The sequence below is a fragment of the Roseovarius sp. THAF9 genome (assembly GCF_009363715.1).
Classification (GTDB): Bacteria; Pseudomonadota; Alphaproteobacteria; order Rhodobacterales; family Rhodobacteraceae; genus Roseovarius.
In genome coordinates, this window is sequence record NZ_CP045404.1 from 340001 (window position 1) to 396276 (window position 56276).

The 56276-nt window shown below is 63.8% G+C and carries 50 protein-coding genes, 1 tRNA gene, 2 rRNA genes and 1 pseudogene (2 of these 54 running past the window's edge); 32 read left to right on the plus strand and 22 right to left on the minus strand.

Going from position 1 to position 56276, the window contains the following annotated elements:
* The 6 genes from FIU86_RS01705 to FIU86_RS01730 form a co-directional block, all read left to right on the plus strand.
* Positions 1 to 2401, plus strand: a 23S ribosomal RNA gene (locus FIU86_RS01705) (it extends 1085 nt beyond the left edge of the window).
* 89 nt (positions 2402 to 2490) lie between these two features.
* Positions 2491 to 2605 (plus strand): 5S ribosomal RNA (rrf, locus tag FIU86_RS01710).
* A gap of 104 nt (positions 2606 to 2709) precedes the next feature.
* On the plus strand, positions 2710 to 3267 hold the full coding sequence (locus FIU86_RS01715; protein WP_152473495.1) for a dTDP-4-dehydrorhamnose 3,5-epimerase family protein: 558 nt from the start codon (positions 2710 to 2712) through the stop codon (positions 3265 to 3267).
* A gap of 18 nt (positions 3268 to 3285) precedes the next feature.
* On the plus strand, positions 3286 to 4551 hold the full coding sequence (locus FIU86_RS01720) for a glycosyltransferase family A protein (protein ID WP_152473496.1): 1266 nt from the start codon (positions 3286 to 3288) through the stop codon (positions 4549 to 4551).
* Positions 4552 to 4619: 68 nt separating this feature from the next.
* The gene (locus tag FIU86_RS01725; protein WP_152473497.1) at positions 4620 to 6047 is read left to right on the plus strand and encodes a DUF2252 domain-containing protein; all 1428 of its coding nucleotides are present in this window, start codon (positions 4620 to 4622) and stop codon (positions 6045 to 6047) included.
* 91 nt (positions 6048 to 6138) lie between these two features.
* Positions 6139 to 6215: transfer RNA gene (locus tag FIU86_RS01730), tRNA-Met, on the plus strand.
* Between the two features lie 212 nt (positions 6216 to 6427).
* Here the strand turns inward: FIU86_RS01730 and FIU86_RS01735 are convergent.
* From FIU86_RS01735 to FIU86_RS01745, 3 genes are all read right to left on the minus strand, one after another.
* Positions 6428 to 7564 (minus strand): ABC transporter substrate-binding protein, encoded by a 1137-nt coding sequence (locus tag FIU86_RS01735; protein ID WP_152473498.1) that lies wholly within the window; start codon positions 7562 to 7564, stop codon positions 6428 to 6430.
* A gap of 22 nt (positions 7565 to 7586) precedes the next feature.
* Entirely contained in the window at positions 7587 to 7823 is a 237-nt protein-coding gene (locus FIU86_RS01740; RefSeq protein ID WP_103763804.1) for an Lrp/AsnC ligand binding domain-containing protein, read from the minus strand.
* An 85-nt stretch (positions 7824 to 7908) separates the two neighbouring features.
* Positions 7909 to 8334 (minus strand): tellurite resistance TerB family protein, encoded by a 426-nt coding sequence (locus FIU86_RS01745; RefSeq protein WP_103763803.1) that lies wholly within the window; start codon positions 8332 to 8334, stop codon positions 7909 to 7911.
* A 114-nt stretch (positions 8335 to 8448) separates the two neighbouring features.
* On the opposite strand from FIU86_RS01745, the gene FIU86_RS01750 reads away from it, so the two are divergent.
* Entirely contained in the window at positions 8449 to 10023 is a 1575-nt protein-coding gene (locus FIU86_RS01750; protein ID WP_152473499.1) for a lysine--tRNA ligase, read from the plus strand.
* A 61-nt stretch (positions 10024 to 10084) separates the two neighbouring features.
* Entirely contained in the window at positions 10085 to 10483 is a 399-nt protein-coding gene (locus FIU86_RS01755) for a cytochrome c (protein WP_152473500.1), read from the plus strand.
* On the opposite strand, the gene FIU86_RS01760 is transcribed toward FIU86_RS01755, so the two are convergent.
* From FIU86_RS01760 to FIU86_RS01780, 5 genes are all read right to left on the minus strand, one after another.
* A complete protein-coding gene (locus tag FIU86_RS01760; protein ID WP_152473501.1) occupies positions 10480 to 11163 on the minus strand; it encodes a hypothetical protein in 684 nt (227 codons plus the stop codon). The two genes, FIU86_RS01755 and FIU86_RS01760, sit on opposite strands and share 4 nt — an antisense overlap.
* A 549-nt stretch (positions 11164 to 11712) precedes the next feature.
* Positions 11713 to 12414, minus strand: a complete 702-nt coding sequence (locus tag FIU86_RS01765) for a hypothetical protein (RefSeq protein ID WP_152473502.1) — start codon at positions 12412 to 12414, stop codon at positions 11713 to 11715.
* On the minus strand, positions 12411 to 14369 hold the full coding sequence (parE, locus tag FIU86_RS01770; protein WP_152473503.1) for a DNA topoisomerase IV subunit B: 1959 nt from the start codon (positions 14367 to 14369) through the stop codon (positions 12411 to 12413). Before parE ends, FIU86_RS01765 begins: the two co-directional genes overlap by 4 nt.
* Positions 14370 to 14444: 75 nt before the next feature.
* A complete protein-coding gene (locus FIU86_RS01775) occupies positions 14445 to 15359 on the minus strand; it encodes a glucokinase (protein ID WP_254703916.1) in 915 nt (304 codons plus the stop codon).
* On the minus strand, positions 15356 to 16123 hold the full coding sequence (locus FIU86_RS01780; protein WP_152473504.1) for an HpcH/HpaI aldolase/citrate lyase family protein: 768 nt from the start codon (positions 16121 to 16123) through the stop codon (positions 15356 to 15358). The genes FIU86_RS01775 and FIU86_RS01780 overlap by 4 nt, the downstream gene beginning before the upstream one ends.
* A 136-nt stretch (positions 16124 to 16259) precedes the next feature.
* On the opposite strand from FIU86_RS01780, the gene FIU86_RS01785 reads away from it, so the two are divergent.
* Both FIU86_RS01785 and FIU86_RS01790 read left to right on the plus strand, forming a co-directional pair.
* Positions 16260 to 16859 carry an HdeD family acid-resistance protein gene (locus FIU86_RS01785; RefSeq protein ID WP_152473505.1) on the plus strand — a complete coding sequence of 200 codons (600 nt, stop codon included), beginning with the start codon at positions 16260 to 16262 and terminating at the stop codon, positions 16857 to 16859.
* A 140-nt stretch (positions 16860 to 16999) separates the two neighbouring features.
* Positions 17000 to 17557: a DUF2585 family protein gene (locus FIU86_RS01790; RefSeq protein ID WP_152473506.1), complete on the plus strand. Its 558-nt coding sequence runs from the start codon at positions 17000 to 17002 to the stop codon at positions 17555 to 17557.
* A gap of 276 nt (positions 17558 to 17833) precedes the next feature.
* Here the strand turns inward: FIU86_RS01790 and FIU86_RS01795 are convergent, their stop codons facing one another.
* Positions 17834 to 18754 carry a manganese-dependent inorganic pyrophosphatase gene (locus tag FIU86_RS01795; RefSeq protein WP_152473507.1) on the minus strand — a complete coding sequence of 307 codons (921 nt, stop codon included), beginning with the start codon at positions 18752 to 18754 and terminating at the stop codon, positions 17834 to 17836.
* A 100-nt stretch (positions 18755 to 18854) separates the two neighbouring features.
* Between FIU86_RS01795 and FIU86_RS01800 the strand changes: the two genes are divergently transcribed.
* Genes FIU86_RS01800 through FIU86_RS01810 form a run of 3 tightly spaced genes read left to right on the plus strand, consistent with a single transcriptional unit; the run spans position 18855 to position 21068 of the window.
* Positions 18855 to 19520 (plus strand): DUF2161 domain-containing phosphodiesterase, encoded by a 666-nt coding sequence (locus tag FIU86_RS01800; RefSeq protein ID WP_152473508.1) that lies wholly within the window; start codon positions 18855 to 18857, stop codon positions 19518 to 19520.
* Positions 19513 to 20211, plus strand: coding sequence for an SGNH/GDSL hydrolase family protein (locus FIU86_RS01805; RefSeq protein WP_152473509.1), 699 nt, complete (start codon positions 19513 to 19515; stop codon positions 20209 to 20211). Before FIU86_RS01800 ends, FIU86_RS01805 begins: the two co-directional genes overlap by 8 nt.
* Before the next feature lie 5 nt (positions 20212 to 20216).
* Positions 20217 to 21068: an MBL fold metallo-hydrolase gene (locus tag FIU86_RS01810; RefSeq protein WP_152473510.1), complete on the plus strand. Its 852-nt coding sequence runs from the start codon at positions 20217 to 20219 to the stop codon at positions 21066 to 21068.
* Positions 21069 to 21137: 69 nt separating this feature from the next.
* Here FIU86_RS01810 and deoD read toward each other — a convergent pair whose 3' ends face one another.
* Positions 21138 to 21842 (minus strand): purine-nucleoside phosphorylase, encoded by a 705-nt coding sequence (deoD, locus tag FIU86_RS01815; RefSeq protein ID WP_152473511.1) that lies wholly within the window; start codon positions 21840 to 21842, stop codon positions 21138 to 21140.
* Positions 21843 to 21908: 66 nt separating this feature from the next.
* Between deoD and FIU86_RS01820 the strand changes: the two genes are divergently transcribed.
* Entirely contained in the window at positions 21909 to 22442 is a 534-nt protein-coding gene (locus FIU86_RS01820) for a DUF4329 domain-containing protein (protein WP_152473512.1), read from the plus strand.
* Positions 22443 to 22461: 19 nt separating this feature from the next.
* Here the strand turns inward: FIU86_RS01820 and FIU86_RS01825 are convergent, their stop codons facing one another.
* Positions 22462 to 22902 carry a GNAT family N-acetyltransferase gene (locus FIU86_RS01825; protein WP_152473513.1) on the minus strand — a complete coding sequence of 147 codons (441 nt, stop codon included), beginning with the start codon at positions 22900 to 22902 and terminating at the stop codon, positions 22462 to 22464.
* A gap of 148 nt (positions 22903 to 23050) precedes the next feature.
* Between FIU86_RS01825 and FIU86_RS01830 the strand changes: the two genes are divergently transcribed.
* The gene (locus tag FIU86_RS01830) at positions 23051 to 23587 is read left to right on the plus strand and encodes a DUF4168 domain-containing protein (protein ID WP_172977399.1); all 537 of its coding nucleotides are present in this window, start codon (positions 23051 to 23053) and stop codon (positions 23585 to 23587) included.
* A 75-nt stretch (positions 23588 to 23662) separates the two neighbouring features.
* Here FIU86_RS01830 and FIU86_RS01835 read toward each other — a convergent pair whose 3' ends face one another.
* On the minus strand, positions 23663 to 24013 hold the full coding sequence (locus tag FIU86_RS01835; RefSeq protein WP_172977564.1) for a nuclear transport factor 2 family protein: 351 nt from the start codon (positions 24011 to 24013) through the stop codon (positions 23663 to 23665).
* Between the two features lie 32 nt (positions 24014 to 24045).
* Complete coding sequence (locus FIU86_RS01840) at positions 24046 to 26025, minus strand: protein meaA (protein WP_152473516.1); 1980 nt, start codon at positions 26023 to 26025, stop codon at positions 24046 to 24048.
* 416 nt (positions 26026 to 26441) lie between these two features.
* Between FIU86_RS01840 and FIU86_RS01845 the strand changes: the two genes are divergently transcribed.
* The 8 genes and pseudogenes from FIU86_RS01845 to FIU86_RS01885 all read left to right on the plus strand — a co-directional run bounded on the left by FIU86_RS01845 (position 26442) and on the right by FIU86_RS01885 (position 35201).
* The gene (locus FIU86_RS01845; RefSeq protein WP_152473517.1) at positions 26442 to 27818 is read left to right on the plus strand and encodes a 1-acyl-sn-glycerol-3-phosphate acyltransferase; all 1377 of its coding nucleotides are present in this window, start codon (positions 26442 to 26444) and stop codon (positions 27816 to 27818) included.
* 133 nt (positions 27819 to 27951) lie between these two features.
* A complete protein-coding gene (gene ccrA, locus FIU86_RS01850) occupies positions 27952 to 29244 on the plus strand; it encodes a crotonyl-CoA carboxylase/reductase (RefSeq protein WP_152473518.1) in 1293 nt (430 codons plus the stop codon).
* 380 nt (positions 29245 to 29624) lie between these two features.
* A complete protein-coding gene (locus FIU86_RS01860) occupies positions 29625 to 30350 on the plus strand; it encodes an autoinducer binding domain-containing protein (protein WP_152473520.1) in 726 nt (241 codons plus the stop codon).
* 98 nt (positions 30351 to 30448) lie between these two features.
* Positions 30449 to 31084: pseudogene (locus tag FIU86_RS01865) on the plus strand (acyl-homoserine-lactone synthase).
* Positions 31085 to 31206: 122 nt separating this feature from the next.
* On the plus strand, positions 31207 to 32742 hold the full coding sequence (locus tag FIU86_RS01870; protein ID WP_152473521.1) for an AAA family ATPase: 1536 nt from the start codon (positions 31207 to 31209) through the stop codon (positions 32740 to 32742).
* On the plus strand, positions 32739 to 33449 hold the full coding sequence (locus FIU86_RS01875; protein WP_152473522.1) for an SDR family oxidoreductase: 711 nt from the start codon (positions 32739 to 32741) through the stop codon (positions 33447 to 33449). The genes FIU86_RS01870 and FIU86_RS01875 overlap by 4 nt, the downstream gene beginning before the upstream one ends.
* A gap of 257 nt (positions 33450 to 33706) precedes the next feature.
* Complete coding sequence (locus FIU86_RS01880) at positions 33707 to 34051, plus strand: DUF2794 domain-containing protein (protein WP_152473523.1); 345 nt, start codon at positions 33707 to 33709, stop codon at positions 34049 to 34051.
* Positions 34052 to 34067: 16 nt separating this feature from the next.
* Positions 34068 to 35201, plus strand: coding sequence for an aminotransferase class I/II-fold pyridoxal phosphate-dependent enzyme (locus FIU86_RS01885; RefSeq protein ID WP_152473524.1), 1134 nt, complete (start codon positions 34068 to 34070; stop codon positions 35199 to 35201).
* A 94-nt stretch (positions 35202 to 35295) separates the two neighbouring features.
* On the opposite strand, the gene FIU86_RS01890 is transcribed toward FIU86_RS01885, so the two are convergent.
* From FIU86_RS01890 to FIU86_RS01920, 7 genes are all read right to left on the minus strand, one after another.
* On the minus strand, positions 35296 to 36639 hold the full coding sequence (locus tag FIU86_RS01890; RefSeq protein WP_152473525.1) for a S41 family peptidase: 1344 nt from the start codon (positions 36637 to 36639) through the stop codon (positions 35296 to 35298).
* A gap of 8 nt (positions 36640 to 36647) precedes the next feature.
* The gene (locus FIU86_RS01895; RefSeq protein WP_152473526.1) at positions 36648 to 37775 is read right to left on the minus strand and encodes a murein hydrolase activator EnvC; all 1128 of its coding nucleotides are present in this window, start codon (positions 37773 to 37775) and stop codon (positions 36648 to 36650) included.
* Complete coding sequence (gene gpmI, locus FIU86_RS01900; protein WP_152473527.1) at positions 37772 to 39289, minus strand: 2,3-bisphosphoglycerate-independent phosphoglycerate mutase; 1518 nt, start codon at positions 39287 to 39289, stop codon at positions 37772 to 37774. Before gpmI ends, FIU86_RS01895 begins: the two co-directional genes overlap by 4 nt.
* 154 nt (positions 39290 to 39443) lie before the next feature.
* Positions 39444 to 39914, minus strand: coding sequence for a 23S rRNA (pseudouridine(1915)-N(3))-methyltransferase RlmH (rlmH, locus tag FIU86_RS01905; protein ID WP_152473528.1), 471 nt, complete (start codon positions 39912 to 39914; stop codon positions 39444 to 39446).
* Positions 39915 to 40286 carry a ribosome silencing factor gene (rsfS, locus tag FIU86_RS01910; protein ID WP_368373148.1) on the minus strand — a complete coding sequence of 124 codons (372 nt, stop codon included), beginning with the start codon at positions 40284 to 40286 and terminating at the stop codon, positions 39915 to 39917.
* 230 nt (positions 40287 to 40516) lie between these two features.
* Positions 40517 to 41185, minus strand: a complete 669-nt coding sequence (locus FIU86_RS01915; protein ID WP_152473530.1) for an FAD-binding oxidoreductase — start codon at positions 41183 to 41185, stop codon at positions 40517 to 40519.
* Positions 41186 to 41218: 33 nt separating this feature from the next.
* Positions 41219 to 42673, minus strand: coding sequence for a mechanosensitive ion channel family protein (locus FIU86_RS01920; RefSeq protein WP_254703917.1), 1455 nt, complete (start codon positions 42671 to 42673; stop codon positions 41219 to 41221).
* Positions 42674 to 42810: 137 nt separating this feature from the next.
* On the opposite strand from FIU86_RS01920, the gene FIU86_RS01925 reads away from it, so the two are divergent.
* Entirely contained in the window at positions 42811 to 43737 is a 927-nt protein-coding gene (locus tag FIU86_RS01925) for a histone deacetylase family protein (protein ID WP_152473531.1), read from the plus strand.
* A gap of 135 nt (positions 43738 to 43872) precedes the next feature.
* The gene (locus FIU86_RS01930) at positions 43873 to 44445 is read left to right on the plus strand and encodes a GNAT family N-acetyltransferase (protein WP_172977401.1); all 573 of its coding nucleotides are present in this window, start codon (positions 43873 to 43875) and stop codon (positions 44443 to 44445) included.
* 110 nt (positions 44446 to 44555) lie between these two features.
* Here the strand turns inward: FIU86_RS01930 and FIU86_RS01935 are convergent, their stop codons facing one another.
* Positions 44556 to 45485 carry a LysR substrate-binding domain-containing protein gene (locus FIU86_RS01935; RefSeq protein WP_152473533.1) on the minus strand — a complete coding sequence of 310 codons (930 nt, stop codon included), beginning with the start codon at positions 45483 to 45485 and terminating at the stop codon, positions 44556 to 44558.
* A gap of 203 nt (positions 45486 to 45688) precedes the next feature.
* Here FIU86_RS01935 and FIU86_RS01940 point away from each other — a divergent pair, with 203 nt between their 5' ends.
* From FIU86_RS01940 to FIU86_RS01955, 4 genes are all read left to right on the plus strand, one after another.
* On the plus strand, positions 45689 to 46630 hold the full coding sequence (locus FIU86_RS01940; RefSeq protein ID WP_254703989.1) for an ABC transporter substrate-binding protein: 942 nt from the start codon (positions 45689 to 45691) through the stop codon (positions 46628 to 46630).
* Positions 46631 to 46720: 90 nt separating this feature from the next.
* Positions 46721 to 47758: a glycine betaine/L-proline ABC transporter ATP-binding protein gene (locus FIU86_RS01945; RefSeq protein WP_152473535.1), complete on the plus strand. Its 1038-nt coding sequence runs from the start codon at positions 46721 to 46723 to the stop codon at positions 47756 to 47758.
* Positions 47751 to 49757 (plus strand): proline/glycine betaine ABC transporter permease, encoded by a 2007-nt coding sequence (locus tag FIU86_RS01950; protein ID WP_152473536.1) that lies wholly within the window; start codon positions 47751 to 47753, stop codon positions 49755 to 49757. Before FIU86_RS01945 ends, FIU86_RS01950 begins: the two co-directional genes overlap by 8 nt.
* 33 nt (positions 49758 to 49790) lie before the next feature.
* On the plus strand, positions 49791 to 52163 hold the full coding sequence (locus tag FIU86_RS01955; protein ID WP_152473537.1) for a DUF1989 domain-containing protein: 2373 nt from the start codon (positions 49791 to 49793) through the stop codon (positions 52161 to 52163).
* 521 nt (positions 52164 to 52684) lie between these two features.
* Here FIU86_RS01955 and FIU86_RS01960 read toward each other — a convergent pair.
* Positions 52685 to 54346: a DUF6504 family protein gene (locus tag FIU86_RS01960; RefSeq protein ID WP_152473538.1), complete on the minus strand. Its 1662-nt coding sequence runs from the start codon at positions 54344 to 54346 to the stop codon at positions 52685 to 52687.
* A gap of 145 nt (positions 54347 to 54491) precedes the next feature.
* Between FIU86_RS01960 and FIU86_RS01965 the strand changes: the two genes are divergently transcribed.
* The 3 genes in view from FIU86_RS01965 to FIU86_RS01975 are tightly spaced (at most 19 nt apart) and all read left to right on the plus strand, a layout consistent with a single transcriptional unit that may run on beyond the window.
* Entirely contained in the window at positions 54492 to 54821 is a 330-nt protein-coding gene (locus tag FIU86_RS01965) for a metalloregulator ArsR/SmtB family transcription factor (protein WP_057793175.1), read from the plus strand.
* Entirely contained in the window at positions 54811 to 55803 is a 993-nt protein-coding gene (locus FIU86_RS01970) for a DUF563 domain-containing protein (protein WP_152473539.1), read from the plus strand. Before FIU86_RS01965 ends, FIU86_RS01970 begins: the two co-directional genes overlap by 11 nt.
* A 19-nt stretch (positions 55804 to 55822) precedes the next feature.
* Positions 55823 to 56276, plus strand: the 5' portion of a protein-coding gene (locus FIU86_RS01975; protein WP_152473540.1) for a hypothetical protein. It continues 182 nt past the right edge of the window; only the first 454 of its 636 coding nucleotides appear in the window; it begins with the start codon at positions 55823 to 55825; its stop codon lies off the right edge, out of view.

Consider the following 56276-nt stretch of genomic DNA (forward strand, 5'->3'; position numbering starts at 1 on the left):
CGAACGCTGGGATCTACAGCAACAACCCGGGCCTTGAAACGGTTCAATTCCGGGTGTCGATCCCCACCAAATAACCGGAAACACGTGCTCAAGCAGCGTTCCACACGGTAGCACACATAACGGTTGTCATTAGTGTCCAGTCTTGTGACGGCGTACCTTTTGTATAATGGGTCATCGACTTGGTCTATCTAGCAAGCTTAAGCCGTTAGGTGTAGGCGCAGCGAAAGCGAGTCTTAATAGGGCGATGAGTTAGATGGATCAGACCCGAAACCGAGTGATCTAGGCATGACCAGGCTGAAGGTAAGGTAACACTTACTGGAGGGCCGAACCCACATCTGTTGAAAAAGATCGGGATGAGTTGTGCCTAGGGGTGAAAGGCCAATCAAACTCGGAGATAGCTGGTTCTCTGCGAAATCTATTTAGGTAGAGCGTCATCCGAATACCCTCGGGGGTAGAGCACTGGATGGGTAATGGGGCCCCACAGGCTTACTGATCCTAACCAAACTCCGAATACCGAGGAGTACTAGATGGCAGACACACTGCGGGTGCTAACGCCCGTAGTGGAGAGGGAAACAACCCTGACCTCCGGCTAAGGCCCCCAATTCATGGCTAAGTGGGAAAGCAGGTGAGACGACCAAAACAACCAGGAGGTTGGCTTAGAAGCAGCCATCCTTTAAAGATAGCGTAACAGCTCACTGGTCTAAATAAGTTGTCTTGCGGCGAAGATGTAACGGGGCTCAAGCCATGAGCCGAAGCCGAGGAGTGCGTATGCACTGGTAGCAGAGCGTAGTGTGACATAGTTCCACTCCTCTTCAGCACCTTTCGAGGTGCTTTGGAGGATAGGAGCTTTCGATGAAGCGGGCGCGTGAGCGATCCCGTGGAGAGATCACTAGTGAGAATGATGACATGAGTAGCGACAAAGAGTGTGAGAGACACTCTCGCCGAAAGTCCAAGGGTTCCTGCTTAAAGCTAATCTGAGCAGGGTAAGCCGACCCCTAAGGCGAGGCCGAAAGGCGTAGTCGATGGGAATCAGGTTAATATTCCTGAGCCAGATGGAAGTGACGGATTGCGAAGGTTGTTCATCCTTATCGGATTGAATGGGCAGCTTAGCAGTCCCTGGAAATAGCTCCATCATAAGATCGTACCCTAAACCAACACAGGTGGACTGGTAGAGAATACCAAGGCGCTTGAGAGAACGATGTTGAAGGAACTCGGCAAAATACCTCCGTAAGTTCGCGAGAAGGAGGCCCGGGTTTCAGGCAACTGAAGTCCGGGGGCACAAACCAGGGGGTGGCGACTGTTTACTAAAAACACAGGGCTCTGCGAAGTCGCAAGACGACGTATAGGGTCTGACGCCTGCCCGGTGCCTGAAGGTTAAAAGGAGATGTGAGAGCGTCGAATTGAAGCCCAGGTAAACGGCGGCCGTAACTATAACGGTCCTAAGGTAGCGAAATTCCTTGTCGGGTAAGTTCCGACCTGCACGAATGGCGTAACGACTTCCCCGCTGTCTCCAACATCGACTCAGCGAAATTGAATTGCCTGTCAAGATGCAGGCTTCCCGCGGTTAGACGGAAAGACCCCGTGCACCTTTACTACAGCTTCGCACTGGCATCAGGACTGCATTGTGCAGGATAGGTGGTAGGCTTTGAAACAGGGACGCCAGTCTCTGTGGAGCCATCCTTGAGATACCACCCTATGCATTCTTGATGTCTAACCGCGGTCCCTTATCGGGATCCGGGACCCTGCGTGGCGGGTAGTTTGACTGGGGCGGTCGCCTCCTAAAGCGTAACGGAGGCGCGCGAAGGTTGGCTCAGAGCGGTCGGAAATCGCTCGTTGAGTGCAATGGCATAAGCCAGCCTGACTGCGAGACTGACAAGTCGAGCAGAGTCGAAAGACGGCCATAGTGATCCGGTGGTCCCAAGTGGGAGGGCCATCGCTCAACGGATAAAAGGTACGCCGGGGATAACAGGCTGATACTGCCCAAGAGTCCATATCGACGGCAGTGTTTGGCACCTCGATGTCGGCTCATCTCATCCTGGGGCTGGAGCAGGTCCCAAGGGTACGGCTGTTCGCCGTTTAAAGAGGTACGTGAGCTGGGTTTAGAACGTCGTGAGACAGTTCGGTCCCTATCTGCCGTGGGTGTAGGATACTTGAGAGGAGTTGCCCCTAGTACGAGAGGACCGGGGTGAACGTTCCACTGGTGGACCAGTTGTCGTGCCAACGGCAGTGCTGGGTAGCTATGAACGGACAGGATAACCGCTGAAGGCATCTAAGCGGGAAGCCCCCCTCAAAACAAGGTATCCCTGAGGACCGTGGTAGACCACCACGTCGATAGGCCGGAGATGTAAGCGCAGCAATGCGTTCAGTTGACCGGTACTAATTGTCCGATAGGCTTGATTTGATCCAGTAAAAGCCAGATTGGCTTATGCGGATCCAGAAGCCGTACACTTAAACAAGTGTGCTGACTTGGAGTTCAAGGATCTTTCTCGGTTTGGTGGTCATAGCACGAGCAAAACACCCGGTCCCATCCCGAACCCGGCCGTTAAGTGCCGTAGCGCCAATGGTACTGCGTCTCAAGACGTGGGAGAGTAGGTCACCGCCAAACCTAGTAAGATCCTTAGAACTGTATCTCTCTTTCGATTTTCTCCACACGAGACAACATTCTTGACTGTCCTCACGGCACCGTTACCCTTCGCGTGGGAGACGGGCATGACCAAATCAAAAAACCTGCTGGAAGAAACGCTTGCGGCGGCCATCGTCGATCCGTCGACAGTTGAAACCGATGGCACGCCGAAACTGAAATACGCGGAAGGGACTCGCGAGCACAAAAGCCGCACCCATGTCGACAATCGCGGCACGGTGACGGAGCTTTTCGATACGCGCTGGAACTGGCATCCCGAGCCGATCAATTTCGTCTATACCTACACGATCCGGCCGGGTCTGGCGAAAGGCTGGGGCCTGCACAAGGAACACGAGGATCGGTATTTCCTGCTGGACGGTCGGATGGAGATCGTCTGTTACGACGTGCGCCCCGACAGCAAGACCTACGGCGAGATATCGAAGATCATTCTGTGCCAAGAAAACCCCAGGATCATCAGCATCCCGGCCTTCGTCTGGCATGCGAACGTCAATATCGGCAATTCGGATGTGCGGGTTATCAATTTTCCGACGCAGCCCTACGATCACGCCAAGCCGGACAAGGTGCGCCTGCCGATCAATACCGACCTGATCCCCTATACGTTCCCGCCGGGTATCAACGGCTGGTAGGCGGGCGGAGACGGCCGCGTGCCACGAACCCTGATCCTTTGCCCGACGCATGATCATGCCGACACGCTGTTTGCGTCGGTGGCCAGCGTGCGGGCGCAGCAGGATCCGGATTGGGAACTGGTAGTGATCTGCGACGGCGCGCCCGACCGCAGCATCGAGATCCTGGAGGCGACCCGCGCCGCCGACCCGCGCGTGCGCTTTGTCGCGCATCCGAAGGGCGCGCGTCTGGGCGAAGCCTATCGCGACCCCATCGTGCGTGGATCGGATGCCGAGTTCATCTGCCATATCGGCGATGACGACCTGTGGTGCGACACGCACCTTGGCGTCATGCGGCGAATGCTGGAGAATGCGGATTACGCGATGCAGGGCACGCTGGAGTGTGAGGCGGGCGGCACATGGGTGTGGAACTTCGCGCATTCCGGCACGAATGGAGCACGCGCGCTGGCGCATCACGATCCTCCCGCCATTCCGACAGCGGGACTGAACCCCTTTGCCGTGCGGCGCGCCGCCTATGAACGGCTGGAAAGCGGCTGGAGGCCAGCGCCGCCGGGGCTCGGGTCTGACGTCAACATGTGCGTGCAATATGTGCGGCGGGACGACATGCGCATCGCCAGCAGCGCCGTGACGAGTTTCGTCAAGCTGCCCTCGCGGCTGAAGCGGCAGGCCTTCAATCCGACGGAACGGCTGATAGACCTGATGCCGGTCTTGGCGCAGATCAATCGCGAAAGTTATCTGCCCGGATGCCGGCGCGATGCGGTGATCGGCACCCCGGTCATGCGCGCGCTTTATCATGCCGATGCGGGCGCTTGCGCCTCGCTGGAAGCGGCACTTGCGATGATTGGTATCCGTGCCGTGGCACCACAAGCGGCCCCCGGGATCGTCACCGGTGCCGACATGATGGACGTGCCCTTGACCCCGTCGCAAAGCCTGCAATGCCGCATGGCGTGGCTGTTGCTGCGCGTGGGCTGCACCCGGTCCGCAGACCAGGAGCTGGCCGTGACGGCGGCGCAGGGCATAAGCTGGCTTTTGACGCCCTATCTCGAAACCTGGGGCCAGTATGCGCCGGACCCGGCACTGGAGGCGGCACGGCGTTTGCGCCGCGCGCATGTCGAGACCGAAGTGATGACGGCGTTCATCATCCGGACCCTGATCCTGCAAAGAGACCTGAGTGCCGCCGAGGCGGAACTGTCGGCTGCGTCGGACACCTGGGCCGATACGGGATGGTTCTTGCAGATGCGCGCCTGGTACAGCGATGCCGAACGGCGTAAACCCCGCGACGCGTGACGCCGGACATTGGAGCTGGAACTTTCGCCCGGGCTGCATCGTTGACAAGCGACCAGGAAGGGGACGCGATGGCCAAGGCGAAATCAGGAAACTCCAAGAAAGTCGAGCCGCCAGAGCCGCCGGAAAAGTCGATCGATGACCGTTATGAGCGGCGATCCAAGGCCTTTGCGCGGCTGAGCGCGGGCATTGCTGCGGGAAAGTATCTTGTCCCGCCAAAGTTTCTGGAAGGCCAGGCGCGCCGGCTTCACGTGCGAACGACGATCCGGGAAGATCATTCCGCGCGAATCTCGGAAAGCTCGAAAGAAGCGCAGGACAAGTTCGACAAGCTGTCGGACGGCCTGTTTCATTTTTTCCGGGGCACGGCGTTGCTCTTCTATCGCGACATGGCGGGCGAGGATGGCCACATGCCCACGGTGATGGCGCTGGGGGATGTGCATCCGGAGAATTTCGGCGTCATGCCCGACCGGAACGGGGCGCCGATTTTTGGCGTGAACGATTTCGACGAGACGACCTATGCGCCGTTCAGCTGGGACATCAAGCGCGGCGCCGTGGGTTTTTGGATCGCGGCGCTGGAAGAAGGCGATCTCAAGCCGAAAAAGGCACGCAAGATCGTTCGAAAATTCGTCCAAGGCTACGCTTTGGCCATGCAGCGTTACGCCAACAAGTCGACGGAAAGCAACGATGCCTACCGTATCGACAATTCGCCGAAGGTCATCCAGCGGCTGTTCGAGCAGGCGTGGGAGGAGCGCAAGGATTGGCTTTGGGATGACTACCTGACGCCGAACGGCCGTGGCTTTCGGTCGGATGACGAGTTGCAGCCGCTGTCGACCGAAGTCGACAAGTTCCAAAAGGCGATCAACGACTTGGCCAGGTCCAACGGTATCGACGCGCCGGATCGCGCCGGGGAGCTGAAGGTCAAGGACGTCTGCGTGCGGCACGGCCAAGGCACGGCCTCGCTTGGCTTGCCACGGTATTACGTGCTGATCGAAGGGCCGTCGCAGGATGCGACCGACGACATTATTATCGAGTTCAAGGCCGCGCGCCGGTCAGCACTGGACGGGTTGACGCCGCCCAACGCATTTGATGCCGGAAAGCAGGCCGAGCGGATAAAGCACGGGCAGCGCGTGCAACTCGCGCATGGCGATATCTTTTACGGCGCTGTCGAGATCGACGGCAAAAGTTTCATGAGCCGCGAGCGGGCGCCGTTTCGCGATGACATCGACCTTGATGACCTGAGCTTCAAGTCGTGGAAGCATTATGCGAAGGTCTGTGGCGCTGCGCTGGCGCAGGCGCATGCGTTATCGGACGACTTGGGGCGAATCGATTACGACGTCGAGCCGTCTATCATGGACGCTATCTCGCCTTTGGAATTGTTCGTCGATGACATCGTCCGATTCACCGAGGAAGCGGTCGAGCGGCTGGAGCGCGACCACGCGTTTTTCCGTGAGGACCACAAGCATGGGGCATTTGACAGTCTTGATGTCGTGTTCCGGTGAGTTGTGCCGCAAGTCTTGTTAAAAAAATGTAATAAATGCCGACGCGGCCCCTTGCAGAGGTCACGGCGCAGGAGTAGATACCCGCCATTGGCGCGGGGTGGAGCAGCCCGGTAGCTCGTCAGGCTCATAACCTGAAGGTCGTAGGTTCAAATCCTACCCCCGCAACCAACTTAATCTGACCAAGAACAGAAAAAGCGCCCTTTGGGGCGCTTTTCTCGTTCAGGCTATCGGCAGTGATAATTTTGGCAGGGTCTTCATGAAGTGTCACCGCAAGCCTGTCTCCGGCGCTCTCGTCTGGACGGACAGCCGGGGAAGACAACACCCGCTGCAAAAAAGCCGCCCCGAAGGGCGGCTTTCGCGTTTCGATTCGGTGGCCGACCTTACATCTCGCACTCTTCGACGTAGACGTTGGAGTGATCCTCCAGCGCGGTGTCGATGATCTTGTTGGTGTAGACGTCGCCCTCCTTGATCACCTCGCGGACATAGATGTCCTGTACGGGGTGGTTGTTTGACGAAAACTCGAAATCGCCCCGCGTGGACTCGAAATCGGCCTCTTTCAGCGCGGCGCGGAACGCATCGGCGTCCGCTACGTCCGCCTTGGACATGGCCGACAGCAGCAGGTTCGCGGTGTCGTAGCCTTGAGATGCGTAAAGCGAGGGCAAGCGGCCGTATTCTTCCTGGAAGGCGGCGACGAATTCCACATTCGCCTCGTTGTCGAGGTCCTTGTTCCATTGGCTGGTGTTCTTGACGCCCATCGCCGCATCGCCAACGGCCTGCAGGATGCCCTGATCAAAGCTAAACGCAGGGCCGACGACCGGCAGGTCCACGCCGCTGTCGGCATATTGCTTGAGGAACGAGATGCCCATCCCGCCCGGCAGGAAGAAGAATACGCTGTCGGCGCCCGAGGCGCGGATCTGGGCGATCTCGGCGGCATAGTCGGTCTGGCCCAGCTGGGTAAAGACCTCGCCTGCCAGCTCACCCTCGTAGATGCGCTTGTAGCCGGTCAGCGCGTCCTGCCCCGCGGGATAGTTAGGCGCGAGGATAAAGCTGTTCTCGAACCCGGCAGAGTTGGCATAGCCGCCCGCGGCCTCGTGCAGGTTGTCGTTCTGCCACGCCACGTTGAAATAATTGGGGTTGCAGCCCTTGCCGGCCAGCGCCGAGGGGCCCGCGTTGGGAGACAGGTAGAACTTGCCCTGCGCGGTAGCGGCGGGCACCACGGCCATGGCGAGGTTCGACCAGATGATGCCGGTCAGCACATCGACCTTTTCGGACTGGATCATCTTGTCGGCCAGTTGCACGGCGATATCGGGCTTGCGCTGGTCATCCTCGACCACGACCTCGATACCCTCGTTGCCCGACATCTTGACCGCCAGCAGAAAGCCGTCGCGCACGTCGATGCCAAGGCCGGCGCCGCCGCCCGACAGCGTTGTGATCATGCCCACCTTCACGCCCTCGGCATGGGCCATCGCGCCAAGCGCGGTCATGGCCGTCGCGGCCAGGATGGATTTCAGTTTCATGGTTTCCTCTCCCTTAGAAGTATCAGAACGCCTTGAACGTCAGGGTCGTCTCGGTGCGTTCGATATTGTCGATTGTCGCGAGGTTCTCGTTGATGAATTTGCCCACGTCTTCGCCGTCGGGGACATACAGCTTCAAGAGCAGGTCAAACGGCCCGGAGGTGGAATAAAGCTCGGAATGGATTTCGCGCAGAGCGATGTCCTCGGCAACCTGATAGGAGGTGCCGGGGCGGCAGCGGATATTCACGAAGAGTGGGCGCATGTGATGGGTCTCCCGATCGGCTGGGGCCTATTTAGAGCGGTTTTCGGTGCGGATGGAAATGGCGAATTTCGTGCGCCGTTTCGGATCACTCCGGCACATGCCGCGCGCGCGCCCCGCGTTCGATGGCCGCCGCGTGCAGCCGGTCGATGTTCAGTTGGTACCGGATCTCGCCCAGAAAGCGCAGTTCGGTCTCGTCCAGCAGGCCGTCGGAGGCGGCCACGTCGCAGGCCAGCGCATAGGCGGTCTCGAAAAGGCGCTCGGGCAGGTTGTCGGTGACAAGGCCGAAAAGCGCGTCCAGCCCGTCCTCTTCGGCAAAGAGGTCGAACACCATCTGCGACACGGTCTTCATCCTGTCGGCGTCGTAGGTCGCAAAGATCGGCAGGTTGTCGATGGCGCTTTCGATCTTGACCAGCTCGGCGGTGCGGATCTCTTCGTCCGAGGCCGACACGGCGATCATGACCGCCACGAGGCAGTCCTGCGGGGTAAGCGGGTGAGAATCCTGGTCGGTCATGCGCTGTCCTTAAAGGGTCTTCATGCGGCGCAGAATATTGACTGTCCGGGGGCGGAGCAATAGGAACCGAGGCGGCCCGCCATTTGCGCGGGCCTCAACCGTTGGAGACCGATCATGTCCGAACTGCGCGACGCCGCGATGAGTGCGAAAGCCTGGCCCTTTGAAGAAGCGCGCCGGCTGCTCAAACGGTATGAAAAGGCGCCGCCCGAGAAGGGATATGTTCTGTTCGAGACCGGCTACGGCCCCAGTGGCCTGCCGCATATCGGGACCTTCGGCGAGGTTCTGCGCACGACGATGATCCGCCACGCGTTCCAGCAGATCAGCGATATCCCGACGCGGCTGTTCTGCTTTTCAGACGACCTGGACGGGATGCGCAAGGTGCCGGGCAACGTGCCGAACCAGGAAATGCTGCAAGAGCATCTGCAAAAACCGCTGACCAGCGTGCCGGACCCGTTTGGCGAGTTCGAGAGCTTCGGGCACCACAACAACGCCATGCTGCGCCGGTTCCTGGATACGTTCGGGTTCGAGTACGAGTTCTATTCTGCCACCGATTTCTACAAGTCCGGGCAGTTCGACGCGACGCTGCTGCGCGCGGCCGAGCGGTATGACGATATCATGAAGGTGATGTTGAAGAGCCTGCGCGAGGAGCGACAGCAGACCTATTCCATTTTCCTGCCGCTGCATCCCGAGACGGGGCGCGTCCTCTACGTGCCGATGAAGAACGTCGATGCCGCCAAGGGCGAGATCACCTTCGACGACGAGGATGGCCGCGAGTGGACCCTGCCGGTGACCGGCGGCAACGTGAAGCTGCAGTGGAAGCCCGATTTCGGCGCGCGCTGGGCCGCGCTGGGCGTGGATTTCGAGATGTACGGCAAAGACCATTCCACCAACACGCCGATCTACGACAAGATCTGCGAGATCCTGGGCACGCCCGCGCCGGAGCATTTCACCTACGAGCTGTTCCTTGATGACAAGGGGCAGAAAATCTCCAAGTCGTCGGGCAACGGGATCAGCATCGACGAATGGCTGAGCTATGCCAGCACCGAAAGCCTGTCCTATTTCATGTACCAGAAGCCGAAGACGGCCAAGCGGCTGTTCTTTGACGTGATCCCGCGCGCGGTGGACGAGTATCACCAGCAATTGCGCGCCTATCCCGGCCAGGATGCGGCGGGCAAGCTGAACAACCCGGTGCATCACATCCACAACGGCGACGTGCCCGAAAGCCGGATGGTGGTGTCGTTTGCCATGCTGCTGAACCTCGCCTCGGTTGCCTCGGCCCATGACAAGGAAACGCTATGGGGCTTCATCAACCGCTATGCGCCCGATGCCAGCCCCGAGACGCATCCAGACCTCGATGCCGCGGCAGGCTCGGCGGTGAAGTACTACGAGGATTTCGTCGCACCGACCAAGACCTACCGCGCACCCTCCGAGCTGGAGCGCGAGGCGTTGACCGACCTGCGCGACCAACTGGCCGCCTATGACGGCCCGGTCGAGGACGAGGCGCTGCAATCCATCGTCTACGCCGTGGGGCGTGACCGATTCGATCCGCTGCGCGACTGGTTCAAGGCGATCTACGAGACGCTGCTGGGCGCAAGCCAGGGGCCGCGGTTCGGCGGGTTCATCGCACTCTACGGTGTTGACGAAACCGTGGCGTTGATCGACCGTGCGTTGGCGGGCGAGCTGGCTTGATCCACGTCAAGGCTTGCCGTTCGCGGCAGGCTAGACTGGGGAAAAGACAGGGAGCAGGACCATGATCAGATCAATCACCCTCGCCGCGTGCCTCTTGGCCGGGGCGGCGACCGCGCAGGAGTCGATGCCCGAACCCGAAGAAGGGCGCGCGATCTTCGAGGAGAACTGCGCCGTCTGCCACGGTAGCAGCGGCATGGGCAACGGGCCGTGGGCAGGCTCTTACAACCCATCCCCTGCCGACCTGACGGCGCTGAAGGAGGATGGCGTGTTTTCCCGCACACGGGTCCTGTCGGTGATCGACGGCTATAATCGCACCGGCCTGCCGGGGCACGAGATGCCGGAGTTCGGCCTGCTGCTGCAGGGCGACACTGTGCCGGTGGACGTGGGCGACGGGGTGATGACACCGACGCCGCGCCCGTTGGCGGCCTTGCTGTTCTATATCGAAAGCATCCAGGACTAGACCCGGCAGATCCCGTTCAGCTCGACCCCGTCCCACGGCAGCACGACCTTGTCGGGGATGGTCAGCTTGCCCAGCGGGAACGCGCCTTCGAGCAATGATTTCAATCGCTTGGTGCGCGGCGCCCCGGGGTCCAGCGTGGCGCAGCAGACATATTCCTCGACGATCGAGGCCTGCTGTTCATAGCCGAAGTCGAGGAACCGCGTCTGCGTGTCGATGTCGAAAAGGTAGGGGTCGTCGCTGACCTGATGCTCGCGCACGGCCTTGAGCGGGCTATAGCCGGTCTGAGCGCGGTTTTGCCATTGCCAGACATGGGTCATCTCGTGGGCAAAGAGCATCGCCTCGACCAGGTAGAACCGCTCGTCATAGTCGGGCAGGTAATCCTTCAGGTACCAGTCTTTTGAATAGAAAACCTTGCTGAACAGCACGAAGGCGGCGGGGCTGACGGTGACCTCCTTGGTCTCCTCGGCCTGGGGCGGAAAGATGCGCTCGCGGCAGGCAAGGCGGGGGCGTTTCTTGCGGGTATAGGTGGTCTTGCCGATCAGGGCCCCCTCGACCAGCCGGATGCGGCCCGTGTCGATGGAGGGCCCGTGGATCTGCTGGGTGAAGGCTTTCTCGGTGTCCGTCAGGGGACGGCCACAGGAGATCAGGACAGCGAGAGAGAGCAGGAAAAGCCAGCGCATGTCCGGCAGGTTAACGGGGGATGAATGGACCGGATAGAGGGAATGTGAACCACGGCCCGAATCGCGCCCGTTCGCCTTGGTTAACAAGGGGATTGGGGGCGAAACGGAGGGTCGGTATCGCGTCGGTATCCGAGTGGTATTGCGACGGTGCGGTTTTCGGGATTTGCCGGGGTTAACGGGGCGTGCGGTGGTTTTGGTGGCGAGGAGGTCCCGGGTCAGGCCCGGAACGGGTGGTTCGGGGTGGAGAGGCCGCGCGAGGGCCAGACCGCTTGGGTGAGCGGGACGCAGTCAGCCGCGAACGGGCGGAGCCCAGGGGCGAGGAGGTCCCGGGTCAAGCCCGGGACGGGGTTGTGGAGTGGAGGGGCGGCGCGATTGCCAGACCGCGGGGTGGCGACCCGAGGGGTGTTCAGGGCACTTTATGGCTGCCGTGTCCGCATGACCTCTGATCGGGGGGCTTGCGTCAGCCAATCGCCAGCCCGGGGGGCGGTCTGGCGATCGCGCGGCGGCGCAGCGTTGCTGCGCCTTGATTCCGCGCGTTTCTAGTTGTTACTACTCCTCACCAATTCGCTGTTGAGCTTCGTCGTTCAGTTTTGTTTCTGTTTTGAAGGCCTTGGTGACGATATCCGGACCTTTCGCTACTAGAGCGCCAAACAAGCTTGAGATGACCGCGACAAATATTTTGTCTCTGTTTCGCTGAAAAAATGTATCTCGCGTTTGGTAATATACACTGCACTTTGTAACTTGTCTTTCAATGAGAAGTCCCAGCAGTGAAAAACTCAAGAACGTTGAAACAGTGACAAATGTCAGTTGCTGACGTGGCAACTTGTCATCTAGGTAAAGCAAAGCAGCGACCGTCAAAGGGCCGGTAAGAATAAACGGAAACGAGGGGTGGTGAATGAATGAACGCCACGCGGACCGCGAGCTCTTGAATTTGCGCGCCAAAGTTTTCGCTAAGAACTCGTCTGCTTCGTCATAGGAAATCGTCGCTTGGCCGCGCCTATCAATTGAAAAATTCACACTCAACATTTCAAATTCAAATGGGGATTCTATTAAAGCTTTGTGTTCGGAGAAATCGCTCCAGCCTTCTAGAATGGTTCTTTCAGCTTCACGGTAGTTGCCAGTTGTTATTGTGGCGTCCGGACACTTTTGTTTGAAGTCTTGGATGAAATCTAAAAACTCTTCGTTCGAAATCGCAAATGCATCTAGATCTATTCGATGCCTAGTCAGTGTATCCCGTAGTTTCTTAATCAAACATCCAACTCCTCCACGAACCGCGCATTCTCCTGGATGTACTGGAACCGCAGCTCGGGCTTCTTGCCCATCAGGCGCTCCACCAGGTCGCCGGTCTCGCCGGGTTCGTCCTCGTCGATGGTCACGCGGATGAGTTTCCGCGTCGCCGGGTCCATCGTGGTTTCCTTCAGGTCCTTGGCGTCCATCTCGCCCAGGCCCTTGAAGCGGCTGACGTCGATCTTGCCCTTGCCGCCCAGGCCCTTTTCCAGCCAGAGGTCGCGCTCGGCCTCGTCGAGGCAGTAGGTCCGCTTGGCCCCCTGGGTCAGGCGATAGAGCGGCGGGCAGGCGAGGTAGAGGTGGCCTGCGTCGATCATCGGCCGCATCTGGGTGAAGAAGAAGGTCATCAGCAGCGAGGCGATATGGGCGCCGTCCACGTCCGCGTCGGTCATGATGATGATCTTGTCATAGCGCAGGTCGTCGATGTTGAACCGCGTGCCAAGGCCGACGCCAAGCGCCTGTGTCAGGTCGTTGATCTCGGCGTTGCTCCCAAGTTTCGAGCTGGCCGCGCCCAGCACGTTCAGGATCTTGCCGCGTAGGGGCAGGAGGGCTTGCGTCTTGCGGTCCCGGCCCATTTTCGCCGATCCACCGGCGGAATCCCCCTCGACGATGAACAATTCGGTGCCGTCGCGCGTAGAAGAGGAGCAATCCACCAATTTGCCGGGAAGGCGAAGTTTTTTCGTGGCGGATTTGCGTTGTGTTTCCTTCTCGGCGCGCCTGCGCAGGCGTTCCTCGGCCCGCAGGACGAGGAAGTCGAGGATGGCCCCCGCCGACTTGGTGTCGGCCGCGAGCCAGTTGTCGAAATGGTCGCGGACGGCGTTTTCCACCAGACGCTGCGCCTCGGTCGTCGCCAGCCGGTCCTTGGTCTGGCCGACGAATTCCGGCTCGCGAATAAAGCACGAGACCAGCGCGCAACCGCCGGTCATCAGGTCGTCGCGGGTGATGTTGGCGGCTTTCTTGTTGTTGACCAACTCGCCATAGGCCTTGATGCCTTTGACGATCGCGGCCCAGAAGCCCGCGACATGCGTGCCGCCCTCGGGCGTGGGGACGGTGTTACAGTAGCTTTGCAGGAAGCCGTCGCGGCTGGGCGTCCAGTTGATCGCCCATTCGACCTTGCCCGGGGTGCCGAAGCGTTCCTGAAAATCGACGTTGCCGGCAAAGGGGTTCTCGGCATAGGTCGAGGCGCTGCCCATGGTTTCCATCAGATAGTCCGAGAGGCCGCCGGGGAAGTGGAACGTGGCCTCCTGCGGGGTGTCGCCGTCGGCAATGGCGGATTTCCAGCGGATCTCGACGCCCGAGAAAAGATAGGCCTTGGAGCGGATCGAGCTGAAGAGCCGGGCGGGCTTGAAGCGGTGGTGGCCGAAGATCTCCTCGTCGGCGTGAAAGGTGACAGTGGTGCCGCGCCGGTTGGGGGCGGCGCCGACCTCCTGCACCGGGCCGAGCGGCTTGCCGCGGGAAAAGCGCTGTTCGTGGAGCTTCTTGTCGCGGGCCACCTTGACGACCATGGAATCCGAGAGCGCGTTCACGACCGAGGCGCCGACGCCGTGCAGGCCGCCAGAGGTCTGGTAGGCCTTGCCCGAGAACTTGCCGCCCGCGTGGAGCGTGCAGAGGATGACTTCGAGCGCGGATTTGCCGGGGAACTTGGGGTGTTCGTCTACCGGCATGCCGCGGCCATTGTCGCGGATGGTGATGGAATAATCGTCGTGCAGCTCGACCTCGATCCGGTTGGCATGGCCCGCCACGGCCTCGTCCATGGAGTTGTCGAGGATCTCGGCCACAAGGTGGTGCAGCGCCCGCTCGTCGGTGCCGCCGATATACATGCCGGGGCGCTTGCGGACAGGCTCCAGCCCCTCCAGAACCTCGATCGAGGAGGCATCGTAATCGCCGGATTCGGTCGGTGAGAGGAGGTCGTCGGCCATGTGCGCTGCTCTTTGTTTTATGGGTTGGGGCGCAGTATGGCAGAGGGAAAGCAGTGGGGGAAGTGGGAACGGGCCTTATTCCGAGGGGTATTGTGCGAGGTACCGGGCGCATCCCCTGAGTGCCGCGTTGTCGTCGGCGATGAGCGTCACGGGAATTGCGGCGAGGATGTCGGTGTAAGGCCCGCGCGGGTGGAATGTGTCGGTGAAGCCAAGTGGAGCGAGATAAGGCGCGACGGCCCGGGCGGTGCCGCCGATGAGGTAAAGCCCCCCGGTCGCCATATGCGACAGGCACAGGTTCGAGGCGGCGAGGCCCAGCAGAGACACGAAGGCTTGCAGGGTCTTGCGCGGCTCAAGGCCGATGATCTCGGTCGGTGTGAGGGTCTCGCCGGTATAGAAGCGGTGCAGCCGGGTCAGGCCGGGGCCGGAAAGGGCTGCCTCGATGGGCAGGTGTGATGCCGCGCCGCGCAACGCATCGTAGAGCGCGCGAAAGCCCGGCGCGTCGGGCAGGGTGGTGTGGCCGGATTCGGACGGCGGAACGAAGAGGTCGTCGCCCACGCGGTGTGCGACCGCGATGTTGCAGCCGGTTCCCAGCCCAAGCGCCATGCGCGGGCCTTCGGGGTCGGGCGTGCCTGGGATCAACGGAGTGAGGCTGTCCGCGTCCAGATCGTCAAGCGCGTAGGCCTGCGCCTGAAGGTCGTTGATCAGGTGGACATGATCGGCACCGGTGGCGCGGGCCAGCGCGTCGGCCTCGATGTGCCAGTCGTGGTTGGTCAGTTGCGCCGCGCCGTCGCGCACCGGCCCGGCGACCCCCACGCAGATCGCGCTGACGGGGCCGGGGCGCTGGGCGTCCAGATAGGCGGCCAGCAGATCGGCAAGGTCTGCGTGATCCGCATTGGCAAAGCTGCGGGCGGTCTCGGACAGAAGGCCCGTGCCATCCGACAGGCCGACACGGCAGGAGGTGCCGCCAAGGTCGACCAGAAGGCGCATCATGCCTGCCAGTTGCGGGCCAGCGCGCGGGCGGCATTGGCAAAGAGCAGCACGTCGATGCCGACGCCCAGCATCTGCGCGCCCCAATCGCGGTAGGTGCGCGTCGTCTCGGCGTCGATGCCGAGGATGCCGGGCGCCTTGCCTGCCGCGCGAATACGGGCCAGCGCGTCCTGCATGGCGGCGCGCACCTCGGGGTGGTTCGCGTCGCCGCGATGGCCCATGTCGTTGGCCAGATCGGACGGCCCGATAAAGGCCGCATCGACACCCTCGACCGCGCAGATCGCATCAAGATTGTCCAGCGCGGCCACGCTTTCGATCTGGACCACGAGGCACATCTGGTCGTTGGCCGTGGCGATATAGTCGGGCACCGCGCCAAAGCCCGAGGCCCGCCCCAGCGCCGCGCCGGAGCCGCGCACGCCTTCGGGCGGATAGCGCATGGCGCGCACGATCCGTTCGGCCTTGGCCGCCGTGTCGACCATCGGCGCCAGAAGCGTCTGCGCGCCCGCGTCGAGCACCTGTTTGATGATCCAGTCCTCGGCCACGGGCACGCGCACGATGGCCTCGCTGCTGGAGGCTTGCAGGATGCCGATCTGGGCCGACAGGGTCTGGAGCGTGTTGGGCGCATGCTCGCCGTCGAGGATCAGCCAGTCGAACCCGGCAGTGCCGAGGATCTCGGTGGCATAGGCCTCTGCGAAGCCGGCCCAGCAGCCGACAAGAGGCTGGCCGGCGGCAAGGGCGGTCTTGAAGCGGTTGACGGGGGCGGACATGGGCGGACCTCGTGTGTCTTGGTGGTAAGGGACAGTTAAACGCGGCGCTGGGGAGACGTCCAGCGACGCAGGGCGGGAACCGGCGGTGCGGGTTGCGCGTTATCCGCGTGAAACCACCCCGAGGGGTACGCACGCAATGACATTCACCGAAGCCATAGGCCGCACCGCGCGGCACAGACAAACCGGGCGGACCGAGCGCGAACCGGGCCGCATCGGGCTGACGATTCTGGGGATCGTCATGATGGTTGGCGGCGTTCTGGCGTTCTTCAACCCGTTCGCCGCTTCGCTGACCGTAACTGCCGTCGCCGGTGCCGCGTTCCTGCTGGCGGGTCTGACGCAGCTTTGGCTGGCCTTCAGTGATCACGGCGACGCGCTGGGCGGCCGGATGATCGGAGGTTTAATCGGGCTGGCCTTCGTGCTTTTCGCGATATCGCTGTTGATGAACCCGGTTGCCGGGCTGATCACGCTGACTCTGGCGGTCGCAGGGCTGTTTGGCGCGCTTGGCCTGCTGCGGCTGGTCTATGCCGTCCGGATGCGCCCACGGCACGGCTGGGGCTGGATCGCCGGGGCCGGGCTGTTGTCACTGGCGCTGGCCGGGATGATCGTGCTGGGCCTGCCGGGCGCGGCCGCCGACGTGCTGGGCCTGTTCCTGGGTGTCGACCTGACCCTATCGGGCATCGCGACACTTGCGCTGGCATGGCACACGCCAAAGGCATCCGGCCAAGACGTTTCGTAAACGGTAGACTTTCCAAAACGTGCAGGCGGGCGCGCTCCATGCGGGACGCGCCCGTCTTGTGCGTGACAGGACGATGCACGCGCCGCTTTCCAAAGCGTTTTGCGATGGACAGGTTCGTGGCGCTGTGATTCCGTAGCTCCATGACGGACAGGCGCGTTACCATTCGCATCACGGCCATGCTGGGCCTTGCCACGCTGGTGGTGTTGCTTCTGATGGGGCGCAACCCGACATGCCCCTGTGGCTGGGTGGACCTGTGGGGCACCATGGGCACCAGCGAGGGCAGCCAACAAGTGTTCGACTGGTACTGGCCCAGCCACCTGCTGCACGGGTTCCTGTTCTACGCGCTGCTGTGGCTGGTGGCGCGCCGGGTCGACCTGGGCTGGCGGCTGGTGATCGCGACGGCGGTGGAATGCGCGTGGGAGATCATCGAGAACACCAACGCGGTGATCGAGCGCTACCGCGAGGTGACGATCTCGCTGGATTACTATGGCGACAGCGTGCTGAACTCGGCGTCGGACATCGTGGCGATGTGGCTGGGCTTCTGGCTGGCGCGGCGGTTGCCGGTCTGGGCCAGCGTGGCCGTGGTGGTGGGGTTCGAGCTGCTGACGCTGTGGATCATCCGCGATAACCTGACGCTGAACGTGGTGATGCTGCTTTACCCCGTCGAGGCAATTGCCGAGTGGCAGGCGGGCGGCTGAGGCTGCTCAGTCGTCGTCGCGCCGGTCCTTGCCGCGCCGCGTGCCGCGGCCGATGCCGATGAAGGATATCACGACAATGGCGACGAGAAGAAGGACGACAAGGCCCATGCGGTGCGTCTCCAGACGAGGTGGTTGCAGACAGGGGTAGCGGGTGTTGCGAGGCGTCGCAAGGCGGGGAGGACCCCGCGTTCGGTAGGTACGCAGGCTCTGATACAACGAAAAACGCCCCCGCAGATCCTGCGGAGGCGCTCGGACTGCAAGCGAAAGCGAAGGGCGTCAGACCGCGAGGTTGGGAATGATCTGCTTCTTGCGGCTCATCACGCCGGGCAGGACCACGGTATCGCCCGCGACGGACGCGCCAAAGCTTTTCTCGGCCACGCCTTTCACCAGGTCGTTGGGCACCAGCAAGGTCGCTTCCTCGTTCAGGATGTCCACGACGAAGAGCAGCACCTGGTCGACGCCGTCTTCCTTGGCTACGTCCTGCATCGAGGTCATCAGGCTGTCCTTGCGCTCCAGCACAGAGGCGGGCGCGGTGGTTTCCAGGACCGAGACGCGGAACTTGGTGCCGCCGACCTCGTATTCCTTGCTGTCCATGCGAATGAGTTCGGCATCGGAAAAGGCCGAAACGTCGGACTTGGCCGCGAACATTTCGTCGGCATAGGCGTGGGGGTCAAGGTCCAGATCCTTGGCCAGACCCCAGGCGATCGCCTCGTCCTCCTGCGTGGTGGTGGGCGAGCGGAAGGCCAGCGTGTCCGACAGGATGCAGGTCAACATGGCGCCCTTCACCCATGTGGGCGCTTGGGCCATGTCCTTGTCGATCATCTTGTACATGATCGTGGCGGTGCAGGCCAAAGGCTCGATGCGGATGTCGATGGGGCCCTTGGTTTCCAGCCCGCCCACCAGCTTGTGGTGGTCGATGATGCCGCGAACGTCGGCGCCGTTGATGTTGGTGGGCAGTTCGGCGGGGTTGTTGGTGTCCACCACGATGCAGGGCTGGTCGTCATCGACATTGGTGATGATGCGCGGCTTGGGCAGGTCCCAGCGCTCCAGCATGAAGGCGGCCTCGGTGTTAGGCTCGCCCAGCAACACGGCCTCGGCCTCTTGGCCCTTCACTTCGTTCAGGTACCACGCCCAGATGATGGGCGAGCCGGTGCTGTCGGTGTCGGGGGATTTGTGGCCAAATACGAGCGTGGTCATCGGATATGTCGTCCTCGGGGCTGAAATAGGTTTGTTCGCGCGCCTTATAGGGCTGTGCGAAGGGCTTGTCACCCATGCAACCTGCGGCCAAATTGCCGGAATGCATGATGCGCGCGAAACCCTGTTATACGCCCCGGTCAAGGCCTGGCTGGAGGCGCTGGGCTATGCCGTGAAGTCCGAGGTCGGCCCGGCGGACGTGGTGGGCCTGCGCGACGGGGCCGAGCCGGTGGTGGTGGAGCTCAAGACCGGGTTTTCCCTGACCCTGCTGCAACAGGCGGTGGCGCGGCAGGCGGTGACCGAGCAGGTCTATGTCGCCGTGCCGCGCTGGAAGGGCAAGGCGGGGTGGCGGGCGTTCAAGGGCAACATCGGCCTCTGCAAGCGGTTGGGGCTGGGCGTGCTGAGCGTCAAGCCGAACGAGGGCACGGTGCAGGTGCATTGCGATCCGGCACCGTTCCAGCCGCGCCGGTCCAAGGTCAAGCGCGCGCGGCTGCTGAAGGAATTCAACGCCCGGCGGGGCGATCCGAACGAGGGCGGCACGCGGGGGCAGATCGAGACCGCCTACAAGCAGGATGTGCGGGCCTGCGTGGCCTACCTGTCCGAGCATGGGCCGTCCTCGGGCGCGGTGATCGCCAGGGCGACCGGCGTGGCGCGGGCGACGCGGATCATGGCGGACAATCACAGCGGCTGGTTCTTTCGGGTGGCGCGCGGGGTCTATGCGCTGAGCGAGACGGGCATGGCGCTGAGTGAAAGCGAGACCGATGCGTGATGCGCTTCGCGCGGCGCTGATGGCGCCCGTGCTGGTGCCCCAGGTGGCCTGGGTCGTGCTGCGCGCCGCGCGCCTGCCCGAGGCGGCGGGCCCGCGCGAAGGCGTGTCGGGCGAAGGCCCGGACCTGCGGCTGTTGATCCTGGGTGACAGTTCCGGCGCGGGCGTGGGCGTCGAGACGCAGGAGGACGCGCTGGCCGGGCGGCTGGTGGCGCATCTTGCGCCGCGTTTTCGCGTGCACTGGCGGTTGGAGGCGCGGGGCGGGGCGACCACGACAACCGCCCTGGCCGATCTGGGGCGAATGCCGCCTGCGGAATTCGACGTGGCGGTGATCGCGCTGGGCGTGAACGACGCCAAGAACGGGATGCGCCGGGCGCGGTGGCGGCGCAACTACGGCGACCTCGTGGCGCATTTGCAAGAGCGGTTCGGCGTGACGCGCATCGTCGCCTCGGGCGTGCCGCCGCTGGGGGTGTTTCCGCTGCTGCCGGGCCCTCTGCGCGGGGTTCTCGGGCGGCGCGCGGCGGCACTGGATGCCGAGCTGCGTGACCTCGTGGCGCAAAACCCCGCGCTGCGCTACGTTTCGATGGCGTTCCCGATGGACCGGGGCCTGATAGCCGAAGACGGGTTTCATCCCGCCGCGCCCTTGTATGACATGTGGGCGGGCCGGGTGGCGGAGCGGATCAGGGAGGGCTGAGCGTCATGCTGTGTCGGATCGGTGAGGTGGAGGTGTGGCGCATCCTGGAAATCGACGCGCCGTTTCTTGCACCCGAAGAGATGTTCCCGGGCGCTGGCCCGGATGTGGGCCGCGTCATCGCCGAGAAGGTGCCGGGCGGGCTATGTCCCCGGACGGGGCGCGTGATGCTGCCGATCCAGGGCTTTCTGCTGAAGACGCCGGGTCACGTGATCCTGGTGGATACCTGCGTGGGCAACCACAAGACCGCGCCGAGCTTTCCGGACTGGCATCAGCGCGACACGCCGCGTTTTTTGGATGCGCTGGGGGCGGCGGGCGTCGGCGTGGAGGATATCGACTACGTGCTGTGCACGCATCTGCATGTGGATCACATCGGTTGGAACACGCGGCTGCTGGACGGGCGCTGGGTGCCGACGTTCCCCAACGCGCGCTACCTGCTGCCGAAGGCGGATGAGGCGTTCTATGCCGAGAAAGCCAGGGGCATGTATGACGAGAGCCTCCTGCCGGTGATCGAGGCCGGGCAGGCGGAACTGGTCGAGGGCGCGCACGGGGTCGGTGATCATGTGACGCTGATGCCGACGCCGGGGCATACCGGGGGGCATGTGTCGGTCCGGGTGCAAAGCGGCGGGGCCGAGGCGGTGATCACCGGGGATGCCATCCACAGCGCGGCGCAATGCTGGCATCCCGAGTGGCACTTTACCTTCGATAAGTCGCCGGAGCAGGCGGTACGCTCGCGCCGGGCTTTGCTGGAGCATGCGGTGGAGCGGGATGCGCGGGTACTGGGCACGCATTTCCGGCTGCCGTCGCTGGGCCGGGTGCGGGTTGCGGGGTACGCATTCGCGTTTGTGGAGGATGTGTAGGGTGCGTTTTCAACGCACCGTGCCGGAACGGTGGTTGTCGGCCCAAAACAGGTGCGTTGAAAACGCACCCTACGCAAACGCCGCTTGCAGCGCGATGTCCACCATGTCGCCGAAGCTGGCCTCGCGTTCTTCGCTGGGCAGGGCCTCGCCGGTTTGCAGATGGTCCGACACGGTCAGCACCGACAGCGCCCGCGCGCCATGGCGGGCGGCCAGCGTGTACATCTCGGCGGTCTCCATCTCGACGGCGAGGATGCCGTGGCGGGTCATTTGCTCGTTCAGGTCGGGCCGCTCGTCATAGAACGTGTCCGACGAATAGATTCCGCCGACGTGATGCGGCACGCCCCGCGCCTCGGTCGCGGCCACGGCGGCCCGCAACAGGCCCCAATCGGCGCAGGGGGCGTAGTTCAGCTCGCGGAAGATGGTCGAGGAGGGCGTGCCGACGCTGCTGGCGGTCATGGCGATTATCACGTCGCGCAGGGCCACATGCGGCTGCATCGCGCCGGTCGATCCGATGCGGATCAGCGTTTTTGCGCCAAAGTCGCGCAAAAGTTCGTTGGCATAGATCGACAGGCTCGCCATGCCCATCCCGCTGCCTTGGATCGTCACGGGATGGCCCTGCCAGGTGCCGGTAAAGCCCAGCATCCCGCGCACCGCGTTGATCTGGCGCGGCGCATCCAAGAACCGCTCGGCGGCCCATTTGGCGCGCATCGGATCGCCGGGCATCAGGACGGTTTCGGCAATGTCGCCGGGTGCGGCGCCGATGTGGATTGTCATGGGGCTCCCCTCGGGTTCTGGATCGCGGTAAGGTAACGTCTGAACCTGCCGCCGCAAGAGAGGGAAATGTTGATACGGTCGATTATCCTGTGGGGTTTCTGCCTAGCGCTGCCATGCGCGGGGGCGGCGCAATCCGCCCACGAGATCGCCGTGGCGCGACAGGTCCTGGCAGACGCGCAGGCGCGCTCGGTGGCCGAGAACCGCGAATTTTGCGGCTATATCGGCTATACCGCCGCAGGCCGGCTGGCCACCACGAAGGCGCGGCGCGGATACCTGAACTACTGCGAGCCGCGCTGGCCGGAGCGTCTGCGCGTGGTGGCGTCCTGGCACACGCACGGGGCTTATGACGACGACGCATGGTCCGAGGTGCCCACCGTCAACGACCTCCGCGCCGACAAGGGCGAGGGTATCAACGGCTATATCGGCACGCCGGCCGGGCGGCTGTGGTTTCTCGACACGCGCCGCATGGAGGTGCGCCAGCTCTGCGGTCCGGGCTGCATCCCCGCTGATCCGGGTCACGTAATGGGGGCCGAGGGGCCGATCGCGCGCTCCTACACCCTGCGTGAATTGATGCGGCGCGAGGCCGCGCAATTTCCCTGAGCCGGGGCGCGAGGGCGCCTTAGCGGGTATACTTGATGAAAGGCGTCAGCTGCCCGATCCGGTCGTAAAGCTGGCGCGCTTGGGCATTGAAATCCTGCGTCATCCAATAGACCGAAGGCGTGCCGTTGGCATCGGCGGCGTTATAGACCGCCTCGATCAGCTTTCGGCCCACGCCGGTGCCGCGCACGGACGGATCGGCGTAGAGGTCCTGAAGGTAACAGATCTTCTCGACCCGCCAGTTATGCGGGTGAAAGATGTAATGTACGAGGCCCACGGGCGTCTCGTTGTCGAGCGCCAGCAGGCCGTTCTGGTCCGTCACCTCGGGGGCGCAAAGGCGGGCAAAGGTGGTCTGGTAAACCTCCTCGCTGACGCTGCTTTCGTAGAATTCCAGGTAGGCGGTCCAGAGTCTGCGCCAGTCGGTTTCGTCCTGGGGGGCGATGGGGCGGATGGAAAGGGTCATGGCAAGGCTCCGGACGCTGCAGATCGCAGTTTGTCGCGCGGGGCAGGCGGATTCCAGCATTTTTTCGCCGAACGGATTGCAACCGGCGGATCGACTGGCCATGTCTCATCCAACCGCAAACCAAGACAACCCCGTCGAGGAGACCATAATGATTTCACGTATCGCAATCGCCACCGCATCCGCACTGGCGCTGGGCACCGCCGGCTTCGCACAGGAAGCCACGCAAGACACCCAAGCGGAAGGCGCGGCCACCGAGACGACCAAGCAGGAGCCGACCAAGTCGCTGGCAAAGATCGAGCCGGCCGAAGGCATCAGCAACGAGACGCTGAGCGACGAGAAAGTCGCGTCGTTCGTGCAGGCGCTGGCGGCGGTCAACACCGTGGCCCAGCACTTCGTGCCCCGGATCGAGGCCGAGGAGGATGGCGAGAAACGCGCCGAGCTGATGGCCTATGCTAACGATTCGATCGTCAACTCGATCGAAGTGATTGCCGACATCACCCCGGCGGAATTCAAGGCGATCGATATCGCGGCGCAGGAAGATCAGGAACTAAACGACCGGATCATGGCCGAGCTCAAGACCGCCGCTGCTGAAGGCAAGGCCGCGCAGGAAAACGCGGAGGATGCCGGCGCTGCGGCCGAAGGCGCCGAGGGGGCTGCCGAAACCGAAGAAGAGACCACCGAGTAAGCGCGCCGGTCATCCGGCACGCCGTATGCGTTCCGGGGTCGCGCCCGATCCCTCCGCGGACGACCCCGGGACGTATCAGAACAGACCGTTATCGTTGGCCGACTGGCCGGTGATGATCTGCAGGACATCCCAGTGTTCGACGATCTTGCCGTTCTCGTCGAAGCGGAAAATGTCCATCCCCGCGTAATCGTCGCTGCCCGGCCATGTCTGGTGGCAATGCAGCACCACGAGGTCGCCTTCCGCCACGGCTCGGACAAAGCGCACCTGCTTGCCCGGATACTCCTGCGCCATCCGCTCGAAATAGTCGATGAAGGCGTCCTTGCCGTCGGCGACATGCGGATTGTGTTGTATGTAAACGTCGCCCGCGAAACGCGCGATGGCGTCGCGCGGACGGCATTGATTGAACATCAGGTCGTAAAAGGCCATCGCGTTGGCCTTGTTGCGATCCGTCTGGCCGGTCACTCCGCCGCGACGGCCTTGGGATCGGCCAGCGTGACGATATCCATCATGATCGTGTTCAGCTCGAAATCCTTGGGCGTGTAGACCCGCGCCACGCCCATTTCCAGCAGACGCTTGGCATCCTCATCGGGGATGATCCCGCCGACGATCAGCGGGACGTGGCCCAGCCCCGCCTCGCGCATTCGGTTCAGAAGGTCTTCGACCAGCGGCATGTGGCTGCCTGACAGGATCGACAGGCCGATCACATGCGCCTCGTCATCGAGCGCGGCGGTGACGATTTCCTCGGGTGTCAGGCGGATGCCTTCGTAAGAAATGTCCATGCCGCAGTCGCGGGCGCGGAAGGCGATCTGCTCGGCGCCGTTGGAATGGCCGTCAAGGCCCGGCTTGCCCATCAGGAATTTCAGGCGGCGGCCCAGCTTGTCGCTGACCGCATCGACCGCATCGCGGATATCGTCAAGGCCCTCGGTGCGGTTCGACGGGCTGCCGGAAACGCCGGTGGGGCCGCGATACTGGCCGTGGATCTGGCGCATCTGTTCGGCCCATTCGCCGGTGGTCACGCCGGCCTTGGCTGCCGCAATCGAGGCAGGCATTATGTTTTCGTTCATCGACGCGGCCTCGCGCAGGGCCGCCAGCGCGGTTTTCACGGCCTCGTCGTCACGCTCTTCGCGCCACGCGTTCAGGCGGTCGATCTGTTCTGCCTCGGTCGCGGGGTCGACGCGCATGATGCCGCCATCCTCGGATTGCAGCGGGCTGGGCTCGGAGGTGGTGAACTTGTTGACGCCCACAACGGTTGTCTCGCCCGCCTCGATCCGGCCCAGCCGGTCGGCGTTGCTGTCCACCAGCCGCGCCTTCATGTGCTCAATCGCGCCGATGGCGCCGCCCATGCTGTCGAGCGTCTCAAGCTCCTGCCGGGCGCTTTCCTTCAACTGCTCGACACGGGCGTCGACGGCGGGGTTGCCATCGAACAGGTCCTCGTATTCCAAGAGGTCGGTCTCATACGCCAGGATCTGTTGCATCCGCATCGACCATTGCTGATCCCACGGGCGGGGCAGGCCAAGCGCCTCGTTCCAGGCGGGCAGTTGCACGGCGCGCGCGCGGGCCTTTTTCGACAGCGTCACCGCCAGCATCTCGATCAGGATACGGTAGACGTTGTTTTCCGGCTGCTGTTCGGTCAGGCCGAGGCTGTTGACCTGAACGCCATAGCGGAAGCGGCGGAACTTGGGGTTCTCCACGCCGTAGCGGGTTTGCAGGATCTCGTCCCACAGGTCGACGAAGGCGCGCATCTTGCACATCTCGGTCACGAAGCGGATGCCGGCGTTGACGAAAAAGCTGATCCGCCCCGCCAGCGCCGGGAAGTCTTCCTCGGGCACGCGCGGCTTCAGTTCGTCCAGCACGGCGCAGGCGGTGGCCAGCGCAAAGGCCAGCTCCTGCTGCGGCGTCGCGCCGGCCTCCTGCAGGTGGTAGGAACAGACGTTCATCGGGTTCCACTTGGGGATATGGGTGTAGCAGTATTCGGCCACGTCCCCGATCATCTTGAGGCTGGGTTTCGGCGGGCAGATATAGGTGCCGCGCGACAGGTATTCCTTGATCAGGTCGTTCTGCACGGTGCCCTGCAGGGCGCTGACATCCGCGCCCTGTTCCTCGGCCACGGCGATATAGAGCGCCAGAAGCCACGGCGCGGTGGCGTTGATGGTCATTGAAGTGTTCATCTGGTCGAGCGGGATCTGGTCGAACAGCGTGCGCATGTCGCCGAGATGACAGACTGGCACGCCGACCTTGCCGACCTCGCCCTTGCTGAGCACGTGATCGCTGTCATAGCCCGTCTGCGTGGGCAGGTCGAACGCCACGCTGAGGCCGGTCTGCCCCTTGGCGAGGTTGCCGCGATAGAGCGCGTTCGAGGCCTTGGCGGTGGAGTGGCCGGCATAGGTGCGGATCAACCAGGGACGATCCTTGGGGGTGTCATTCTGCATCTGCGACATCGGGCGGCCTCGTGAATCGGTTTGCGAAATTTTCTTTCAACAGCGGCAAACTATTCGGAATTATGTGACGCTGTCAATTCGCTGCGTTGCGGCAATTCGGGCGTAGCGGGGTTGAGTTGCCCATTAAGCCGACACGGCAGGCTATTATCCCTCGCGCGGAATCAAGGCCGAAGGCCGCCGCGCGATCGCCCGTTGACCGAAAGGCGATTGCCTGCAATCGCCGAAAGGGGGACCGCCCCCCGGGCTGGCGATCGGATGCCGTAGGCGCTTCGATTTGAAGTTTTCCGGAGTTGGCTTGGATAAAGTGCCATGAACCACTGTCGGTTCGCCAGCCCGCGGTCTGTCAATCGCGCGGCACCCCCCCCCATGCCCGTTTTCCTTTGTACCCCCTCACGCGGGCTGGCATGGTGCGCTGGATGACGCAAACGGTTGAACTTCCCCTCTGGCTCTTGGTGCTGATCCTGCTGTTTGCGGCGGTCACCTTTGCCTCGCATTTCCTGTTCCCCTCGGTGCGCTGGTTCTTTCGCCGCCGGATGGAGCGGGTGGTGAACCGCCTGAACCAGCGGCTGGAGCGCAAGATCGAGCCGTTCAAGCTGGCGCGTCGCTATGACATGATCCAGCGGCTGATCTATGACCCCGAGGTCAGCAAGGCCATCGCCGAACACGCGCAGGAAAACGGCATCCCCGAGAACGTGGCCTTCGAAAAGGCCAAACGGTACGCGCGCGAGATCGTGCCGAGCTTTTCCGCCACGGCCTATTTCGGCATCGCGATCCGGTTGGCCAAGCTGTTGAGTACGGCGCTTTACCGCGTGCGGATGGGGCGGTTCGACGAAGAAGGCATCGGCAAGATCGACCCCGACGCTACGGTGATCTTCGTGATGAACCACCGGTCCAACATGGATTATGTGCTGGTCACATGGCTTGCCGCCGAGCAGTCGGCGCTCAGTTACGCCGTGGGCGAATGGGCGCGGGTCTGGCCGCTCAGTCGGCTGATCCGGACGATGGGCGCGTATTTCATCCGACGCCGGTCGCTCAATGCGCTCTATCGCCGGGTTCTGGCGCGCTATGTCGGCATGGCGACGGATGGCGGTGTGACGCAGGCGGTTTTCCCCGAGGGCGGCCTGAGCCTTGACGGGGCGCTGGCCAAGCCAAAGCTGGGCATCCTGAAATACATCATCGAGGAACGCAAGCCGGACGGGCGCGACGTGGTCTTCGTGCCGGTCGCCGTCAATTATGACCGGGTGTTCGAGGATCGCATCCTTGTCGCGGCGGGCAAGGCGGGCAAGCGCCGCTTTGGGGCCAACATCAGCGTCGTGGCGGGCTTCGTGCTGAAACAGGTCTGGCTGTGGGTCACGCGGCGCTATCACCGTCACGGCTATGCCGCGGTCAGTTTCGGCGCGCCGGTGTCGTTGTCTGCGTTTCAGCGCGAACACCCCGGCGCCCCGGTCGAAACCTTGGGCGAGCGCCTGATGGCGCGGATCGGGGAGGAGGTGCCGGTACTGCCGGTGCCAATGGTCGCTCGTGCCCTGCTGGATGCTGAGGCGCCGCTGCCCGAGGCGGAGCTGAAAGAGGTGCTCGCCAAGATGACCGACAGCCTGGGGCAGGCGCATGTTCACGTCGCCCGAGAGGACCTGGGATACTCCGTGGAGGTCGGCCTGCGCATCCTGCGCAAGCGCGGGCTGGTCCGCGACACCGCGCAGGGTATCGAAATCGTCCCCGAAGAGTGCGACCTGCTGGTCTATTACGCCAATTCCATCCGCCAGTTTTTCGCAGGTGCGGCGCAAAAAGGCTGATCTTTCTGCGTCTGCTGGGTTATAAAATTTCAAAAATCCATAAGTCGGCATTGCATTGTTGCGCGATGAAAGATATTTCAGTGCGGACAGGCGCGATTCTGCATCGCGGCAAATGCATATGAAGGAGGCCCCGATGGCTCTGGACACCGAAACCGGAATCGCGCCCTACGACGCGCCCGAGAAAGACCTCTACGAGATCGGCGAACTGCCACCCCTGGGATATGTGCCCAAGCAGATGTATGCCTGGGCCATTCGCCGCGAACGTCACGGCGAGCCCGACAAGTCGTTCCAGGTCGAGGTGGTGGACACGCCGACGCTGGACAGCAACGAGGTGCTGGTGCTGGTGATGGCCGCGGGTGTGAACTACAACGGCATCTGGGCCGGCCTCGGTGAGCCGATCAGCCCCTTCGACGGGCATGGCGCCGATTACCACATCGCGGGCTCCGACGCGTCGGGCGTCGTGTGGGCCGTGGGCGACAAGGTCAAGAACTGGAAAGTGGGCGACGAGGTCGTGATCCACTGCAACCAGGACGACGGCAACGACATCCACTGCAACGGCGGCGACCCGATGTTCTCGCCCACGCAGCGCATCTGGGGCTACGAGACGCCCGACGGATCGTTTGCGCAGTTCACCAACGTGCAGGCGCAACAGCTGATGCCGCGCCCCAAGCACCTGAGCTGGGAGGAAAGCGCGTGCTACACGCTGACGCTGGCCACCGCCTACCGGATGCTCTTTGGCCACCACCCGCATGAGCTCAAGCCCGGCCAAAACGTGCTGGTCTGGGGCGCCTCGGGCGGTTTGGGCTCCTTCGCGATCCAGCTGGCCAACACCGTGGGCGCAAATGCGATCGGCGTGATCTCGGACGAGGACAAGCGCGATTTCGTCATGTCCCTCGGGGCCAAGGGCGTGATCAACCGCAAGGACTTCAACTGCTGGGGCCAGCTGCCCAAGGTGAACAGCCCGGAATACAAGGACTGGTTCACCGAGGCGCGCAAGTTCGGCAAGGCGATCTGGGACATCACCGGCAAGGGCAACAATGTCGACATTGTCTTCGAGCATCCCGGCGAGGCGACCTTTCCGGTCTCGACGTTGGTCTGCAAGAAGGGCGGCATGGTCGTGATCTGCGCCGGCACCACCGGGTTCAACTGTACCTTCGACGTGCGGTACATGTGGATGCACCAGAAGCGCCTGCAGGGTAGCCACTTTGCCCACCTGCAACAGGCCTCTTCCGCCAACCAGCTGGTGGTCGAGCGTCGCATCGACCCCTGCATGTCCGAGGTCTTCCCCTGGGACGAGATCCCGGGCGCGCATATGAAGATGCTGCGCAACGAGCACAAGCCGGGCAACATGGCGGTGCTGGTGCAATCCCCGCGAACGGGTCTGCGCACGGTCGAGGACGTGCTGGACGCCGGCAAGAAAGCTTAACGACTTCTCCCTGACGGGCCGGTTCGGCCCGCATCTGGCCTGCGAATCGGTGCCCCGGTTCGCAGGTCTTTTTTCGCTCCGAAGGTGGGATAAAGATTTCAAGCGCTTGAAAATCGCACCCTCGCCATTTCTGGGGAGTGAAAAAGTGCGAATTCGGCGGAAAAGTTTAACATGCTAAAGTTGAGTTAACCTTTCGTTAACACTCCCAAAGGAGGCTATGATGCAGAACGAGTGGATCCTGGATGTCCTGGCGGATCTCAGAACCTTCGCTCGGCAAAATGGCCTTGGGGTTCTTGCCGAACAGATCGACGACACAAGACTCGTCGCGGCGGCAGAACTGGCGTCGAAGGGGACGTCGCCGCGGGAAGGAACGATTGGGTATGAATGTGCAACCGCCACGGCGGCTCGAACCGATTCTCGAAGATCTTGAACACGCCCGCGAACCGGCGGACCTGCAGCAGGTCGCCGTTCGCCTTCGCGATCACTTTCAGATTGACCACCTTGTCTATCACTGGGTCAGCGCCGCGGGCGACCAGTATGGCTGCGGCACCTACGATCCGGCCTGGGTCGAGCGCTATGTCGAAAAGGATTACCTGCGCGTCGATCCGGTCATAAAGGGTTGTTACCAGCGGTTTCACCCCGTCGACTGGAAGCGCTTGGACTGGTCCGGCAAGCCCGCGCAGGTCTTTCTGAAAGAGGCGCTGGAGAATGGCCTTGGCAACCAGGGCTATTCGATCCCGCTGCGGGGGCCGAACGGACAATTCGCGCTCTTTACGGTGAACCACCGGTGTGATGACGACGCCTGGGCGGAATTCACCGAGGCGCACAGGCGGGAACTGATCCTGTGCGCCCACACGTTCAACCAGAAGGCGCTGGAATTCGAGCCGGACCGCGCGCCCGCGCCCGCGCGGCAGCTTTCCCCGCGCGAAGTCGATGCGCTGACCCTGCTGGCGCTGGGCTATGGCCGGGCACAGGTGGCCGACACGCTGTCGATTTCCGAACACACGCTAAGGGTCTATATCGAATCGGCACGGTTCAAACTGGGGGCGATCAACACGGTTCACGCTGTTGCACGCGCGATCAGCCAGGGGCTGATCGTCATATAATTGCATGAATTTTGCGTACGCAACGTACGGTAGCACTGCGATCGTTTAACTTTTTAGCGACAGTTTTCCTCTAACTGAAATTACAGAGAGGAAAAAACATGCTGCGCTATATCTACGCCGACGAGTTGGCCTGCTTTCCCCGCCTCGCGGAGGGGATGTTCCGCGACCGCGCTGACCAGTTCAAGACCCGGCTTGGCTGGGACGTGACGGTCGATGACCAGGGGTTCGAGCGGGATCAATACGACGACCTCAACCCGCTTTACGTGATCTGGGAAGGGGCCGATGGTCGCCACAAGGGCTCGATGCGGTTCCTGCCCACCACCGGGCGGACGATGATCAACGAGCATTTCACCGATATCCTGGGAGGCGGTACGATCCAAAGCCCGCATATCTGGGAATGCACGCGGTTCTGTCTGGCGCGTGGCGCCGAAAGCCGGGTCGCGGCGGCGCTGATGCTGGGCGGCGGCGAATTGATGCGCCACTTCGGCGTGCAGCACTTCGCCGGCGTGTTCGACGCGCGGATGGTGCGGATCTACCGCATGATCGGCTCGTCACCGGAGGTGCTGGGCAGCCAGGGCAAAGGCCGTGACCGGATCAGCGTGGGGCTGTGGTAATTCACCGATGCCGCCCGGATGCAGGTCGCGCGGCGCGCGGGTGTGACACCGCAACTGAGCGAGCAATGGTTCCGCCGCAGCTTTAGCGACGAACGCCAACCTTTCGCGCAATCGGCCTGAGCGGGGCGCACCGGAATTTTCAAAAATTCCGGGCCGGAAATTTGAAATTTTCCGATCCGATTTCTTGCAAGAAATCGGTCCCCGCGCTGGTGCAGGCCAAGGCGCGGCTGTAGGGTCGCGCCATGTCCCAGACCGCCCTTACATACTCCGACGACCAGGCCGAGGCCCATGACCGCATCGCCGCCGCGCTGCGCGAGGTGGGCGTCGACCTGGACGAGGGGATGCTGACTCCGCCGCGCGAAGGAAAATCAGGCGTGATGGCCGTTGTCGGCAAGGCCGGATCGGGCAAGACGCTGTTGCTGGCCGCCCTTTACCGCGCGCTGGAAGAGGCCGGCGTCGACGTGGTCTCGGGTGATTGGGAAGGCCGCCGCCGCAAGGACCGCCGCACGCTGGCCATTCTCGCCCCCACCAACAAGGCTGCCAGCGTATTGCGGATGCGCGGCGTGCCCGCCACCACCATCCACCGCATCCTTTATACCCCGGTCTACGACCCCGAATACGAGCGCATCGCGGAATGGCTGGCCGGAAACGGCGACAAGCCCGAGATCGAGGGCCTGACCGAGGAGGCGCTGGAACGTGCGCGGCTGTTTTACGGCACGCACAAGTCCATCCCCGGGGCGCTGGCCGCCGCCGGTCTGCGCGGCAGCGATTTCATCACCGGCTGGAAGCGCCGCGAGGAGCCGCTCGATATCGGGTTCATCGACGAGGCCTCGATGCTGGATGAAAAGCAATACGAGGACCTGCAGGAGATCTTCCCGACGCTTCTGCTCTTCGGCGACCCGGCGCAGCTTGCCCCCGTGAATCAATCCGGCGCGATGGTCTTCGACGGGCTGCCCGCCCCTGCCAAGCTAACACTGAACCGCATCCACCGGCAGGACGCCGACAACCCGATCCTGGATCTGGCGCACGCCTTGGGCGACCCCGAGGTCGGGTTCGAGGATTTCGAGCGGCTGGTTGAACAGAAGGCGGCGCAGGACGAGCGCGTGCAATGGGCGCAAAGGGTCGAGGTGGACCTGATGGCGCGCTCGCCCGTCCTTGTCTGGCGCAACGCCACGCGCATCCGCCTGATCAACGCCTTCCGCGCCGTGCATGGCGCGCCCGAAACCGAATTGCTGGAAGGCGAGCCGCTGATCTGCGACGGGCTGGAACTGCCGCTCAAGCACCGCAAGAAACGGCTGGACCTCGAGGCGCGGGGCCTGATCAAGGGCGCGCAGGTGATCTATCTGGGCGCGGGCCGCAAGCCGGGCTTTTCCCGCCTGCACGTGATGGGGGCCGAGGACCCGCGCGTCAGTGCCGCCAGCATCGTCAAGATCGAGAAACCGGACGAGGAAGAGCCGTTCATCCCCTTCGCCGCCCGCATGGGCGCCACTTTTCTGCATGGTGCGGCGGTGACGATCCACAAGGCGCAGGGCAGCCAATGGCCCGATGTGCAGGTCTTTGCCCCCGACATCTACGCCGCCGCCCGCATGGGGCGCACCGAGGCGGGGCAACCCTTGTGGAAGCGCCTCGCCTATGTTGCCATCACCCGGGCCGAGGAGCGTCTGCACTGGGTTGTGCGCAACCGGCTGTCGAAACCCACCGGCGCCCTGCGCATCGACGACCTGCGGGCCGCGCCCGCGCCGCTGGAACTGGAAGTGGAGGCAGATACAGAGCTATGAAATCCATCCTGATCACCGGCGCCAGCTCCGGCATTGGCCGTGCGACGGCGGAGACGTTCCTGGACGCCGGGTGGCGCGTGGGGCTGGTGGCCCGCCGCGCCGACCGGCTGGAAGAGCTGGCACAGGGGCGCGAGGCCGTTGTCCTGCCTTCGGACGTGACCGATGCGGGCGCCATGGAACGCGCCTTCGAGACCTTTCTGGCAGAGGCCGGGCGTCTGGACGCGGTGTTCAACAACGCCGGCATGTTCGGTCCCTCGACAACGCCGGATGCGGTGAGCGTCGAAGAGTTCGACGAGGTCATGGCCGTCAACCTGCGCGGCATGTTCATCACGGCACGGCTGGCCTTTGCCGCGATGCGCGCGCAAGATCCGCAGGGCGGGCGGATCATCAACAACGGGTCGCTTTCGGCGTATGTGCCCCGACCCGGCTCGATCTGCTATACCACGTCGAAACACGCGGTCACGGGGATGACGCGCTCGCTGTCGCTGGATGGCCGCCCGTTCGACATCGCCTGCGGGCAGATCGACATCGGCAATGCCGAAAGCGAACTTGTGGCCGGGTTGAAAGAGGCCAATCCCGAAATGCACACGATGGATGTGGCAAACGCGGCGCAGTCGGTCCTGCACATGGCCGAGATGCCGCCCGAGGCGAACGTGCAGTTCATGACGGTGATGGCGACGAAGATGCCCTATATCGGCCGGGGGTAGGCGCCGCGCATCGTCGGGCCGCCCGGGCAGTCCCCCTTTCGGCGATTGTGGACAATCGCCTTTCGGTCACCGGACGATCGCGCCGGCGGCGCGGCATGTCCGCGCCTTGGTTCCGCGCGGGGCCTGATTGATCGAGGGCCTCTCGCCCCGCGAGATCCCGGTTCAGGTCCGGGATGCCGCCGGCACCACACAGCCTTCACACCCCGCCCGGTCACAAATCGCTTGCCTCAACGCTCGTTTGCCGCAACTCTGAATACATGACGTTCCAACCCACCTCTCCGTTCCCGCCGCACGGCAGCGCGCAACAGGTGGCCTTTCACCGCACCGAGCTTTCCGTGATCCTGTCGCTTTACGGGCGCATGGTCGCTGCGGGCGAGTGGCGCGACTACGGCATTTCTAGCCTGCGCGACGTGGCGATCTTCTCGGTCTCTCGGCGCACCGCCGAAAACCCGCTTTACCGGATCGAAAAACGCCCCAAGCTGCGCGCGCGGCAAGGGCAATACGCGGTGATCGGGATGGACGGGCAGGTGCTGAAACGCGGGCACGACCTGCGCACGGTCTTGCGCGTGCTGGAGCGCAAGCTTATTCGCGCGGTGGACTGACCCGACAGGAAAGCCCATGACGACCCTGCCCGATTTCCGGCTGGAAACCCATTTCGCCAAGTGGGAATTCAAGGCCCGCCACCACATGACCGCCTCGGACGCCGAAAGCATGGCCCTGCCAGAGCTTCTGGCCATGGCCAGCCCTGAAGACCGGGACGGTTTCGAGCAGATGTGGCTGGGCTATACCGAGACCTTCGGCGCGCCCGATCTGCGCGCGGCCATCGCGGCGACCTATGCCGGTCGGCCCGCCGACGAAGTGCTCTGTTTTGCAGGCGCCAGCGAGGGCATCTTCGCGGCCAACTCCGTGCTGCTGGACGCGGACAGCCACGCCATCGTGGTGACGCCCAACTACCAGTCGCACGAAAGCTTGCCCTTGGCGATCTGCGAGGCGACGGGCGTGCCGCTTGATCCGGACGATAACTGGTCGCTCGATATCGACCGGGTGCGCGACGCGATCCGCCCCAACACACGGCTTTTGACGATCAATTTTCCGCACAATCCCACGGGCGCGATCCTGCCGCGCGACCGATACGAGGCGCTGATCGAGCTTTGCCGCCAGCACGGCATCTGGATTTTGCATGACGAGATCTTCAACGGGCTGGGCCCCTCGGATGCCGAACACCTGCCCTTCATTGCGGATGTCTATGAACGTGGGCTGTCGCTGGGCGTGATGTCGAAATCCTATGGCCTGCCGGGGCTGCGCGTGGGGTGGATCGCCTGTCAGGACCGCGACGTGCTGTCCAAGTTGGAGCGGATGAAGCACTACCTGTCGATCTGCAATTCCGGTCCCAGCGAGCGGCTGGCGCTGATCGCGCTGAAGAACCGCGACGCCATCCTCGCGCGCAATTGCGCCATCGTGGACGAAAACCTGCCGAAATGGGACGCGTTTTTTGCCCGCCATCCCGACCTGTTCGAGTGGCGGCGGCCAGATGGTGCCTGCATGGGCTTCCCGCGCTATCTGGGTTCCGACGGGGTCGAGGAATTCGCCCGCAAGCTGGTGGAAAAGGCCGGCGTGCTGCTGTTGCCAAGCACGATCTACCGCTCCGATCTCGGGCCGACGCCCACTGACCGCTTCCGCCTCGGGTTCGGGCGGCGCGGGCTGGACGAAGGTCTCGAAGCGATGGAGGCGCATCTGACGCGCACCGGATGATCGGCGCCCACAAAATTCGTACGAATTTTGTGGGCGCCTGACGAAAACGGGCGGGGATCACCCCGCCCGTTCAGTCATTCGGTTTCCGACCAATTCAATCGTATTGCGGACCCAGCGCCGTCAGGCCCTTGAGGATGTCGATGGCATAAGCCAGCTGGTAGTCCTCCTCGCGCAGCTCTGCGGCTTCCTCGGCCTTTTCGCGGTCTTCCTCGATCTGGCGGACCTCGTCCTCGCTCAGGCTGTCATTGTCCAGCCGCCCGCGCAGGTCCGCCTCGGAGCGGTCGAAGCGGTTGGCGGCGCCATCCTCTTCTTCCTCGGTCTCTTCGGCCCGGCGGGGCTGTTCCACCACGATGTCGGGGCTGACGCCCAGCGCCTGGATCGAGCGGCCCGACGGCGTGTAGTACCGCGCCGTGGTCAGGCGCATCGCGCCGTCGCCACGCAAGGGCATCACGGTCTGAACCGAGCCCTTGCCGAAGCTCTTGGTGCCCACGACGATGGCGCGGCGATGGTCCTGCAGCGCGCCCGCGACGATTTCCGACGCCGAGGCCGAGCCGCCGTTGATCAGCACCACGATGGGCTTGCCTTCGGCCAGGTCGCCCGGCTTGGCATTGAACCGTTCGCCATCCTCCGGCGCGCGGCCACGGGTGCTGACGATCTCGCCCTTCTCAAGGAACGCGTCCGACACCTGGATCGCCTGGTTCAGCAGGCCGCCGGGGTTGTTGCGCAAATCCAGAACGATGCCGCTGATATTGTCGATGCCGCCGGCTTCCTCGACCTGCTCGGCCAGCCCGCTTTCGAGGTTGCGGAAGGTCTGGTCGTTGAACGTGGTCACCCGCAGAACGACGCTTTCCTGCTCGGTGCGCACCCGCACGGCGGTCAGCTTGATCGTATCGCGCACGATCGACACGTCGAACGGTTCCGCCTCGCCCTCGCGGACCACGGTAATCACGATCTCGCTGCCCACCGGGCCGCGCATCAACTCCACCGCTTCGTCCAGCGTCAGGCCCAGCACGCTTTCGCCGTCCACATGGGTGATGAAATCGCCGGCCTCGATTCCGGCCGTTTCCGCCGGGGTGCCGTCGATGGGCGACACGACCTTCACGAATCCGTCTTCCTGGGTCACCTCGATGCCAAGCCCGCCGAACTCGCCGCGGGTCTGTACGCGCATGTCGGCGGCGTCATCGGGGCTGAGGTAACTGGAATGCGGGTCGAGCGAGGTCAGCATGCCGTTGATCGCGGCCTCGATCAGCTCGCCCTCGTCCACTTCCTCGACATATTGCGAGCGGATGCGCTCGAAAATATCGCCAAAGAGATCAAGTTGTTCATAGACATTCGACGTCTTGGCCGCCTCCTGCGCCAGAAGCGGCGCGGCGACCTGTGTTGTCACGACGGCGCCGGTCAGGCTGCCGACAAGCGCGGCGATCAGAAACTTCTTCATCGGGTTGCTCATCCTTCGTTTGTCTCGAACCAGGTCTCCGGATCGACGGGTTCGTTGTCTTCTCGCACTTCTATATAAAGTGTTTGGGTTCGGGACGCACCCGCATCTTTGCCATTCTCGATCAACAGCGCGTTAGTGTCGCGTTCGTCGCCGCCCATCATTCCGACAGGGCTGTTTCCGGGCAGGACCTCGCCGATGTCACCGTAGACCACGTCGAGCCCCGCGATGACCAGCAAGAGGCCCGCCTGCGGCTCGAGGATCACGACGTTGCCGTAATCGAGAAGTTCCCCGCGATAGCGCAGCGTGGCGGGCGCGGGCGTCGTCACCAGCGCGCGGGGGCGGGTGGCCATGACGATGCCGGGCCGGACGATCCCGGCGGCGTCGGCCTCTCCGGCGCGGCGCAGGATGCGGCCATCGACCGGCAGGCGCAGGCTGCCCTTGCGGGCGTCGATCCCGGGCAGCGATCCGGGCACCTCGTCCACCGCGATCTGGCTCAACCCGCTGGCAAACCCTTCCAGCGTCTCGGTCGAGGCCACCAGCAGCGCGGTCTTCACAGGATCCTCGGTAAAGCGGCGGGGCAAGTCTGTGCGGTCGGCAATCGCCTGGCTCAGCGCGGTGCGGGCCTCCTGCGCGCCCTGCAGCCCCTCGCGCAGGGTGTCGAGCGCACTTTCCTGCAAGCTGCGCAGCACAGTGACATCCTTCAGTTCCGTGCGCAGCGCGGCGGCGCGGGTTTCCAGCGCCGGGGTCACGTCGGATATGATCATGCCGGACCGCGCTGTGCCGATGGGCCCCGAGGGATGCAACAGCAGCACCGGCCCCTCGGATTGCGCCATGCTTTGCAGCGCGCCCAGCAGGCTGGCGATCTCGTCCTCGCGCGATTGCAGGCGGCGCGACAGGGTCTCTTCCTGGATGGCGGCGCGGCGCAGGCCCTCGCGCATCGCTTCCAGTCCGTCCTCGTAGGCGCCCACCACCTCGGTCAGCGCCTTTACCCGGTTGGCCGCGCCCTCGGCCGCTTCCATCAGCGCGGCGGCGCGGTTCAGGCGGTCCGACGCGGCCCGTGCCTCGGCGCCCGGGTCCTGCGCCGTGGCGGGCGCGGCGGCGATAAGCGCCAGCGAAAGTAGCGCCGCGCGGATCATTTCAGCAGGCTCTTGCCGGTCATCTCGTCCGGTTGTGGCAGCTCCATCAGGTCCAGCACCGTCGGCGCCAGATCGGCCAGCCGCCCGTCGCGCAGGCGCGCGCCCTCGGGTCCGCCTTTGACCACCACCGGCACCGGATTGGTTGTGTGCGCGGTATGCGGCCCGCCGGTCACCGGGTCCACCATGGTTTCGCAATTGCCATGATCGGCGGTGACGATGATTGCGCCGCCCGCGTCGTCCAGTGCCTTCAGCACGCGGCCCAGCCCCGCATCCACCGCCTCGCAGGCCCGGATCGCGGCCCCCAGATCGCCGGTATGGCCGACCATGTCGGGATTGGCATAGTTCACCACGATGAAATCATACCCGTCGGCAATGGCGTCCACCAGGTGATCGGTGACCTCCTCCGCCGACATCTCGGGTTTCAGGTCATACGTCGCCACCTTGGGCGAGGCGGCCATGTACCGCGCCTCGCCGTCCTCGGGCGTCTCGCGTCCACCAGCCAGGAAGAAGGTGACGTGCGGGTATTTCTCGGTCTCGGCAGTGTGGAACTGGCGCTTGCCGTGCTTGGCCAGCCACGCGCTCAGGGTGTTGACCGGCTGCTCGTCGGGAAAGATGGAGTCCATGTAGGCGCTGTGGCGGCGCGAATACTCGGTAAAGCCGCTGACGGCCGAAAAGGCCGGGCGCTGGCCGGTCTCGAAATCGTCGAACTCCGGGTCGGCGAAGGCGGCGAGGATCTCGCGCGCGCGGTCGGCGCGGAAGTTCAGGCACAAAAGGCCGTCGCCGTCCTTCATGCCCCGGTAATCGCCCAGCACGCGCGGCTTGATGAACTCGTCGGTGCGGCCCTTGGCATAGGCGTCGTCGATGCCGGCGGCGGCGGTGTCGGCGGTATAGCCTTCGCCACGCGCCAGCGCCTCATAGGCCAGTTGCACACGGTCCCAGCGATTGTCGCGGTCCATCGCGTAATACCGGCCCGAAACGGTGGCGATGACCGCCCCCATCGGCAGGGCCGCGCGCAGCGCTTCGAGGTAGATCTTGGCCGAGGTCGGCGCCACGTCGCGCCCGTCGGTGAAGGCGTGAATGGCCACCGGCACGCCCCGCGCGGTCAGCGCGTTGGCCGCCGCGATCATGTGGCCGATATGACTATGCACGCCGCCATCCGACAGCACGCCCAACAGGTGCGCTGTGCCGCCAGCGGCCTCGACCTTGTCGGCAAAACGAACGAACCCGGGCAGGGACCCGAATGTGCCGGTCTCAATCGCGCGGTCGATGCGCCGCAGATCCATCTCGATCACCCGGCCCGCCCCGATATTCAGGTGCCCGACCTCGGAATTGCCCATCTGCCCCTCGGGCAGGCCGACATCATGGCCATGCGTGATCAGCGTGGCATTCGGACAGGTCTCCATCAGCCGGTCGAAATGCGGCGTCGCGGCCAGCGCAGGCGCGTTCGCCTCCCGCTCCTCGCTCAACCCCCAACCGTCGAGAATACACAGAACTACCGGTCTTGGCGCGCTCAATCCTGCCTCCTGTATCTTAGGCTGCTTCTAACCCGTCTCTCCCGTGTCGTGAACCGCTTTCTTGTCCGCTTCCTCTGGCTGGAAATATCCCGGGTGTTTGAGGGGCAGCGCCCCTCATCAAACCAACAGAGCGTGGCGCAGCCACTCCGTCAGGTCACGCCCGATGATAGGGCGCTCCCGCCAGGATCGAGGCGGCGCGGTAAAGCTGCTCGGCCAGCATCACCCGGACCAGCATGTGCGGCCAGACCATTTTGCCGAAGGACAGCTTGAAATCCGCCCGGTCGCGCAGCATGGGCGCGATCCCGTCGGCGCCGCCGATCACGAAGGCCACGCCGCCGCGCCCCGCGTCGCGCCAGCCGGCCAGCTTTTCGGAAAATTCAGGGGAGGAGAGCAGCTTGCCGCGCTCGTCCAGCGCCACGATGACCGCCCCCTTGGGCACGGCGCGGTCAAGCAATTGCGCCTCGGCGTCCATCCCGCCGCCCTTGCGGTCGTCGACCTCGTGCATCTGCGCGGGACCGAGGCCAAGGGCGCGGCCCGTCCGGTCGAACCGGGCCAGGTAATCATCGAGCAAAGCGCGTTCCGGGCCGGGTTTCATCCGGCCCACCGCGCAAATATGCACCCGCATTCAGCTCTTGGTGGCCTGAGCCGCCTCGTGGCCTTGCAGCCACATCTTCTCAAGCTGATAGAACTCGCGCACCTCGGGGCGGAACACATGGACGATCACGTCGCCCGTGTCGATCAGCACCCAGTCGCCCGAATCCTTACCCTCGACCTTGGTCAGCACGCCCATCTCGGATTTCAGCCGCTCCGAAAGCTTCTCGGCAATGGCCGTCACCTGGCGCGAGGACCGGCCCGAGCAAATCACCATGTAATCGCCGATCGCGGATTTGCCGCGAAGGTCGATCTGCACGATCTCTTCGGCCTTGTCTTCGTCGAGTGCGGAAAGGATGCGCGCAAGCTGTGCGTCACTGCTTGTCGCCATGTCGGACGCGCTCAAGGCTGCGCCCCGTTCAGCGGCAGGGGCCGCGTCAATTGTAAGAGACAGGACATTGTCCTCCTTCTACTACGCACCGATCCGCCCCGGTGCCGGGCGTGGCTCCAAAATAGCAACCCGTCTGTCACAATTCAATGAAGGCTTTCGCCGATCGGCGGCTCTTGTCCGCATGCGCCGCGAAAATCGGCACTATTCCGGCGCGGTCCGCGTCTGACCGCGCCGGAAATAAATGCTTACCAGCCTTCCTCGGTATGAATGCGGTCGCCCGGAACGCCCAGTTCCTTCACTGCATCGCGCATCGCGTCGACATAGCCTTGCGGCCCGCAGATATAGACCTGCCCGGACAGCTCTGCGTGGCGTTCGAGGAACGCCTTGTCGACCTTCCCGTAATGCAGGTCCGGCACGTCTTCCTCGGACAGGACATGATCGACTTTCAGGCCCTGCATCTGCGCCCATTCTTCGCGCAGGATGATGTCGCCCTCGGTTTCGTTGGAAAAGATCAGCTGGCAGCCGTCCAAGTCACCCTCTTTCGCCCGCTTGCGCAGGATCGCGATGAAGGGCGTGACCCCGGCGCCGGCGGCTAGGAACAGGCCCGCACCTTCGTCGGTGATCGCACCAAAGGGGCCGTCCAGCGTGACCTTTTCGCCCGGCTTCAGCCCGGGCAATTGCTCGGTCACGCCGTCATGCGACGGGTAGCTCTTGATCGTGAACTCCAGATGCTTGTCCGCGGGCAAAGAGGTAAAGGTAAAGGGCCGCCCCTCGTCCTTCCAGCCGTCGCGGCACATCGCCAGTTCGGCGGCCTGTCCGGGCTTGAAATCAAAGCCTTCGGGACGGTCGAAGACATAGCGATGCGTGTCGTGGGTGACGGTCTCCTGCGATTGCAGGGTCAGTGTATGGGCCATGAGAATACTCCTTTTCGCCAGCTAACGCCGCGATCAGGTGCCGTGTTCCCCTGCCGCGCCGCCCTGCGGCGCTTTGCCCGGGTCGCCCCGGTCCAGCGCCCGCGTGCCCAGCTCCGAGCCTTCCAACACGGTGACCTCGCGCTGCGGGAAGGGAATGGAGATGCCATGCTCCTGAAACGCGTCCCAAAGCGCCAGATAGACGTTGCCGCGGATGTTGGTCAGGCCGCCCGTCGGGTCGCTGATCCAGAAGCGCAGGATGTAATCCACGCTGCTGTCGCCAAAGCCCACGATGTGGCACACCGGCGCCTTGAAGGCCAGCACGCGCTCCACCCCCTTGGCGGCGTCGATGGCCACCTTGCGCACCAAGTGCGGGTCGTCGCCATAGGCGGTGCCGAAATAGATATCCAGCCGGACGAACTCGTTGGAATGCGACCAGTTCACCACCTGTCCGGTGATCAGGTCCTCGTTCGGAATGAGGTATTCTTTGCCGTCCCGCGTGGTGATCGACACGTATCGCGCGCCAAGGCTGTTGATCCAGCCGAAGGTCTCGCCCAGGCTGATCACGTCACCCGGCTTGATCGACTTGTCCAGAAGGATGATCACCCCCGACACAAGGTTCGACACCACTTTTTGCAGGCCGAAACCAAGGCCGACACCGATGGCGCCCGACAGCACCGCGAGACCGGTCAGGTCCACCCCCACGGCGCGCAACCCGATAAAGAACGCCGCCCCATACAGCAGGATCTGGATGACCTTGACCGCCAGCACCTGCATCGACGGCGAGATGTCCTTGTTCGACCGGATGCGCGAGGCCGAGGTCGTCGAGACGAACCGCGCCAGGAACATCAGGAGCGCGATCACCGCGATGGCCTGCAGCACCATCCAGACAGACAGGCGCATCTCGCCCATGTTGACCGCTGCACTGTCGAGGATCTGGATCGTATCCTCGGTCAGACCGAGGATCGAAAGGGTGACCCAGGTCCAGGCCGCGTAGCGCACGATGCCGCGCAGAAAGGCGTTGCCGATCAGCCGCGTGATGATCGCGATGAACAGCCACGCGGTGGCAAGGCTCGCCATGACGCCAATCAGGTAGGACCGGCTGGGCCACGTCACCTCCTGCATGACCAGGTAGACCGGCCAGATCAGCAGCACCATGAAGATCAGCCGCAGCCGCCGGTGCATCATCACCAGAAAGCGCATGCGCCACTTGGGCCAGCCTTCGCGGGTGCGCATCCAGTTGTGCAGGTGCGGGCCGAAGATCCGCGCCAGGATCGTCGCGGCGACCCACAGCCCGAGGATGATGCCCACCTGATAAAGGCTCCAGGGCCGCAGCAGGCCTGCCACGAACAGCTGCGCCTGTTCCCACAGGCCGATGGCGATGGTCTGCGCCTGCTCGAGCGCGTCGTTGGCAACGTCCGGCGTCGCCTCGGCGGGCGAGCTCATCCCGGCCTCTTCGCCGGTCGGGGCGGTGGTGGCATCCTCTTCCATGTGTTTGACTTTACACGCCCCCTATCTGTGGACAAGTCGCGCTGGACAGTGGGCGCATGGTCTCTAAGCTGGGGCGACCGCCCTGTGGTGCCCCGTCGCCGCAAGGAAGCTGAATTGCAGAAGGAGGAGCCGCGCCCATGTCCACGCTACTTGTCACACACGAGGACGGTCTTGCGCACGTCACGCCCGACGGTCACCCCGAACGCGTGGCGCGGCTGGAACACCTGTGGCCTGCGCTCGAGGGCAAGGACGTGGTGCGCGCCGAGGCGCCATTGGCCGAGGACGCCGACCTCACGTTGTGTCATCCGCAGGATTACGTGACGATGATCCGCGAGGCGATCCCGGCGCAGGGGTTCAACCAGCTCGACGGCGACACTTGGCTGTCGCCTGGCTCCTACAACTGCGCGTCGCGGGCCGTGGGTGGGGCGATGCTGGCGGTGGACAAGGTGCTGGATGGCGAGGTCGGCAACGCCTTTGTCGCCATGCGCCCGCCGGGCCACCACGCCGAAACCGCGACGCCGATGGGCTTTTGCCTGTTCGGCACGGTGGCGATTGCCGCGAAACACGCGCTGGAACGGCACGGATTGTCCCGCGTCGCGGTGGTGGATTTCGACGTGCATCACGGCAACGGCTCGCAGGATCTGCTGCGCGGCGAGGCGCGCGCGCTCTTCATCTCGTCCCACCAGATGCCGCTCTGGCCCGGCTCGGGCGGCGCGCACGAAACCGGCGATCACAACAACGTGCTGAACGTGCCGCTGGCGCCGGGCACGGCGGGGCAGGGCTTCCGCCAGGAGTACGAAGGCCAGGTCTTTCCCCGTCTGGAAGAGTTCAAGCCTGAACTGATCCTGATCTCGGCGGGCTTCGACGCCCATGCCGACGACCCGCTGGCCAACCTGAACCTGCGCGAGGACGATTTTGCCTGGGTCACCCGCCGCCTGTGCGAGATCGCGGCGGAACAGTGCGAGGGGCGCGTGGTGTCCAGCCTCGAAGGCGGCTATGACCTGCGCGCGCTGGCCGCCAGCGGGGCGGTGCATCTGGACGAGCTGATCCGCGCCGGTGGCTAGGCGGGACGGCGCCCTGCCGCAACGTAAGTTAACCGTTTCATCGAAAATTCATGGAAAATGCCGCGCCGCGGCATTACCTTGGCTTCAGGGAGGACACCTCTGTGCGGTATGGCCCGTGCCAAGGAGTCCATGACCATGAATACCGATATAAAACGTGATAAGGTCCTGATAAAACCGGACATTCGCCGCCTCTGGCCAGCGGACAAGACCGCTTTGCTGGCCCATTTTGCCCGGCTCGACCCCGAAATGCGGCGCCTGCGCTTCGGCGCCTGCGTGACCGAGGATTACGTCACCGACTACGCCGAAACCATCCTCAGCCTCGACAGCGTCGTCTACGGCGCCTTCGTCGATGGGGAGTTGCACGGCGTGGGCGAGTTGCGGATGTTGCTCAACAGTTGGCCGGTCCGGGCCGAAATCGCGCTCAGTGTCGATCCCGACTGGCAGCACGAAGGCATCGGTGACGCGCTCTTCGTGCGGATGCTGGCCGCGGCGCAGAACCGGGGCGTGCGGTCACTCTACATGATGTGCCTGCCCGAGAATGAACGGATGCAGCGCCTGGCCCGCCGCCACGAGGCCATGCTGACCTTCGATATCGGCGAGGTCGAGGCCACGCTGGACCCGCCCTGGCCCACGGCCCTGTCGCTGGCCGAAGAGATGATGGGCGAAACACGCACCTACCTGCACGCCGTCCTGCGCCCGCCTTTCTGAACAATGATTACAGCCCCAGAAAATTCATACGAATTTTCTGGGGCCTACTCTGGCACCGACCGTTTTCTTGAAAAGAAAACGTCTCGAAATCTTTTTAAGATTTCGCGCCCTCACTCCGCCGCGTATCTCTGCCGCGCGGCACTTTCCTGCAGCAGCCAATGCGCCACGATGGCGCTCTCGTTGCGCGGCTCTACCCCTTGACGCCGCAACAGGTAATAGCCCGAGCGCGTGCGCACATGCTCCGCTCCCATCGGACGCACCAGGTCGCCCGATTCCAGGTGATGATCCACCAGATGCCCCCAGCCCAGCGCGATGCCCAGGCCATCCCGCGCCGCCTGGATCGCCAGCGGATAGGTGTTGACCGACGCGGACGGGCGCACCGTGTCGGGGTCGGCGCCTTTGTGGTCCAGCCAGGTGCGCCAGTTCAGCCATTCGGTATGGTTGTTGCTGACCTCGATAAGATCGTGCTGGCGCAGCGACTCGATACTATCGATCCGCACCTGCCCGTGCAGGTAGCCCGGTGCACAGACCGGAAACACCGTCTCGCCGAAAAGCCGCGTCGCCTCGAACCCGGGCCAGTCGCCCTCTCCGCGCAGGATCGCAAGGTCCATGTCCTCGGCAAGGCACTCTTCGTCCACGTCCGATGACGTGAGTGCGATGGTGATGTTGCAATTGGCCTCGTGGAAGGCCCGCAGCCGCGGCATCAGCCACAGTGACGACACCGAGTTTGTCGCCGCCAGCCGCACCGTGCTTTTCTCCAGCTCCGCGCACATGTCCTCGGACACCCGCACCAGCGTCTTCAGCGCCGGGGTGATCCCCGAAAGCAGCTTGCGCCCCATATCCGTCAGCCGCACCGAGCGGTGCCCCCGCACGAAAAGCGCGCACTGATAATGCTGCTCCAGCAGCCGGATCTTGCGGCTGATGGCGGTTTCCGAAACGTTCAGCTCCTTGCCCGCCGCGGCAAAGCTTTCCAGATCCGCCGCCACCTCGAAGGCCAGCAGGTAGTCAAGGCGCGGCAACACGGCGCGATTGCGCAGCATCCTTCACACTCCTCAAACTCGGGACAATGCCCCGAGCCTAGCCAAGCCCACGCCCCATTGCCAAACATTTTTAGAGGCATGGCACAAAAAGTTTATAATCAGAATTTTGTCGCCTCTGCGCGATACTTGCCACTCCAACAAAGGGCCGGCACACAGAATCAGGCCCGTGCAACCGACTGGGAGTTAACATGAAAATCCATTCAATGATGTCCGTGGCAGCCTTCGCGCTGGCCTCCGCATCGGCCGGTTTCGCCGCCGAAGACAGTTCCGAACCCATCGTCATCCCGATCCACAACTGGTCCAGCCAGATCGTGATGAGTCACGTCGTGGGCCAGATCTACGAGGAAATGGGCAACAACGTCGAATTCGTCACCACCGACAGCCAGGCCGTGTACGAATCGGTCCGCCTGGGCGACGTGACGCTGGAACTGGAAGTTTGGGAAGGTGCCTTTGGCGCGTCGTTCCGCGAGGCGCTGGAAAAGGGCGGCCTGCACGATGCGGGCGATCACGACGCCGTCACGCGCGAGGATTGGTGGTACCCGATGTGGACCAAGGACGCCTGCCCGGGCCTGCCCGACTGGAAGGCGCTGAACGACTGTGCCGAGCTGTTCGCGACGCCCGAAACCGGTGACAAGGGCCTGTTTCTCGACGGTCCCGTGGACTGGCTCAAGCACGGCAAGGAACGCGCCGAGGCGCTGGATCTGAACTATGTGGTGAAAAACGCCGGCTCTGCAGCGGCGCTTTGGGCACATATTTCTTCCGCGGAAGAAGACAAAAAGCCCATTCTCGTCTTCAACTGGACGCCCAACTTTGCCGAGGCCGTCTGGCCCGGTGAATTCGTCGAGTTCCCTGCATGGGAAGACGGCTGCGACACAGATCCTTCGGTCGGCCCGAACCCCGACGCGCTCTACGACTGCGGCAACCCCGCCGACGGCTACCTTAAAAAGGCCGCCTGGGACGGGATGAAGGACAAGTGGCCGAACGCCTACGAGGTGTTGACCAAGATCTCCTTCACCAACGCGCAGATCGCTGAAATGGCCAAGCTGGTGGATATCGAGGATTACGAGCCCGAGGAAGCCGCCGAGATCTGGCTGGAAGACAACGAGGACGTCTGGAAGGGCTGGCTGCCCGGTGGCGACACCTGACCTCTTCGCCTTTCCCTGTCCGGTGACGCGCCGGGCAGGGCCTTGCCGGCGGCTCGCACCGCCGGCGACATTCCAAGGACCAGCCCCCTCATGACCTCGGACAGCCCCGTCATTTCCTGCCGCAACGCGTGGAAGCTTTTCGGCCCCAACCCGCGCCAATACCTCAAATCCATGCCCGCCGGGCACAGTTACGAGGATATCCGCGCTGACGGATATATCGCCGGGGTCAAGGATGTGTCGGTCGAGGTCGCCAAGGGCGAGATGCTGGTCATCATGGGGCTTTCGGGCTCAGGAAAGTCCACGCTGGTGCGGTGTTTTTCGCGCCTGCATGACATCACCGGCGGCACGATCGAGGTCGAGGGGCAGGACATCATGGCCCTGCCCGAGAAAGAACTGATCGAGCTGCGTCGCTCGAAAATGGGCATGGTCTTCCAGTCCTTCGGCCTCTTGCCGCACCGCACGGTGCTGGAAAACGTGGCCTTCCCGCTGGAAATGCGCGGACAGGACAAGCACGCGCGGCGTGAACGCGCGCTCGAAGTGGTCAAGCTGGTCGGGCTGGAGGGCCGCGAGGAGTATTTCCCGCGCGAACTCAGCGGCGGCCAGCAACAGCGTGTCGGCATCGCGCGCTCGCTCGCCATCGAACCCGATATTTGGTTCCTCGACGAGCCGTTTTCCGCACTCGACCCGCTGATCCGGCGCGAGATGCAGGACGAATTCCTGCGCCTTCAGGCGATGCTGGGCAAGACCATCGTTTTCATCACCCACGATTTCGACGAGGCGCTGCGCCTTGCCGACCGCATCGCCATCATGAAGGACGGCGCGATCGAGCAATGCGACACGCCCGACCAGATCGTGCTGGACCCGCAGACCGAATATGTCCGCAAATTCACCGAGGATATCGACAAGGCCCATGTCGTCCACGCCAGCGTTTTGGCCAAACCCGTCAACGGCTACGCCGTCGAGGGCGATCCCATCGCGGGCGACCGCACCATTCACCAGATCGCGCGCCAGCTTGTCAGCGACCCGCGCGAGCATCTGCCCGTGGCGGGCAAGGACGGCAAGGTGATGGGCGTCATGGCGCGGCAAGAGGCACTGGAGGTACTTCTGGGGGACAGCGCCAATGGCTGATGTCGCCACCAACGCCACCCGCACCTCCCTGTCGATGCGCCAGCCCGGCGCGACCCGCGACCCCGTGCTGGTAGCCCTTTTACTGGCCGCGATCATCCTTTGCGCGGCCAAGCCGGTGCTGCCCGATTTCCTGATCCGCCTGCCGGAAGCATGGATTCCGCCGCTGGCCCAGTGGCTTGACGCGTTCTTCGACGTCATCACCGGCGACATGCAGGAGGGGCGGTTCGGCCTGATCTACATCACCCGCTGGTTCGCCGAAGGCCCGCTCGATTTCCTGCTGGGCGTCACCGCCAACCTGCTGGAAGGCAAGTATCGCTGGCCCTACATGGCCGACCCCATCCCCTGGGCCGCCGTGGCGGGGCTGGCCGCAGTGATCGGCTATTACCTGGGCGGCTGGAAACTGTCGCTGCTGGCCGGCGGCACCTTTGTCTGGACCGCGTTCATGGGCCAGTGGGAACTGACGATGCAGACCCTTTCGGTCTTGCTGGTGGCCGCTCCGCTGGGCTTTTTCGTGGGCCTCGTCGTCGGCATCGCCGCGTGGAAATACAAGTGGTTCGACAACGCGATCAAGCCCATCCTCGCGGTCATGCAGACGCTGCCCTTCTACACCTACCTTCTTCCGGCGGTGATCTTCTTCAAGGTCGGCCCGACCGCGGGGGCCATCGCCACCACGATCTATGCCACCCCGCCGATGATCCTGATGACGACCGTGGGCCTGAAAAAGGTCTCGCCCGAGATCGTCGAGGCCGGCAAGATGTCGGGCGCCTCGCGCTGGCAGATGCTGACCAAGGTGTTCATCCCCTCGGCCCGCACGGAGATCCTCGTCGGCGTGAACCAGGTCATCATGCTCTGCCTTGCGATGGTGGTTCTGACCGCCTTCATCGGGATGCCGGGTCTTGGCGGCAAGCTGCTCGCCATGATGAACTCCCTCAAACTGGGCCGCTCCTTCGAGATCGGGATCACCATCGTGCTCGTGGCCATCACCCTCGACCGTCTGTCAAAGGCGTGGGTGCGCAAGCTGCCCGAGCATCACCCCAAGGACACGCCTTTCTACATCCGCTACAAATACACCGTCCTGTCGGTCGTGGTCTTCGCCGGGCTCTACCTTCTGGCGCAACCCGTCGAGATTCTGAACGAGGTCGGCCGCCGCCAGTCCCTGTCCATGGGGCGCGAGATCGACGGCGTGTTCGAGACCTTCCTGAACCTCGATTCCGTCGAGGCGATCACCGGCACCATCCGCTATGTCCTGAACGTCTGGGTCCTGATCCCCTTCCGCGACGCGCTTTTGTGGATTCCCACCTCGGCCTTCATCCTGCTGGTGGTGGCCTTCGCCTATGGCGTCGGCGGCAAGAAACCGGCGATCTATGCCGCGATCTTCTTCTCCATCGTGGCCTTCTCGGGCTGGTGGGACCGCTCGGTCATCACGCTCTACTCGGTGCTGTCGGCGATGGCGATATCTATGATGATCGGCATTCCCATCGGCATCCTCGCCTCGCGGTCGGAAAAATGGTCCGAACGGATGCTGCTGGCCTGCGACACGGCGCAGACCTTCCCCAGCTTCATCTACCTTCTGCCCGCGATCATGCTCTTCGGGATCACCGACACCACCGTGGTGCTGTCCATCGTGATCTTCACCATGGTCCCGCTCACCCGCTACACGATCGAGGGGCTGCGCAGCGTGCCGTCCGAGCTGACCGAGGCCGCCGACATGGCGGGCTGCTCGCGCTGGCAGAAACTGACCTCGGTGCAACTGCCGTTGGCCATGCCCACCATGGCCGTCGGCTTCAACCAGGGCATCATGTTCGCCTTCTTCATGGTCATCATCGCGGCCTTCATCGGCACGCAGGACCTTGGGCAAGAGCTTCAGCGCACGCTGGCGGGCACCGACCTGGGGAAAAACTTCGTCCTCGGGATCAATGTCTCGCTCATGGCGTTGACCTTCGACATGGCGATCCTCAGCTGGGCCAACCGCCGCAAACGGGCGCTGGGCCTCGATTGATGCCACAATTCACGAGTGATAAAAGGCACATCCATGACCGTTAAGCCTGTCTTCGAGACCCCGTATGAACGCGCCGGCGTCATCACGCCGGGCCTGCCCATCCTGCCCCACGGAACGGAACGCCACCCCATTCCCGGCGGCGGCTCCCGCGCCGTGCCGATCTATCGCGGTGACGAAGTGTCGGTGCTGGATTTCCAAGGGCTTCAACCCGGCGAAATGGTGTTCTTTACCCCCGACGGCAAATCCGACCCCGGCCGCCTTGGTGCCTCCAGCCACGGCCGCCCGGACGGTGTTCTGTCGGTTCTGGACAATGGCTCGGTCTCGGGCCGCCGCGTCGCCTCGGCGCTCGACCGTGCGGGCTTCAAACTGGGTGATGCGCAGTGCATCAAGGTCTTCTCCGATGGCTCCCGCGCGGGTGAGATGGCAACGTTTCAGGCCGACAGCGATGGCCTGCTGATCGTCGCCGCCCCCGGCGGGCCGATGGACCCGGGCACGCAGGCCCCGCCCACCGACCTGATCCTCTATATCCGCCGCGCCGATCCCGGCATCGCCAAGGGCGGGCACATGCCGCCCGATCCTCTCGCCGACCCGATCCACGATATCAACATCCAGCCGGGCGAGGCGAAATCCTATCACGTGCAAAAAGGCCAGTTCATCCAGGTGCTGGATGTGCAGGGCCGCGAATGCTCGGACTTTCAGGCGTTTTCCCTGCGCTCGCTCGACAAGGGCCTCGACCGCGAGATCGACCCGACCACGACCCGTACCCTGATGGGCTCGCTCTATCCGCAGCCGGGCATCTTCGCGAAATACTGGAACGTAGACCAGGAACCGCTGGTCGAGATCGTGCAGGACACCTGCGGGCGCCACGACACGTTCGGGCTTGCCTGCACCGCGCGCTATTACGAAGAGCTGGGCTATCCCGGCCACGTCAACTGTTCCGAGAACATGAACCGCGATCTGGAACAATACGGCGTGCGCCCCCGCGCCGGCTGGCCCGCGATCAACTTCTTCTTCAACACCATGCTGGACGAGACCAACGCGCTGGGCATGGACGACCCGTGGTCGCGCCCCGGCGATTACGTGCTTCTGCGCGCGCTCACCGATCTGGTCTGCATCTCCACCGCCTGTCCCTGCGACGTGGACGAAGCGAACGGCTGGAACCCCACCGATATCCAAGTCCGCACCTATTCCGAGACCAACAGCTTCAGCCGCTCCGTCGGCTACAGAAAATCAGCGGAGGCCCCTTTGGAACACACCAAGGAAACCGGATTTCACGAGTGTTTCGCCCGGCATACAAGGGATTTTGTCGAGTATAACGGGTATTGGTTGCCGAACAGCTTCCCGTCGGTCGGCACGATCGGCGAATACTGGGCCTGCCGCGAGAAGGCGGCGATCATGGACCTGTCGCCCCTGCGCAAGTACGAGGTCACAGGCCCCGACGCCGAGGAACTGATGCAGTATTGCGTCACCCGCAACGTTAAGAAGCTGGCCGTGGGGCAGCTGGTCTATACCGCGATCTGCTATGAACATGGCGGCATGATCGACGACGGCACGCTTTTCCGCATGGGCGAGAATGCCTTCCGCTGGATCGGCGGCAACGACACGTCGGGTCTGTGGATCCGTGAACAGGCCGAGAAGCTGGGCCTCAATGCCTGGGTTCGCAACTCCACCGATCAGCTGCACAACGTCGCCGTTCAGGGGCCTCTGTCGCGGGATATTCTGAAAGAGATCATCTGGACCGCCCCCGCCAACCCGACGCTGGAGGAACTGGGCATGTTCCGCTTCACCCCGGCGCGGCTGAACGATTTCGACGGCACGGCGATTGTCGTGGGCCGCGCGGGCTACTCCGGCGAGCTGGGCTACGAGATTTTCTGCCACCCCAAGGATGCCGAAGAGGTCTTTGACACGATCTGGAACGTGGGCGAGCCGATGGGACTGAAGCCGCTGGGATTGGCCGCGCTCGACATGATCCGGATCGAGGCGGGCCTGATCTTTGCCGGCAGTGAATTCGACGACCAGACCGACCCGTTCGAGGCCGGCATCGGCTTCACCGTGCCGCTCAAGTCCAAGAACGACGATTTCATCGGGCGTGCCGCTCTGGAAGAACGCAAGGCCCACCCGCAGCGCAAGATGGTCGGGCTGGAGCTCGAAGGCGGCCGCGTGGCCAGCCCCGGCGATTGCGTCCGCATCGGCAAGGCGCAGGTGGGCGAGGTGACCTCCGCCGTCAAATCCCCCATCCTCGGCAAGAACATCGCGCTCGCCCGCGTGGATGTGACGCATGCCGAGCCGGGGACGGATATCGAAGTGGGCCAGCTCGACGGCTTGCAGAAACGCCTCAAGGCCAAGGTCGTGCCCTACCCGCATTTCGACCCCACCAAGGAACGGGTGAAGGGCAACTACACGTAGGGGGGGCACCCCGCCATCGCCTCCGTGGTCGCCCTGCCCAAGAGTTCCGGGATCAAGTCCAGGATGACGGCGGACCGATCGCCCATCGCGCGGAACAAAGGCGCGGCTTGCCGCGCCGCCGCGCGATCGTCCGCTGACCGAAAGGGGGGCCGCCCCCCGGTCTGGCGGTTGGCTGACGTCGACTCTTCGATTTGAACATCAACGGACTTGGCTGCCATAAAGCGCCCTGAACATCCGTCAGTCCGCCAGCCCGCGGTCAGACGGTCGCCCGGCCATTCCGGGATATACCCCGGCCAACTCCCGTGAGTTCTTATGCCAAAGCCATCTGTCCCGGGCCTGACCCGGGACCTCCTGCTCGCGCTGATTTCCTGCGTAGGGTGGATGAAAACCCACGCGCCCCCATGCGCGATCTCTTAACCCGCCAAATCGCGAAAATCGCACCGTCGCGATACCACCAGGATACCGACGCGATACCGACGTTGAATTTCCACACGATCCGCCCCGTTAACTTTTTGATTCGCCTAGGCAAACCGCCCCTGGCAGAACCACCCCGACGACATCGTCCCACCATGGGCGTAATACAGCCACAACCGCTCCCCCCGGCCCGTGATCACCTGCCAATAATCCCTGACCCCTGACCGCCAGTTCGGATCGTCCAGCCACCACTCGGGCGCGATCCGCTCCGGCCCCTTTGCCTCGGCCAGCTCATGAGCCCGCCCGCGCCACCGGAAGGTGGCGGGCAGATGCGGTGCATCCGGGGCGTTCACCGGCTCCGGCGACCACATCAGCAGGGGGCGCGGCGTGGCCGGGCGGGGCCACTCCGCTGCCGGCTCCGACCACGCGGCGGCCAGGATTTGTGACGTCTTTTCAGGGATGTGGCTGCTGGCCGGGTGCAGGCGCGTGATCGCCTCCAGCCCGATGCGCCCGCCGATGCGACCGATCAGATCCTCCACGCCTGTATCCCGCGCCAGCCGGTCCCGGGCGGCAGCGGTGGCATCCAGATGACCCGCGGCGGTGCGATGCTGGATGGGCTCGCTCACGGCCGCGATCAGGCGCAGCGTGTCGATGCCGAAGCCCGCGTCGATCTCATCCAGCCGCATGGCCAGCAGGGGGCGGATGCGGTCGGGCTCGTCCGTCGCCCGCGCCAGCCCCGCCTCGATCCAGCCCATGGTGCCATCGGCCCGCCACGCCTCTAGGCGGACCTTGCGCACACCCTGTCCCTGATCCGCCAGAAGCTGGCACAGACGTGGCACCAGCCGGTCCAGCCCGGCCTGCAAATCATCAATCAAACCAATGGGTTCCGGCAGGGTCAGCCGTGTCGCCAGCCGGGGTTTCACCCGTGCCGGAGAGACGGGCTCAGGTGCCGCGCCGATCGCCTGGTCCATCCGCAGCAAGAGCCCCCGGCCAAAGCGCCGCGCCAGCGGCCCGCGCGGCTGGTTAAGCAGGTCGCCCACTTTGCGCAGCCCCAGCCGGTTGAGGGCCGCGACCTGCTCTTCCTCCAGCCGCAGGGCAGCGATGGGCAGGGGCGACAGAAGACTGCGCGCTTTTCCCGGTGGCGCGATAGTAAATGGCATTTGATTTCCACGGCTTACGCCCGCCGCCGGCGCCGCGCCGCCGCGTTCCCAGTGCCGCCGCTTGGCCGCGCGGGAGCGGGTCGCGCGAGCCTCTTGATCGATGGCGTCACCGCTGCGATCCGCGCCGGGCACAGCTCCGGCATACCGCGCCAGCGCCCAGGCCGCGCCCACGGTGCCAGCCAGTCCGCAGCGTGTGGTCAGCCCGAAAAGTGATGCTTCTTCAACGACTTGAAATGCCATCGCCTCTTCCCCGCCGAAAAGATGCGCACAGCCCGTGATGTCCAGCAGCAACGCCTCGGGCGGCTGTGTCGCCACCCACGGGCTCAGCCGTTCGGCCCACCGCCCGAGGCTGGCCAGAAACGCCGCCTCCTGATGCGGGTTCTGCAGTTTCGTAACCAGCGTCGCGCACATCGCATGGGCATCGCGCAAGGGCTGGCCCACGCGCAGCCCCGCCGCCTCGGCCGCCTCGGACAGCGAGCACAGCACCTGCATCTGTCCGGTGTCGCGCACCACGGCAAAAGGCACGTCCGCATCCAGCCCGGTCCGCCGCAGCAGCCGTTCGGCCCCCAGCCGGGGGAACCAGACAGAAAGAATACGCCGTTCGGGCATGGCAGCGGGACCGGATCAGCAGCAGACAGTTGTTCTTGATTTGTTCCAAATTAGAGCGTGCCGCGACCGGAGTCGAGTCCGCAATGCCCGTGAAAGGGTCAAGAGAGTTGACGCGGCCAGTGTCCCAAGGCTTAAACGGTGCATCATGGCACAATCGCTCGATACTGTCTTCGCCGCACTGGCCGACCCCACCCGCCGCAGGATCCTGTCGATGCTGCTGGAGGATGACATGGCCGTGACGGACGTGGCCGAGCCATTCGAGATGTCGCTGGCCGCCGTGTCGAAACACCTTGGTATCCTGACCCGCGCGGGCCTAATCAGCCAGGAGCGGCGGGGCCGGGTGGTGTGGTGCAAGCTGGAGCCCGATGCCCTGCGCGACGCCAGCATCTGGATGCAGAGTTTCGGCCAGTTCGAGGCGGTGCACCTGGATGCGTTCGAGCAGTTCCTTGCGAAAGAGTTTCGCGATGATGGATGACGCGGCGCCCGGCGCGGCGCTGGATCCGCGTGTCTTGCCGCAGCCGCATGTCGAGACGGTGGAGCAGGCGCTGGTGGCGCCGATGCCCGAAGGGCGGGAGCTGGCCTGCGGCGTGTTCAGGCCCGATGGCAGCTTTGTCGAGCAGTCGCGCACGCTTTATTCGGCCAACCGCTTCACCGCGCAGCCGGATGTGCCGGAGGTGGCAGAGGTCCTGCCCGGGCGGCACCTGTTTATCGGCATCGGGCGGCATCATTTCGGGCATTTCCTGCTGGAATGCATCTCGCGGCTGTGGCCGCTGGCGGCAGGCGGCTATGACGGGCTGGTGCTGATCCCGATGCATGGCATCGACTTCGGGGCGGTATTCCAGCGGCGGCTTAAGGCGTTCGTGGACCTGTTGAGCGATGGCTTGCCGGTGCATTTCGTGCAGTCACCTGTGCGGGTCGAGGAACTGGACGTGCCGACGCAGGGCATGGGGCACCGCGACTGGATCACCGGCACGCCGGAGTTTCGCCGGTTCATTCGCGGGCGGCTTCAGGCGGCGGTCACACCCAAGGGGGACGAGAAGATCTATCTGTCACGGTCCCTGCTGAAACGCCCGGGCCAGATGGTGGACCAGGAAGAGCGGATCGAGCGGCTGATGCGCAAGGCAGGCTACACGATCCTGCATCCGCAGCGCCACAGCCTGCCGGAGCAATGCGCCCGCTATGCCGCCGCGCGACAGATCGTGGGGCCGGACGGCTCGGCCTTTCACCTGGCGCCGTTCGTGATGCGCCCCGGCACAAAGGTGGGCCTGATCCAGAGGCGCTGGCGACAGGGGGCGTTCGACGCGCTCGCGAACCAGATCGAGGCGTTCTGCGACGTGGATCTTGTGAAAATGAACCCGCTGTTGCGCCCCGACGACGAACGGGTGTCAGAGGACGTGCCGCCCCCCTTGGATTATCGTCGCCTTGTGCGGAAACTGGAGGCGGGTGGGTTTCTCTGAGAATTCGGAGGAAACCGCGATGAACAAACTTGTCCTGACCCTGATGCTGGCCCTTTGGACTGCCCCCGCCGTGGCCCAGAATGCGTGCGTCGGACCGCCGCCCGTGGGCGACCCCTGCATGGTTGGGCACTGGGTTGGAGAAAACACGGCGCCGGCACGCATCCGGGATGCTTTGCAGGGGATGGTGCCTGACCGCGTGATCCGTGAAATCGCGGCGGGCGCGTCGCCCGCTTTGGGGATCTCGATCTACGAGGACGGGTTCTATCACACGCTGCCTTTCCACCATGCCACGGAGTTTACCGATACATTCGTCGAGACCGGCGATGTCGTGGATGTGAGGTTGGACCTTGCCGCGCTGACACAGGTGGGGTTCATCAATGGCGATGCCGGGCGGATCACGTTCTGCGACGCAGGATCGGCCCCTGCACTGTTTTCGATGACGGCCAATGGCGATGGCATGACCGCACCGGTGA

Excerpts from the sequence above, each read along its gene's own strand:
- ccrA (WP_152473518.1), top strand. The coding sequence starts at position 27,952 with ATGGCTCTGGACACCGAAACCGGAATCGCGCCCTACGACGCGCCCGAG.
- FIU86_RS01805 (WP_152473509.1), top strand. The coding sequence starts at position 19,513 with ATGCGTGATGCGCTTCGCGCGGCGCTGATGGCGCCCGTGCTGGTGCCC.
- FIU86_RS01820 (WP_152473512.1), top strand. The coding sequence starts at position 21,909 with ATGTTGATACGGTCGATTATCCTGTGGGGTTTCTGCCTAGCGCTGCCA.
- parE (WP_152473503.1), bottom strand. The coding sequence starts at position 14,369 with ATGGCCGACGACCTCCTCTCACCGACCGAATCCGGCGATTACGATGCC.
- FIU86_RS01890 (WP_152473525.1), bottom strand. The coding sequence starts at position 36,639 with ATGAAGAAGTTTCTGATCGCCGCGCTTGTCGGCAGCCTGACCGGCGCC.
- FIU86_RS01870 (WP_152473521.1), top strand. The coding sequence starts at position 31,207 with ATGTCCCAGACCGCCCTTACATACTCCGACGACCAGGCCGAGGCCCAT.
- FIU86_RS01895 (WP_152473526.1), bottom strand. The coding sequence starts at position 37,775 with ATGATCCGCGCGGCGCTACTTTCGCTGGCGCTTATCGCCGCCGCGCCC.
- FIU86_RS01825 (WP_152473513.1), bottom strand. The coding sequence starts at position 22,902 with ATGACCCTTTCCATCCGCCCCATCGCCCCCCAGGACGAAACCGACTGG.
- FIU86_RS01875 (WP_152473522.1), top strand. The coding sequence starts at position 32,739 with ATGAAATCCATCCTGATCACCGGCGCCAGCTCCGGCATTGGCCGTGCG.
- FIU86_RS01960 (WP_152473538.1), bottom strand. The coding sequence starts at position 54,346 with ATGCCCGAACGGCGTATTCTTTCTGTCTGGTTCCCCCGGCTGGGGGCC.
- FIU86_RS01930 (WP_172977401.1), top strand. The coding sequence starts at position 43,873 with ATGAATACCGATATAAAACGTGATAAGGTCCTGATAAAACCGGACATT.
- FIU86_RS01860 (WP_152473520.1), top strand. The coding sequence starts at position 29,625 with ATGAATGTGCAACCGCCACGGCGGCTCGAACCGATTCTCGAAGATCTT.
- FIU86_RS01935 (WP_152473533.1), bottom strand. The coding sequence starts at position 45,485 with ATGCTGCGCAATCGCGCCGTGTTGCCGCGCCTTGACTACCTGCTGGCC.
- FIU86_RS01940 (WP_254703989.1), top strand. The coding sequence starts at position 45,689 with ATGATGTCCGTGGCAGCCTTCGCGCTGGCCTCCGCATCGGCCGGTTTC.
- FIU86_RS01920 (WP_254703917.1), bottom strand. The coding sequence starts at position 42,673 with ATGGAAGAGGATGCCACCACCGCCCCGACCGGCGAAGAGGCCGGGATG.
- FIU86_RS01725 (WP_152473497.1), top strand. The coding sequence starts at position 4,620 with ATGGCCAAGGCGAAATCAGGAAACTCCAAGAAAGTCGAGCCGCCAGAG.
- FIU86_RS01840 (WP_152473516.1), bottom strand. The coding sequence starts at position 26,025 with ATGTCGCAGATGCAGAATGACACCCCCAAGGATCGTCCCTGGTTGATC.
- FIU86_RS01945 (WP_152473535.1), top strand. The coding sequence starts at position 46,721 with ATGACCTCGGACAGCCCCGTCATTTCCTGCCGCAACGCGTGGAAGCTT.
- FIU86_RS01955 (WP_152473537.1), top strand. The coding sequence starts at position 49,791 with ATGACCGTTAAGCCTGTCTTCGAGACCCCGTATGAACGCGCCGGCGTC.
- FIU86_RS01775 (WP_254703916.1), bottom strand. The coding sequence starts at position 15,359 with ATGATGCGCCTTCTGGTCGACCTTGGCGGCACCTCCTGCCGTGTCGGC.
- FIU86_RS01915 (WP_152473530.1), bottom strand. The coding sequence starts at position 41,185 with ATGGCCCATACACTGACCCTGCAATCGCAGGAGACCGTCACCCACGAC.
- FIU86_RS01970 (WP_152473539.1), top strand. The coding sequence starts at position 54,811 with ATGATGGATGACGCGGCGCCCGGCGCGGCGCTGGATCCGCGTGTCTTG.
- FIU86_RS01950 (WP_152473536.1), top strand. The coding sequence starts at position 47,751 with ATGGCTGATGTCGCCACCAACGCCACCCGCACCTCCCTGTCGATGCGC.
- FIU86_RS01810 (WP_152473510.1), top strand. The coding sequence starts at position 20,217 with ATGCTGTGTCGGATCGGTGAGGTGGAGGTGTGGCGCATCCTGGAAATC.
- FIU86_RS01880 (WP_152473523.1), top strand. The coding sequence starts at position 33,707 with ATGACGTTCCAACCCACCTCTCCGTTCCCGCCGCACGGCAGCGCGCAA.
- FIU86_RS01750 (WP_152473499.1), top strand. The coding sequence starts at position 8,449 with ATGTCCGAACTGCGCGACGCCGCGATGAGTGCGAAAGCCTGGCCCTTT.
- FIU86_RS01715 (WP_152473495.1), top strand. The coding sequence starts at position 2,710 with ATGACCAAATCAAAAAACCTGCTGGAAGAAACGCTTGCGGCGGCCATC.
- rlmH (WP_152473528.1), bottom strand. The coding sequence starts at position 39,914 with ATGCGGGTGCATATTTGCGCGGTGGGCCGGATGAAACCCGGCCCGGAA.
- FIU86_RS01965 (WP_057793175.1), top strand. The coding sequence starts at position 54,492 with ATGGCACAATCGCTCGATACTGTCTTCGCCGCACTGGCCGACCCCACC.
- FIU86_RS01830 (WP_172977399.1), top strand. The coding sequence starts at position 23,051 with ATGATTTCACGTATCGCAATCGCCACCGCATCCGCACTGGCGCTGGGC.
- FIU86_RS01845 (WP_152473517.1), top strand. The coding sequence starts at position 26,442 with ATGACGCAAACGGTTGAACTTCCCCTCTGGCTCTTGGTGCTGATCCTG.
- deoD (WP_152473511.1), bottom strand. The coding sequence starts at position 21,842 with ATGACAATCCACATCGGCGCCGCACCCGGCGACATTGCCGAAACCGTC.
- FIU86_RS01740 (WP_103763804.1), bottom strand. The coding sequence starts at position 7,823 with ATGCGCCCACTCTTCGTGAATATCCGCTGCCGCCCCGGCACCTCCTAT.
- FIU86_RS01795 (WP_152473507.1), bottom strand. The coding sequence starts at position 18,754 with ATGACCACGCTCGTATTTGGCCACAAATCCCCCGACACCGACAGCACC.
- FIU86_RS01925 (WP_152473531.1), top strand. The coding sequence starts at position 42,811 with ATGTCCACGCTACTTGTCACACACGAGGACGGTCTTGCGCACGTCACG.
- FIU86_RS01760 (WP_152473501.1), bottom strand. The coding sequence starts at position 11,163 with ATGCGCTGGCTTTTCCTGCTCTCTCTCGCTGTCCTGATCTCCTGTGGC.
- FIU86_RS01835 (WP_172977564.1), bottom strand. The coding sequence starts at position 24,013 with ATGGCCTTTTACGACCTGATGTTCAATCAATGCCGTCCGCGCGACGCC.
- FIU86_RS01745 (WP_103763803.1), bottom strand. The coding sequence starts at position 8,334 with ATGACCGACCAGGATTCTCACCCGCTTACCCCGCAGGACTGCCTCGTG.
- FIU86_RS01800 (WP_152473508.1), top strand. The coding sequence starts at position 18,855 with ATGCATGATGCGCGCGAAACCCTGTTATACGCCCCGGTCAAGGCCTGG.
- FIU86_RS01885 (WP_152473524.1), top strand. The coding sequence starts at position 34,068 with ATGACGACCCTGCCCGATTTCCGGCTGGAAACCCATTTCGCCAAGTGG.
- FIU86_RS01785 (WP_152473505.1), top strand. The coding sequence starts at position 16,260 with ATGACATTCACCGAAGCCATAGGCCGCACCGCGCGGCACAGACAAACC.
- FIU86_RS01790 (WP_152473506.1), top strand. The coding sequence starts at position 17,000 with ATGACGGACAGGCGCGTTACCATTCGCATCACGGCCATGCTGGGCCTT.
- FIU86_RS01735 (WP_152473498.1), bottom strand. The coding sequence starts at position 7,564 with ATGAAACTGAAATCCATCCTGGCCGCGACGGCCATGACCGCGCTTGGC.
- FIU86_RS01780 (WP_152473504.1), bottom strand. The coding sequence starts at position 16,123 with ATGTCCGCCCCCGTCAACCGCTTCAAGACCGCCCTTGCCGCCGGCCAG.
- FIU86_RS01755 (WP_152473500.1), top strand. The coding sequence starts at position 10,085 with ATGATCAGATCAATCACCCTCGCCGCGTGCCTCTTGGCCGGGGCGGCG.